The organism is Tolypothrix tenuis PCC 7101, from assembly GCF_963874875.1.
In the GTDB taxonomy this organism is placed as follows: domain Bacteria; phylum Cyanobacteriota; class Cyanobacteriia; order Cyanobacteriales; family Nostocaceae; genus Aulosira; species Aulosira tenue.
On record NZ_CAWNJS010000001.1, the window covers coordinates 1,818,490 to 1,876,160 of the forward strand.

Sequence of the window (57,671 nt, forward strand, 5' to 3'; positions counted from 1 at the left end):
TTGTCACTTTAGATGCTGATTTGCAAAATGACCCAGCTGACATACCCATATTATTAGCCAAGTTAGAAGAAGGTTACGATTTGGTGAGTGGTTGGCGACATAAACGCCAAGATGCGGCTTTATCGCGGTTACTTCCTTCTAAAATTGCCAACTGGCTAATTGGTAGCATTACAGGCGTAAAATTACATGACTATGGCTGTTCTCTCAAAGCTTATCGTGCTGAAGTTTTGGCAGATATGAATCTTTATGGAGAACTGCATCGCTTTTTACCCGCCTTAGCTTACATCGAAGGCGCAAGAATTACCGAAATACCTGTCCGCCATCATCCCCGCCGCTTTGGTCGCAGTAAGTATGGATTATCGCGGACTTTCCGCGTCATGATGGATTTGTTAACAATATCTTTTATGAAAAAGTTCCTCACCAAACCTATGCATGTTTTTGGTTTGTTGGGGTTATTATCAATGGTTTTAGGGTCAATTCTGGGGATTTACTTGACTTTTATTAAATTAGCTTGGGGTGAGATGATTGGTAATCGCCCATTGCTAATTTTAGCGGTGCTGTTATTAGTAACAGGGGTACAATTATTTTCTTTTGGTTTATTAGCAGAATTGTTGATGCGTACCTACCACGAATCCCAAGGTAGACCAATATATCGAGTGCGGGAAGTCATAGCAAAAAATGTTAACTAACGTAACAATAAAAGAAAAACGAATTTAATCTTCACTTTCTAAAATTTGCTTTGCTTGTAAAAGTTGCTGCTGATATTCTTCACTCAAAGTAGGATATTTAAGATTAAGCTCTTTTAATTTAGTGCAGATAATATCAGCAACAGTCAGACGTGTAAACCATTTGTGAACGGCAGGAATAATATACCAAGGTGCCCATTCAGTACTAGTATTTTGGAAAACATCTTCATAAGCACTCATATAATCATCCCAAAAAGCTCTTTCTCGCACATCATTAGCAGAAAACTTCCAATTTTTTTCTGGTGATTCAATTCGAGCTAAAAATCTTTTTTTCTGTTCTGATTTAGAGACATTCAAAAAGAATTTGAGAATAATAATGCCATTATTTACTAAATACTTTTCAAAATTATTAATCTCTTCAAAACGCTGCTTCCATATATTATTTCCTTCAGGAAACTGTGGAAGTTGCTGTTTTTTGAGAATTTCCGGATGAACACGTACTACTAGTACTTCTTCATAGTATGAACGGTTAAATATTCCAATCCTACCCCGTTCAGGTAAAGCCCTCATTGACCGCCAAAGGTAGTCATGGTCTAATTCTTCAGCACTTGGTGACTTAAAACTAAAAACTTGACAACCTTGGGGATTAACCCCCGACATAACGTGTTTTATTGTGCTGTCTTTACCAGCAGCATCCATTGCTTGAAAAATAATTAGCAATGCATAGGTGTTTTGAGCGTAGAGAACATCTTGGTAATAAGCTAATCGTTGAATATCTGCCTCTAATTTACCTTCAGCATCAGCTTTTTGCTGGTAATTTCCTGTAAACCCTGGGTCATATTGCTTATTTAAAGAAACTTTTGAGCCTGGTTTAACAATAAAAGCATCATGATTCATAGGTTTTAGACTGACTGAATTTCAGCAGTAGCATATACACAACGACACAACACCAATAGATACAGTTAATTTTAAATCATGGGGTAGACAATACTGCGATCGCAGTATTCTCCAAGCAATAAGTCAGCTTAAAACCTAACTTTCGCACAACACTGAGGTAAGCAATAAATGTAGCAATAATCACAGTAAATATTAATAATTGTATCTACTGAAAGACCATAAAATATCCAAAGTACTCAGTGATATTGAACATAAATCAATATCTAATCTTGCTGTTCCCCTGCAACCTTTAGTGGTTGTAGGGGTTTATTTAAGTTTTGACTGCTGCTGAATCGCTCCAGTAGAAAGCTGAGATAATACAAATGATTTATTTAATATCACACAAAGAATTAGCAATTATCTCTACCTAAAGACTAAGCTGATAGGCACATAGATCAAATATTTTTCGTTAGGTTTGTCCAATGTTAAAAGTTATAAGTAAGGCAATACTATTCGGTTAAACATTTTGAACTCAAAATTGGTTTTGGGGAAAAGGTTAAAGGTTAAGGGTTAAAGGTTTTTTCTTTCCCTTTTCCCATTCACCTTTTTCCCTTTAACCGACAAGTATTGATAAGTAATGCACCGCCGCGTGTATGGTGTATTAGACGCTAGGATAGTTATTTCTTGACAAATTATATTTAAATTCTAAATGGATAAAGCCCAGTTAAGCTCCCATACCAGAATAGCGTTTTAAACCCATACGCCACAGCCAGCGATTTAAAACTAAAAATATTAATGTCCAACCTACCAGTGCTAGAAAACCACGCCCAAAGTCAACAGGTAGCCCAATCAAAATACTAGCAGGAAAATCAATTAAATAGGGAAATGGTGTTAACATCACGATTGCTCTTACAGAGTCAGGAAATACTTCTAAAGGTGCAATCATGCCTGATAAAAATAGATAAAATAACATCCAAAGGTTTTCTAATGCAGTCGCTCTTTCTGTCCAAAAAGCGAACATTGCAAATGTATATTGAATTGTAAATCTCAATATAAAAGCTATTAATACTGATAGAACAAACAATAATACACTACCCAATCTCGGCACCCAAAAAGCTTGGGGATAAAGAATAAAAAATAAAGCTACTAAAATAAATGCAAACTGTAGGCGTGCCAATCTATCAGAAACATGAATGGCAACATGATGCCATACGGGGTCAATAGGTTGTAATAATCTAGGAGAAAGCTTCCCTTCTACTACTTCCTTTTCAAAATCCCAAATTACCCAAACAGCAGTAAATTGCCTAATAATAAAAACTACTAAAAAATAACGAGCAAAATCTACAGGTGTCAAATTAAAACGTCCACCCTGGGCTGCTTGTATCCAGATACCCATAAAAATAATAGGTAACGAACCAGACAACACCCATAAAATCATTTCTGCTCGGTATTCAAGTATGTAAGCATAGTAGACTGCAAGTAAAGTTAGAGCTTTCCTAATAATTCGCTTCATTGCTATTTGGTGTTGGGCTTTGATAATTATTGGCAGATTATTTACAGCAGTTTGCAATCAAATTAAGTACATAAATAGAGAATTAAATATAAAAACTCTTCTACCTTTAAACACACATACTCAACACTCTTGTACAGACGCGATTAATCGCGTCTGTTGCAACTCAGCACTTACTCCACAACTCCAGACTGAAATACTTTGCCAATCACTTCTTCTACTGGCGGTTCAGTTACTTGTAGATCGACTACTTCTAACTCAGCTAAAATTTGAGATACTGTTTGCGTTAGGTTATCTTGCGGTACTAAAAAACGCACCGTTCGCCCTTCTAATAGTTGTAAATCTCCATAAGATAGCAGTTTTTCTTTAGGCAAACATTGGGCTAACTCTAAATGAATTTCTCGATAAGGAGCGAAGCGTTCTAAAAGTTCATCCAAGCTGCCATCGTACATCAGCTGTCCCTGATGAATCAACAACACTCGTTGACACAAAGCTGTGATGTCAGCCATGTAATGGCTTGTTAATAATACAGTCGCTTGATAACGCTGATTGTACTCGCGTAAAAAATCACGAACTCCAGCTTGAGCATTCACATCTAATCCCAACGTGGGTTCATCTAAAAATAACACCTGGGGACGATGTAAAAGTGCAGCTAAAAGTTCGGCTTTCATTCTTTCACCCAGTGACAGTTTTCTTACTGGTTGGGTAAGCTTTCCTTCTAGGGAAAGCATCTCTGTTAATTCACCGACTCGTCGCTGAAATTCTTTATCAGGGATATTATAAACAGCAGCGTTAATTTTTAAAGAATCTAAAGCTGGTAAATCCCAAATTAACTGCTGCTTTTGTCCCATCACCAAAGTAATTTTTTGCAAAAATGCTTCTTGGCGCTGAAAAGGAATTTGTCCTGCAACTCTCACACGACCGCTAGTAGGATGAATTAATCCCGTGAGCATTTTTAGGGTAGTAGTTTTCCCAGCACCATTTGGCCCTAAAAAACCTACTACCTCCCCAGTAGCGATTTCAAAAGAAACATTCTGAACTGCTTTAATAGAACGGTAGGTGCGACGGAAAAAGTGAGCAATTGTACCTTTAATACCAGGTTCCTTTACCGCCACCGGATAAAATTTATTTAAGTCTTCAGCCACAATTATCGGCATAGACCTCATTTTAAACGACCCGATCGCAAAATACTAAAAATTAGCCACAATCCCAATAGACTTGCAGCCGCAAACAAGATATTGCTTAACAAAGATAGTTGAGTTGTCTGGGCGTGGTTAGAAATAATTGCTGCACCCATAATCAGTGAACCTACTAGGATGCTAAAAGAAAGACGATTGGCAGCATCATCCATAGTCCGGCGGACACCATCTAAACCCCGCAGCGATAAATTCCACTGCAATGTTTCTGATGTTACTCGGTCTAATAGTAGTTCAATCTGACGGGGAGATTGTAAAGATAGGCTTTTCAGATCCAATGCTGTTCTTAAGAGCGATCGCAAGGGATTTTCGCCGACTAACTGACGACGGAACAAGTCTGTGAGTAATGGCTGAATTTCATCGATAAAGTTTAATTCTGGGTTGAAGCCACGGGCTAAACCTTCTAAGTTAGCCAAGGTTTTGGCATATAACCCCATGTTACTGGGCAAGCGAATTTTATTATTGCGGGCGACTTGCAGAATTTCATAAATGACATGACTGAAATTTATTGCTGATAAATTGACGTTGAGATACTTTCGCAGCATCCGGTCATAATCATTTTCCAGTCGCGCTAAAATAACTGGCTGGCTAGAATCTGCTAGCTGTAAAGTTAACTGGGCACAGCGTTGAGCATCCAAATCCACAATCGCTAACACCATCTCTGTTAAAATCTGCTGGGTACGGGGATCGAGCCTGCCTACCATGCCACAATCTAACAAAGCTACCCGACCATCTTGCAGATAAAATACATTCCCCGGATGGGGATCAGCATGAAAAAATCCATCTATATATAGTTGTTGAAAAAAAGCTCTAAATAATAAACTCGTTATCGCTTTGCGTTCTGTGATCGGATCTTTACCATTTTGATTACTTAAATTTGCGGTGAGCAGAGGTACTCCTTCTAACCACTCCATCACCATCAACTTTTCTGTAGTTAACTCCCAGTAGATTTCGGCAACTACTATCTGTTGGGGATCAAACCATTTACCCTGGGATAAGTTGCGGCGCAGTTGGTCTGTATATTCTGCTTCCCTAGTGAAATCTAACTCGGCTTCTAGGGCTTTGGTAAATTCTTCAGCGATAGATTTGATTTCGTTGTTTCGCCCAAAATCCGTTCTTGCTACTAAATCAGCAATCCCTTGAATTAAGGCGATATCTTGAGCGACTGTAACATCGATCCCCGGACGTTGTACCTTCAAAGCAACTTCTCGACCATCTGCTAATGTAGCGCGATGGGTTTGGGCAATTGATCCCGCCGCTACCGCTACAGGATTAATTGTCTTAAAAGTCTCTTCCAAGGGAGTTTTTAGCTGTTGGCGCAGTAGGACTTCAATCTCTGACCAGGGGACTGGTGGAACTTCATCTTGCAGAGTTGAAAGTTCATCAATATAGCCAGCGCTAAGTAAGTCTGGACGGGTAGAAAGTAGCTGCCCTAGTTTGACATAGACAGGCCCCAAATCCACCAGAATGTTTTTTAAGACTGCAGGTGTTGGTAATTGTGGTTCATCAGCTTTACCACCAGTAAGTAACCTACGCATATAGTCCCAGCCGTTACGCAGGACTACTTCAATAATTTCTCGTTGACGAGGAACTGTTTGAGTGAGGAACATTTTTTTGGGGACAAGGGATTGGGGACTGGGGATTGGGGATTGGGGATTGGGGATTGGGGATTGGGAATTGGGAATTGGGGATTGGGGATGATAAATTTCCTTTATGTCCCCACTTCTGTTGATCTCTCTTGTCTTCCTAGTACCTAGTCCCCAGTACCCAGTCCCTAATCCCTAGTTATAATGAAAATAGCAGAACCTTAGCCTCTGCCAAGGGTTTTAACTTTTACAGCTATAGCAAGTCGGTAAATCGGGGATCGCTTTGGAGTGTTTTGAGAATTTGTTTAATTTCCTGGGTACGGTCTTTTTTGACTATGAGGGTAACTTTGCGATCGCGCACGATCACTACATCCTCTAAGCCTATGGTAACAATGACATCTTCGGGATCGGTGGCGTAAAGTAGTGCTCCTTGGGTATCAAGCCCCACATGGGTAGCAAGTTCCACATTCGGAGTATCTTCTGTTTTCAGTAAACGTTCGATCGCATTCCAATCGCCTAAATCATCCCAGCCAAATGCCACTGGTAAGACATATGCTAAAGTGGTCTTTTCCATAAGTGCATAGTCTATACTTTTCTTAGGCAACTGCGGGTAGATACTAGGGCCATTTTGTGCTAGAGGTTCGATAATTTCAGGCGCGTGGGTATAAAGTTCCTTGAGAACAACACCAGCCCGAAACACGAACATTCCACTATTCCAGCTAAAACGCCCCGTTGATAAAAAAGTTTCTGCCGTTTCCCGGTTGGGCTTTTCAGTAAAGCGGTTGACGTGATAAGCTGGCAACTCATCAAAGGTACCAATTTTCTCGCCTTGTTCGATATAGCCGTAACCAGTGGATGGGAAAGTAGGCTTGATCCCCAGTGTGACAATCGCTTCTGTACTTGCCGCTAAAGAGCTAGCAGCATTTAATGTGTTAGCAAATGCCTCTTGATCGGCAATCCAGTGATCTGCTGGAAAAAAACCGACGATCGCATCCTCGCCATAACGCTGTTTAATGACTAAACTTGTCCAAGCAACAGCTGCGGCAGTGTCTCTTCCCTCTGACTCGATCAATAAATTTTGTGAAGGCAGTTCTGGCAGCTGTTGTCGCACTCCTTCAGCTATCTGATTAGAAGTGATGACAAACACAGAATCCCACCCGCCCACGAGTTTTATCAACCGATCGGCGGTTGCTTGTAATAAGCTCCTAGAGCTACCATCAAGACTTAAAAATTGCTTGGGTCGTCCGGAACGACTTAAGGGCCAAAAACGCTCACCTTTACCACCAGCAAGAATTACAGGGAACAATGAATTAGTCATTATGTCATACAACTTTACTAAAGAACATTACAAGTTTACAGTGGGCTTTTCTACTGGCAAGATTTGTAGCTTGGACTAACATACTTTTAAGGAGTGGTTGAGTGGGGAGATAATTGTGATTAAACAAATGCAATGGACGGAAAATCAAGTCACGCCTCAACAAGTACCAGCTTTAGATTTAGATGAGGTTAAGCCTCAACAATTACCAAAGTCAGATACTCAAGTTACGCCTCAACCAGCAGTAGCACCAGAGCAAGAAAATAGACCGAAACAACCTACTAATGTTTCCCGTGGTGTTGTCGAGTCTGTAGGTGAAATTCCTAACCAGCTTTATGAGCGGTTAGGCTTAACCATGCCACGCTGGCTATTGTGGGTGTTAACGGTTGTCTTAGGTATCGTATTATCTGGGCTGCTAGTTTCTACCTTGGCGTTGTGGACTCCTTTATGGAGTAATCTCGACCAAACTGAAGAAGAAGCTGGAACATCTAGCAAAGAACAGGCAAAAGTTCCCCTGCCTGGGGAATTATGGGGCAAAATCTCTGAGTATCAACTTTCAAAACCCATGAATATTTTGATCATGGGGATTGAACCAGTCAAAGGTACTGTTGACGGCTCACCAGAAAGTTTTGCTGGTAAAAGCGACACGATGCTGATGGTGAGGCTCAACCCTGGCGATAAATCCATGAAGGTGCTGTCAATTCCTCGGGATACGATGATTGCCATCCCCGAAAAGGGATTAACTAAAGTATCTGATGCTAACGCTCAAGGCGGCCCAGTATTGGCAGCGCGGGTAATTAGTCGGACTTTAAATAACGCACCAATTGATCGCTATATGCGGATATCTACTAGCGGCTTGCGCCAAATGGTAGATCAGTTGGGTGGAGTAGAGGTATTTGTGCCGAAATCAATGGCATATCAAAACGCCTCTGGTCAGTTAGTTAGCTTAGTAAGCGGCTGGCAAACTCTCAACGGCGAACAAGCAGAACTATTTATTCGTTACCGCGAACCCGGTTTAGGTGATTTACCCCGAGTTCAAAGACAGCAAGCGCTGATGAAAGCGTTAGTAGAACGCCTAAATAGTCCGACTGTCTTACCCAGGTTGCCGCAATTAACCCGCATTATGCGGAAGTACTTTGACACCAACCTGAAAATAGAAGAAATGATGGCATTGGTGAATTTTTCCGTAAATCTGGAACGGGATAATTTCCAAATGACCGTATTACCTGGTGGCTTCAGCCGCTTCAGCCAAGACCCCAATAGTTATTGGTTGAATATGACTGGGCAACAAAGCCTGTTGAATGATTATGTTGGGGTAAATGTGCCTGGTCTCAAGCCGGATGTACGACCAGTTACTAAACTCAAAATTGCTATTCAAAATGCTTCCAATCAACCACAGTTAACTCAAAAAGTTATCAATTCTCTCAAACAAAAAGGCTTCACCAACGTTTATCCGGTACCAGATTGGCCTGATACCCAACGCCAAACTCAAATTATTGTGCAAGGAGGTAAGCGAGAATTAGGAATTGATCTCCAAAAAATTATTGGTCTAGGTCAAATTGAAGTGACAGCGACTGGTGATTTGGAATCAGACCTGACAATCCAAATTGGTAAAGATTGGAAATAGTTAAGAGTTGGAGAGACGCGATTAATCGCGTCTGTAGATTTGAGAGACGCAATTAATTGTGTCTGTACAAAAGTCAAGAGTTAGAATTAATTTATGATGAATTTTTGACTTTTGAATCTACAAAAAAGTTATGAAAAAGTTTTGGTTACGCTTTTTTAGCTTGATATTGATTTTGATATTGGCTGGTTTATGGGTAATTCTTACTCCTAGACCAGCCTTTGCTCAAACAAATACTATCAATTACAACAACACTAATTTAGAGAATCGTGACTTTTCACATAACGATTTAGCGAGGGTGACTTTTGTGGCAGCAGAAATGCGAGGCACAAATTTTGCAGGAGCCAATTTAACAAATGCAATTTTAACTAAAGGTGTGTTACTCAAAGCCAATTTAGAAGGTGCAAACCTTACAGGCGCTTTAGTGGATCGCGTAACTTTTGATAATGCCAACCTCAAAAATGCCATTTTTACAGAAGCAACTTTAACCCGCAGCCGCTTTTATGAGGCTGAAATCACTGGTGCCGATTTTACAGATGCTTTAATAGACCGCTATCAAGTATCACTATTATGCGATCGCGCCGATGGAGTTAATCCAGTAACCGGAGTTTCCACACGCGATAGTTTGGGTTGTCGCTAATTTGTAGCCTAAATAGAATTGTTGGGACATGAAGTAGATTTGCGCCCCAACAAGGGCTTAATAGCTAAACTTTGAACTTGCCGATCAATACCATCTCCCTGCAGAAGAATCTGAGTTCTTGACTCAATTGATTTTTGGATTGTCGAACAACCAAGGATAGGATTTATATCTACTAAAGCTGAGAAAAATTCTGTATTTAACTTATCCAATGATGGACGTATAGCCTTGTTTAAGTCTGGCACATTAGTAAAAGATTTAGCGCCTTGCTGATGCCAGTTTTGGAAATCAGCTTTTTGAATCAGCTTACCAGCTTCTATTTGCGCTTGAAAAAAGGCTACAACTACATCTTGTTCCAAATTATAGGTTGTTGCTTGCTGGCGAACCTTAGCAAGTAAATCTTGTTCTCTTTTGCGATCCTCAATAGGGCGTTTGTGATTCCATTTCCAACGAGCAACATCATGAGCAATTAGTAATCGCTGCTGAATTAATTTTAGTAATCTCTCGATTTTTATTCGTTGATCAGCTGTAGCTACATCTGAATTAGAAGCTAATCTGATTTCATCAGTGATTGCTGATGAGGAAAATAGCCCTAACTTACCTGTAATTAGTCCACCTGTTAATAACATTCCAAAACCAATGATAGTTATATAAAGTAGCTGCCGCTTTTTAAAAGAATGTAAATTTATTCCCAAAAGTTGTCTCGCTTGGCAAATACACCACTATATTGATAGAGTTATAGTATTTTTACTCCAAACAGAATATCTCATAATTACTTGCTAAAAAGCAAGTCTAAATTTGGGGATGGGAATAACAGAGACAAGAGGGACAAAAAATTCAAAATTCACGTATTATACCTGTTCCCTTTAACAAATCTCAAATAACTAATTTTTGATAATTTGCCTGATAGACTCTACAATTGCAGGTTAAATGTGTTGAGATATGCACTCAGTTAGAGTTGTCAGGTATTATTCGTGACTAAACAAGACCAAAAGCCCTCTCGTTCATTTGCAGGAATTGCTGGCATTGTTGCCATAGCTACCTTAATTAGTAAAGTATTTGGTTTAGTAAGGCAGCAAGCGATCGCAGCTGCTTTTGGTGTGGGTGCTGCTGCTACTGCTTATAGTTATGCCTACATTATTCCTGGCTTTTTATTAATATTACTCGGTGGTGTGAACGGGCCGTTACACAGTGCTGTTGTGAGCGTTTTAGCCAAGCGCAAGCAAGAAGAGGCGGCTCCTTTAGTAGAAACAGTCACAACCTTAGTGGGTGGATTGCTGTTGCTGGTGACATTGGCGCAAATTGTATTTGCCGATGTGATAGTAGATTTTGTTGGTCATGGTTTAAAAGAGACTACCAGAGCGATCGCCATCCAACAAATCCGCATCATGGCCCCAATGGCTCTCTTTTCTGGATTAATTGGCATTGGGTTTGGTACTCTCAACGCTGCCAATCAATATTGGTTACTTTCTATTAGTCCCTTATTATCTAGTATTACTGTTGTTGCAGGTATTGGGATTTTAGCTTTGCAATATGGCAAAGATATTATCCTCCCAGAATACGCTTACATCGGCGGCATGATGTTAGCTTGGGGAACCTTAGCCGGAGCCATTTTGCAATGGTTGGTGCAGTTAATTGTGCAATGGCGCTTAGGATTAGGCACATTACGGCTACGGTTTGATTTCAAATCCCCTGGGGTTCAACAAGTAATTAAAATTATGACTCCGGCAACCATCTCTTCTGGGATGATGCCAATTAATGTTGCTACAGACCTTTATTTTGCTAGTCCTATACCTGGTGCTGCGGCTGGTTTTAACTATGCCAATCTTTTAGTACAAACTCCCTTAGGGATTATTTCTAATATTATTTTGTTGCCCTTATTACCAATCTTTGCGAAATTGGCGGAGCCAGACAATTGGCCCGATCTCAAAATACGTATTCGTCAAGGTTTGTTGCTGACTGCCTTTACTATGCTCCCTCTGGGCGCGTTGATGGTGGCTTTATCTGTCCCTATTGTGCAGGTAGTATATGAGCGCGGCGCTTTCAAGCAAGAGGCTACACAGCTAGTTTCTTCATTACTAATTGCTTATGGAATTGGGATGTTTGCCTATTTAGGGCGTGATGTTTTAGTACGGGTATTTTATGCTTTGGGTGATGGTCAAACGCCATTTCGCATTAGTATTTTGAATATCTTTCTGAATATTGTACTGGATTGGTTTTTTGTGAAACCATTTGGCGCGCCTGGTTTGGTGTTAGCAACTGTAGGCGTAAATTGTAGCTCTATGTTAATGCTGTTATGGCTGCTCGATCGCAAACTCAATGGTTTACCTTGGCGAGAGTGGAGTGTACCGATTATTAGTTTAACTGCTGCTAGCTTAGTTTCTGGTGTAGCTAGCTATGCAACTTTAGTTGGTTGTCAACAAGTGTTAGGTAAATCTGGTTTAGTAATTCTACTTGTAGAGTTATCTATTGCTGGCTTAGTAGGTCTTGGTTTGTTTGCAATCTTTGCCTCATGGATGAAGATACCAGAGGTAAATACTTTTGTTATACGGATGCGTCAACGATTTTTGAAGAAGGGAAATCAAGTATAGTATTACGAAATGCTACCCAAAGTAGCGAAATTTCCTATTGGTTGAACATGGAATCTGCACTGATAAGTGTCCTATTTTCTATCTGAACTTGGGCAATCAACATTTTGCCAGCAGGAGCGCGATGATGTAAAGGCAATGTAGCCGCACGTAAAGCATGAGGTGCTGTCATTTCTTAGCGATCGCATTCCCATTTTTGAGACTATTTTAAAGCAGTAACAAGTAAACCCACGTAGTAATAGTGGTAATTGAGACGTATTATGAGTTAGCAAGTTAAGCTATACCTCATATATGAATCCCACAAATGATCAAACTCAAGGACTTTACAGACTTTGTTATCGACTGACTAATATTATTTACCCTGGATGGCAGTATAGAAGTATTGAACTTGTTCGGATAGATGAAAGAACTGGCAGATTATACGTACTGGCTGGAGAAAATTTAGATTTTGAGATTAAGCCTACTGGAGGATACGAGCCATGACAACAGTTAATTATGACGCAATGAACCTGGATGAGTTACGACGCTATGTACTAACTCATCGAGAAGATATTGTTGCGTTTCAGGTGTATGTTGATCGTTCCCAAGCGGCTGGACGAATGATTAGTATAGATATGAGAGATTCTCAATGGGAAGAGAATCTTACTGAAAAAATTCAAGGTATATCAATCGAAGGCCAATCGGAATAGTAGTAAACCGAATTGAAGCAGATCTTAATCTACTAAATATGAATTACGCGATCGCATTTGGGAAATTTGAGATGCGAATTAGGTGCGTTATCCTACGATGAACGCACCTCAAAACTAAACTTAAGCAGTTCTAAACCGCGCTAACTCTTCACCAGTCTTGGCATCGTGGGCGTGAACTGTACATACTAAACAAGAGTCGAACGATCGCGCAACGTGACCTACTTCTACTGGATCTTTAGAATCATAGATAGGTGTGCCGATTAAAGCTTCCTCAATTGGGCCGCGTGCGCCATTACCATCGCGAGGGCCAATATTCCAAGTACCAGGGGCAATAACTTGGTAGTTCTTAATCTTACCGCCCTCTACTTCTACCCAGTGACACAGGGAACCCCGTGCAGCTTCGGTTCCACCCCATCCCTTACCATCTTTTTCTTGGGGTTTGATATACCAGGGGTCGTTTAACTTAAATTCGCGTAAGCAGTGTTCAGCTTGGCGGTAAAGCTTGACAATTTCGTGGACTCGTGCCAACTGACGCACATGAATGCTAGGGCCACCCATTTGCTTGAACACGTCTAAAATAAACCCGTCTTGGTGTTGCCAAGATTCGCCATGCTTACCACCTGCAACTAACTGACGTGCTAAAGGGCCTGCTTCTAAGCGTCCGAAGTCTTTGTGTAGAACTGCACTGGCCCAAGAATAGGCATTATCGAAGTCTTTTGTATTCTTTTGGATGGGATTAGTTGTGCGATCGCCTGGGTAAACATCGGCTGTACCCTCATCGTACCAAGAGTGAGTAGTATTCTCACGGGCAAAAGATGGGTGCATCAAGCTGTGAGTGTCACCGAAGCTGTCATACACTCCACTTTTCATGATCATCGCTGCATTTCGCCCTTCAATTGTGGGCTGTTGATATTTGTCCTCATGGGGTAAATATCCCCAAGTGACATATTTACCAACACCAGCACCGAATCTATTAAACTAAGCCGCTCCGTCACCAGAGCGACTCGTCTTCAAAACCGTGCGTGAGAGTTTCCCCTCACACGGCTCCTCAGTGGTTTGGTGCTTGTCCAAGTGCATACCTCCACCCAAATCATCTTTGGCTGTTTTTGAATCGTGGCAGTGTTTGTGAAGTACCTGAAGGTTTTTATATTCGTCTTTTCCCCCTTGACTCCGGGGTAATATGTGGTCTACTTCTAGGAGGTCTTCCATTTTGAAATACAATCCGCAGTGAGTACATTTTCCTTTCTGCTTTTTCAAAAGTGTTGTCACTCTTTTGGGCATTTCAGGATGTGTACCCATTCTTGAACTCCAGTAAACTAGGTCGCCATTGTATGGGCTGGATTCACCTTTTACTTTTATATGCCTAACTATTGAGGTGTCGGCATGGTCGAAAAGTCGCATTGGGTTTTTGCCTTCTTGCGGGGTGGAAAATACCCAGTTATCACCACCGATTGTGTGCCAATATTTCTTTGACACCCATTTCCCTGTTTTGTTGGGGTGGCGGTGTTGTGCCCAGGCTTTCAGCTTTGGATACATGAGATTATCTAACCTGGAGTAAGCTTCTTTGCTTACGACCGTTGAATAGTAATTAGACCATCCTTTGATTATTGGATTTAATTTTCCAATTAGTGCCTTCTGAGGCAATGCCTTATGGTCATAGATGATATTAGCTATTCTTTCGTAGTGTATCCTTTGCTTTTCTTCGCTGGGGGTGATGATTGTTTTAAAGCCTTGTTTTGAGTGGTATTTACCCACGGGGAATTGCCTAATATTAAAACCGAGAAAGTCGAATCCTGGTTTTTCATTTTCATACTTGTGGAGGGTATGGGTTAGGCGTGTTTTTGATGGCTTTAATTCCAAACCCATGTCTTTTAACCACTCAGATATGATTATCTGGCATCTTTGGACAACGGTTATGTCTTCATGGAGAATCACGAAGTCATCGGCATATCTCACAACAGTGAGAGAACTAATTTTATCCTTTGCTGCCATTATCTTCCCGTTAGGGTAGTATAGCTTTAGTGTCTGGGCTAATTGTTTAGTTCTTTCTTCAATTCCGTGGAGGGCAATATTTGCTAAGAGTGGGGAGATGACCCCACCTTGCGGTGTACCCTCAGATGTCTCTTGAAACTGCTTGTTATCCATCACCCCCGCTTTTAACCAAGCCTTGATTTGTCGGCGAATGGTGGGGAATGTATTTAATTTTTTTAGCAGTGCCGAGTGGTCGATTTTATCGAAACACTTGCTTATATCAGCATCTAATACGAATTTGGGCTTCTTATTGATGCTGTTAAAGATTGCTTCAATAGCGTCATGACATGAGCGTCCTGGTCTGAACCCGTATGAGTTCGGTTCAAATTTAGCCTCCCATTCTGGCTCAAGTGCCATTTTTACGAGGGCTTGCAAGGCGCGGTCATACATTGTGGGTATACCCAATGGTCTTTTCTCTTCCTTACCAGGTTTTGGAATCCATACACGCCTGGTAGGTTTGACCTTTGAGCCTAGTTTTAGTTTGGCAACTAAGGCGAAACGTTGCTTTGGGGTCAGTGACTTAACACCGTCCACACCCGCCGTTTTCTTGCCCTGGTTATCTTGTGTTACCCGCCTGACCGCTAAACATTTTGCTGACCAAGACTTCATCAACGTCTTTTGGAGTCTGCGAACTGCATTGACTTCACCACGTAATGAGGCTCTGTAAATTCTTTTTTGCAACTTAAAGACACGTTTTTCTAGCTGTCGCCAGTTAATATGCCTCCATTCCACCATCGATTTATCATCCTGATTTAGGGGAATTGCTTTGTCCTTCAAGGGAGGGGCACTTGCTTCCTTTGATTCAGTTATGACTTGTCGTGTTTTAGACTTATTCATTACATAATATGACTTTACATTCCAAATCACCGTGAGTTTGTCAGCATATCCCTGGCATTACCCAAGGCGTTCGCTTCTAACTCAATCTTTCCTAGCTGCTGCATACGGTTAGCACCTGCTTGGTATCGACCACCCAAGAGCAAACAGCTTTGTTACTTCGTTCCGATTGACAATTGGTTGAGCCTTTAGAGTTGATGCTATCCACCGGGTTTATTGGGAGTGCTGCTAGTCAGCTAAACATCTGCTAGCCCCTTATCCTTTTGCCTTTTGGCTCCTCCGTGCCAGCCTTATTACGGAGGTTCCTTGTAACGATGGTTTGGGCACATCTTCGCTTTCGCTACTCATAGGTTCTTGCTCGAAGGGAACCAGTTTTAGGCTGCCAGTTTTACCTCCTTTTCACCCCGCTTCAGGCTTTGATGGCTAGTCGCAAACCTGGGGGTGATGCTTTCACCGTTGCACCTACGGGGAAGGACTTTTAACTCCGTACTCTAGGATTTCTGAGTTAATCACCTTCATGGTCAGTCAGTTATCAGGTTTTGTTCTGGTTACCCAGTTCTTTTACCTGTCACTCATCCCTGAGTATTTCTACTCATTTCGAGCGAACGAATCGCACATCTAGACCAATATCTAAACCCATGCGCCAATATAAGCCCAAGTCGGATTCCCGATGCTTGCGGTCTTCATCTAGCCAATCCATGAAGTCATCATAAGTTTGAATTTCTTCATAGCGTTCTAGGGAACAACCTAACCATACTGGTTCTAACCAGTTAGTACGGAAATATTCTAATAGTGACCAAGCGCGGGTAATGTCTGTGAGTGTAGGCGCGCACATTACACCGCCAGGAACCATGTAACTAGAATGGGGCCATTGACCACCTAATAAAGCGTAAATTTCTACAGGTTTGGCAGAAATAGTTACACCTAGTTCGTAGGAGGTACCTGTGAAAGCTGCAAAGCGCTTGGTGGCTTCTTCATAAAACCGACTATTGCGGTATTTTTTATTAGTCAGGTCAATTGCAAATAGACCATAAAAATAGCGGGGTATACTTTGGATGGTTTCGACAATTTGACCTAAATTTCTCGCTAAAATCGCATTGCGTGGAACTTCTGTACCCCAGAGTGTATCTAGCGCCCAAGATGCAGAAGTTAAGTGAGAACCGCCGCAGATACCACAAATGCGAGGTGTCACAATTAACCCGGCTTGGGGATCTTTACCACGAAGGATAATTTCAAATCCCCGAAAGAGTTCTGCATGAGTCCAGGCGTTGACTACATATCCATCTTCAATTTCCACCCGGACATCTAAATCACCTTCGACTCTACCAACTGGCGAGATGTCTAATGTTTGAATTGTCATTTGTCCTTAGTCCTTTGTCATTAGTCAAGAGTCCAGGGTCAAGAGTCCAGGGTCAAACATATTGGTTATTCACCCAATGCCCAATGCCCCGTGCCCAATGCCCTATGCCCAATGCCCCATTCCCTAAATTGTGAAAATATCTTCTTCTGCCCAAGGTGGTGCTATGTCTTTGGCTACCATTGTTAGTAAGGCATAGTCTTTTGGTTTGACTCCTGGTGGTAGTTCTTTGGGAACTCCCATGACAGTTTGGGTTTTAAATACGGTTCCTGGTTTGAGGTCGTAGAAGGGAAATTCTGGTTCGGTACATCCTAAACAAGGCATACCGACACGGGTTTTGGAAGAAACCCGATTCCACAAAATACGGTTGCAGGAAGAGTGGGTCATGGGGCCACGACAACCTAAATCGTAGAATAGGCATCCTTTGCGTTGACCAAATTCCACAGTAGATGCTTTGTAGGCAAAGTGGACGTTACGGGTACAACCGATTTGGGTGTAGCTTTTAAAGAAGGTTTGCGGACGGTTGAGTTCGTCTAAGGTAATATCGCCTAAGCGTCCGGTGGCGATCGCCACTAAAATTTGACTAATCCAATCAGGATGGGCGGGACATCCGGGAATGTTAATTACGGGTAAGCCGGATTTAGTGCGGAAGTCTTTGCCGAAAAAACCACCGGGTTCACGCTTGAGAAATTGCAACCCTTGAGATTCGCTAGGATTGGGTGACATAGCTGGTATACCTCCCCAGGTAGCACAGTCTCCTACAGCCACAATGAAACTAGCAGCTTGGGCGAGGTCTGTTAACCAATCTTTCATGGGGCGATCGGCAAAGCGGTTCCATTCACCTGTGCCGTTGGGGGCGTTGACAACAGTACCTTCAAAAACCAAGATATCTAGGGTAATTCTCCCGGAAATGCAATCTTGGAGTAGTTGTTGTAAATTATCGCCCAGTTCCAAACCCAAGGAGGGATGCCAAAGTACTTTAATGCCGAAGTCCGCAATTAAATCGCATACTGTCGGTTCTTCAGCGTTGAGAAAGGACATATTATAGTCACTATAGAATAAATTTTGGCAATATGGGCGAAAAATGGTTTTATGGTCGGGTTTCGACGATTGAACAACAAGAGGATCGCAACGCGCTTAAAAAACAGCTAGAAAGAGGTAAGAATGTTGGATGCGATCGCTTTTATTGGGATATTCAAAGTCGCACCACTGAAGTACGGACTGGGTTACAGCAATTAATTGATGATTTAAAAACATCGCCCAAGGGTATTGTCAGCGATTTAGTAGTTACCAGAATTGACCGCATTGGGTCATCATCAAAACTGTTCTACTCGTTGCTGGAAGTATTACGCAGTAAAAGTATCAAGCTAGTAGCACTCGACCAAACCATAGATACAGAAAGTCTGGGTGGTGAATTGACAATAGATATTTTGCTAGCTGCAAGTAAATTTGAAATCAAAATGTTATCCAGCCGTGTATCTGCTGAACGCAAGCATCGTATGGTGCAGCGAAAAAGCCATCGGTTTGCGCCCTTTGGCTGGAAGGTAATGAATGATTGTTATGTCAAAGATGAAAGCTGGTGCGTTTCCCTGATAGAAGGGAAAAGAAGTTTTAGAGTTTGGGAATTGGCTTTATTTATATTTGAAATATTTGATAGTTGCGGTAGTGTGAGAAAAACCTGCAATCTCTTAAATGAGATGTTTGGGGTAAGTGGGAAAGTAGACGGAAAGAGTACAAAATTAAAAGATAATCATCGGATTATGCCTGATGATATTGAGCAATTTGATTTATTACAAAATCAGAGAAAAACTTATCAAAGATACCCTTGGACTGGCTTGCAATGGTCGCCAGCTGGGTTAAAAAACTTCTTAGTTAATCCTGTACACGCAGGTGGAACACCATTTAACGTCACCACATCCAGTCCATCAGGTAAACAAATCAACCATTTCGATCAATGGGATTGCAATTGGGATACCCATGAGGGGATAATTAGCCGTGAACAACACGAACAAATCAAACGCCAGATTCGTCAAAATCGCCATAATAAATGGGCTGCACGTCAAGAAGATATCAACCCATTTGCTAATTTATTGAAGTGTGGTAGATGTGGCGGTGCATTAACTCGGATGTCATCCCGGCGCGATCGCAATGGAGAATATACAGCTTACTATCAATGTACTTACTATGCTCTGAGACGTTGCGATGCCAAGGAAATGCTGAATAGTCACAGCTTAGATGCTCAGGTAGCTGATTTGCTAGTCAATGAAGCTACTAGGCTAGCGGGAATGGTAGATTTTGAAGAAGATAAAAATCCCGAACCAACAGAAGTGCAAGAACTGCGCGAAAGTTTAGCAGCCTTGGAGAAGATACCTAGTAATCCTTTTGTAGAGAAAGCCAAAGATGGTATCCGTGACCAAATTGCTAATATTTTAAGTCTCCATGAAAACATTACAAAACGTAGCCTGATAGTGCGAGAAGAGTTAGTGCAAATGTTCCGCGATCGCGAATACTGGGAAAGCCGCACATCAGAGGATAAAAAACGCATCCTAAACAAACTTGTCCGTCGTATTGTTATTGATGGGAGGGTTGTTTTGAGTATTGAGTTTCTTTAGTTTTCTTTGACGAACAAGTTCTCGGTATTCTTCTAATTGACGCAACCAAAATTCCTTATCCGATTCTATTCTCATTTGTAGCGTTATCTATCTATAAATTTAGATTAGCTTTGAGCCACAAAATTTCTGTTCTCTACGAACAAGGTTTATGGAAACACATCAAGAATAAATTTAATCAAAAAAAATAATGGTATGAGCTTGGTATAATTTAAGATTATAATTTGGATAAAGTTTTGTCCAATATTTTAGTTTATTGTATCAAAATTAAAAATATTTAATTTAAGAATATAGTTCAGTTTTATGAGTACAAATAGCTCAAATTTTAACTCTTGGATAGTTTGTCATCAGCCTAAACCACAAGCGAATTTGCGTTTATTTTGCTTTCCCTATGCGGGTGGAAGCTCTTTAATTTTTCGTAATTGGTCAAATTATCTACCATCAAATGTAGAAGTTTGTGCAGTTGAAATTCCTGGTAGAGGCAGGCAAATTCAGTTACCACCATTCAGTAAAATAGAACCGCTTGTAGATGCGATCGCATCTCATATATACCCATGTTTAGATAAACCATTCGCCTTTTTTGGGCATAGTATGGGTGCTTGGGTCAGCTTTGAGTTAGCACGTTTACTTCGTAAAAAATATGGGATTCTTCCAGTAAATTTATTTATATCTGCTCGTCGCGCACCGCACCTCCCTAGCTCAGAAGCAGTAATCCATAATCTTCCAGAAGCAGACTTTATAGAAGAATTGCGTCACCTCAACGGTACACCTTCAGAAGTGTTAGAAAATGCAGAACTTATGGAGTTATTTCTGCCAATTTTACGGGCTGATTTTGCAGTTCTAGAAACTTATATTTATAAGGCTGAATCACCTTTAGAATGTCCCATCACCGCTTTTGGCGGATTAGAAGATACAAGAGTTAGTTTTGATGAACTACAAGCATGGCAAGAGCATACCAAAGCTGATTTTTCATTAAATATGTTCCCTGGTGATCACTTTTTTATACATTCTGCCCAACTTCTTTTATTAGAAACATTAACGAAATACTTATCTAATTGATTATGAATTTAATTTTTAATTTAAAAGGTATTAATTAAAAAATATCAATGACTAATACCATTTTGAAAAAAGAACGCGACAGATGTGTAGGGGCACGGCACCAGTAATACCGTTTCACTTTAAGATTGATACAAATAGGCAGCAGGGGGCAGGGAGCAGGGGGCAGGGGGAAAGAATTAGAGATTAATCATTTGTATCAGGCATTTCGTGAAATGGTATAAGATATTTGATATGCCAAAAGATTGCGGATGCCGTGCCCTGACAAAGGATTTATCTGCCGCCAACATTATTTGATTTGGTATAATCGAATTAGTAGAAGCTCTACTACGAATTCATAATTATTTACTTATAGCCCAATTTTATCAGTCCAAAATTTATACAAATTTGCATAAAGAATGCGACAGATTGTAGGGGCACGGCAGAGCCCATAAGTGTCAATTTCACCTAATTCTAAATCACCTCAATACTGCTCGGTTAAGGATTTTCAACTCTTAATTTGGTTTAGGGAAAAGCTGAAAGGGTCAGGGTTAAAGGTTTTTTCTTGCCCCTTTTGCCCTTCCCCTTTTACCCTTGACCGACAAGTATTCCAAATCACCCTACTGTGATGCACCTGGGCTAGGTACAGCCGCAGGCGCAGCCTCACTGCTCCGACGCAGAGCATTTCGCAAACGACTAGCACTATCTAATGGTTGCGAAGATGGTTGCACAGCTCGTCGCCGTCTTCTCAGACGTTGTGGTGTTTCTCCTGATGTTCTCACATCAGCCGTAACTTCCCGTTGTCTGCGGCGTAGGCGATTACTAAGAGAATTTTCTCCTTCAGAACTTCTTACCCTTGTTGGTGTTGCTTCTGCGGTATTAGCGCGCCGTAATCTACGGTTGAGTCTTGATTCCCTACTGCTAGTAGCGGTTTGCTCGGATGCAGATTCTACATTGCGTCGCTGTCTTGTTGATGTTACAGGAACATCGTTACCCCCATAAACAGCAGCTTCTATACGCCGCCTGCGCCGTGGTGTTTCTTCACTAGAGGTGTTATTTGAAGAAGCTGCTGTTTGCTGTTGTCTTTGGCGTTCTTCTCGTTCCTGCTGCTGCTTCCTAACTTGACTGTGGCGACGCGAACCTTGTATTGCATACTCTGTAGCTATTTGGACTCCTTGTCTACCACTTTCGGAGGGCTTGAGTTTCCAGTTCCTAGCTTGACGGAGATGTTCTTCATCTAAGTCTCTATCACCACTGGAACCAATCAGTCTGACATTAGTAACCTTACCATTAGCATCTGTATCAACAGCTACGGCAACTCTTCCTTCTGCCTTGCGCCGTCTAGCTCTTTCGGAGTATCTAACGTTACATTCTTCACAAGCAGCTCGACCATCGCCACTACTGGGTAATTTTGGCGTTGTGGATGTGGTAGCTATTCGTTCTCCTCCATTATTACCACTGCCGACACCAGAACCATTACCGCTACCTGTACCAGAACCGGAACCACTGCCGACACCAGAACCGCTACCGCTACCTGTACCAGAACCGGAACCACTGCCGACACCAGAACCGCTACCGCTACCTGTACCAGAACCAGTACCGCTACCAACACCAGAACCGTTACCAGTACCCGTACCCGTACCAGAACCGCCAATATTGCCAATTCCGTTAGCAGTTAAGACTGATGTACCGCCGCCGCCACCACCACCACCACCCCCACCAGGCGCACCATTTCCTGGTGTTGTGGAAGTGCTGACGTTATTGGTAGCAACCGACTGACTCCTACTAGAGTTTCTAATACCTCGCAGAGTATCGCGTAAATTATTGCTGGAATTACCAGAATTAGTAGGATTTGTGTTAGCTAGAGCAACGGCTTTCGTTGGAACTGGATCAACAGGCTTTTGGGCGACATTTGTTTCTGGTTTCGCTGGCTGAACTTGAGGTTTGATTGGCTCGATAGGTTTCCGCAAATTCTCTACCAACTTTTGGATAGGTGGCTCTGCTACAACAGGTTGCTTAGGCTGGGGAGGTGGTAATTCCACTTTGGCAGGAAGCGGAACTGGTTTTACTGGGTTCTCAGGTTTGACAATAGTTTCAGTTTTAGAATTATTCGTTGAACTTGTCAGAACCTCTGCTTTTTCGTTAACTTCAAGCTTTTGGGGAGACTGCTCCGGCTTTTTATCTTCTGGAGTGTCGATAACTGCGACCTCGATGGGTTCCTCTTCAACTGGGGACACTCTGGAGAAGTAATTACCAACCCCTGAAGCCAGTACTGCTACGTGGAAACCAAGGGAACCTATTAGACTCAAAACCAGAAAACCTTTAAGCGCCTTTGTCTCTTTCTCACGCTGCTCGAAAGTGGTGCCGGAGAAGCTCATAAGTATATTGCCATCTATTCTCACTAAAAAGGTTAAAGTGTCACGATGTAAAAGTCAATCAATATCTATAAAGATTCTGACATTACTTTTGCGTAACTTTTTCAAAAAGTAACGGCAAAAAACTGTTATACAAGAGCAATTACAGCACTAGCACTTGAATAATTTACTAATTTTCTGTCATTATATTTTTACTTCATGTTGAGAAGTATTCGCAGTACTCTATAATTCTCAGTTGAGAGTATATCTCAACTCCACTGGAAACTGATGGCATCAGCATATCCATTGAAATTAAACTAAAGGATTTATGGGGATAAAAAACTTATTTGCCGCAGGTGGCGTGGTAATGTGGCCCCTGCTTGCGTTCTCTGTTGTGGCACTAGCTTTGATTGTTGAGCGTGTGCGGTTTTGGTATCGAGTCAATACCCGCCAAGCCAAGGTAGTACGAGAGATTCTTAATCTCTATCGGATGGATAATGTGGTGGGAGCCATCGAAAAGTCCCGTCAGAATGCAAATTTACCAATTCCCCGGATTTTCCTAGCAGCTTTGGAATTGGAAGAACCGACTCCAGAAGAGTTTCGGTTAGCGCTGGAAAGCGAAGCACAAGCGGAACTGCCGATTATCAAACGGTTCAACACAATTTTTGACACAATCATCGGACTTTCACCACTATTTGGATTGTTGGGTACAGTACTAGGTTTGATTGTTTCATTCGCTTCCCTCAATCTTGGTGATGTTGGTGGGACAAAAACCGCAGGTGTGACATCGGGAATTAGTGAAGCGTTGGTTTCTACAGCTTCCGGCTTAATTGTGGCAATTTTCACCCTGTTCTTTGCTAATTCTTTTCGCGGATTGGCTCAACGTCAAACTGGGTTGATTCAAGAATATGGTGGGCAATTAGAACTGTTGTACCGCCGTCGTTATGAACGAGGAGACAAAGTCTATGCGTCTACAAGATGAACCGGATCTACCCGCACAAATTAATATTGTGCCGATGATTGATGTCATCTTTGCTATCTTGACGTTTTTCATCATGTCTACCCTTTTTCTCACACGCCAAGAGGGGTTACCCGTCAACTTACCTCAAGCTGCAACTTCCCAACAGTCACAAGTTCCTACAAAAATTACAGTGACAGTCGAATCAGACGGCGAAATTAGCTTGAATAAACAGCCAACAACAGTTGATGCACTCACAGAGCAGATACGCACTTTGGTTGGTTCTACCCCAGACACAATTGTTGTTATTAACGCTGATCGCAAAGTTGAACATGGCGAGATTGTCACAATTATGGATCAAGTGCGTCAGGTTAAAGGTGCAAGGTTAGCTATTGCGACTCAAAAGCCTTAGTTGGGGTTTGGTAATTGGTAATCGGTAATTGGTGTTTGGGGTTTGGTGTTTGTTTTTTCTCCCCTGCTCCCTGCTCCCTGCCCCTTGCTTTTCCGAGTCCCCAATCCCTAGTCCCTAGTCCCCAATACCCAACTCCCATGAACAGAAAATTGTCGAGATTTTTAGCCTTTATCCTCTGTGCAATTTTGGTTGTAGTTTTGGGCAATAACAGCTTTGCAACTGCGCCGAGAACTACAGAAATATTGTGGGATAACTACGGTATACCGCATATATATGGTAAAGATGTTCAAAGTGCTTTTCGGGCGTTTGGTTGGGCGCAGATGCAAAGTCACGCTAACTTGCTGTTGCGCCTTTATGGTCAAGCTAGGGGGAAAGCAGCCGAGTACTGGGGAGAAGATTATTTAGAGTCTGATAAATGGGTAGTAACGATGGGAGTACCTAATCGTGCTAATTCTTGGTATCAGGCACAAAGTCCAGCTTTCCGAAGTTATATAAATGCCTTTGCTAATGGGATAAATACTTATGCAAATGCACATCCTGATCTAATTGATGATGAAGTCGAAATCGTATTACCTGTAAAGCCAGAAGATGTATTGGCACACTTGCAAAGAGTGCTGTACTTTACTTTTATTGTTAACCAAGAGCAAGTAGCAGATAATACCCAAACTCAACCAAAAGCTGGTTCTAATGGATGGGCGATCGCACCAAAACATTCAGCTAGTGGTAAAGCGATGTTACTGGCAAACCCCCACTTGTTATGGTCAGATTTATTTCTTTGGTATGAAGCACAAGTAACGGCCCCAGGGATGAATGCTTATGGCGCAAGCTTGGTAGGGATTCCAGTTTTAGCGATCGCCTTTAACGATAACTTAGGTTGGACTCACACCGTCAATACTCATGATGGTTGGGATCTGTATGACTTGAAGTTGTCTAATGGTGGTTATCTTTTAGATGGCAAAGTTCGCCCCTTTACCACAGAAAAATTCTTGTTAAAGGTTAAACAAAAAAATGGCTCCCTTGTTGAACAACCTTTGTTAGTCAAAAGTTCTGTCCACGGTGCAGTAGTACAGGAAAAAGAGGGTAAAGCTTTAGCACTGCGGGTTGTTGGTTTAGATCGTCCTGGGGTATTGGAACAATGGTGGGATATGGCGGTTTCCCAAAACCTCGACCAATTCCAAAAAGTATTACAACGCTTACAACTGCCAATGTTTACCGTCATGTATGCAGACCGAAAAGGGCATATCATGCACCTATTCAATGGTTTGGTACCGATTCGACAACAGGGAGACTTTCAATATTGGCAAGGCTTAATTCCTGGTGACACCTCCAAAACTTTATGGACAACAATGCACCTGTACCAGGATTTACCACGTGTAATTGACCCGCCTAGCGGTTGGTTACAAAATGCCAACGATCCACCTTGGACAACTACTTTTCCCGCTGCGATCAAAGCTGATGATTACCCTGCTTATATGGCTCCACGTGGAGAAATGGATTTCCGTGCCCAGAGTTCTGCAAAGATGCTAGCTGAAGATGACCAAATTTCCTTTGCGGAAATGATTCAGTATAAGCATTCTACAAATATGGAACTTGCAGAACGTATCCTTGATGATTTAATTCCCGTCGCGCAAAAATCAGGCAATCAATTAACTCGACGTGCTGCTGATATTTTGGCTGCTTGGGATCGCAATGCTGATGCTGATAGTCGTGGTGCAGTGTTGTTTTCCTTGTGGTGGCAAGAAATGTCTAAGGGGGAAATCTTTAGTATTCCTTGGAGTGAGAAATCTCCCCGCACCACACCCGATGGTTTAAAAGATCCAGAAAGTGCAGCAAAAGCCTTACAAATAGCAGCAACAAAAGTCGAAAAAGCTTATGGCAAGCTAGATGTGGCTTGGGGTGAAGTTTTCCGCGTGCGTAGCGGTAACTTAGATTTACCTGCCAATGGTGGTGATGGGGATCAAGGTATATTCCGCACCCTCTATTTTGCTCCTGCTAAAGATGAACGCTTTCAAGCAGTGGCTGGGGATAGTTATGTTGCAGCTATTGAATTCTCGCAACCAGTTAAAGCGATGGCTTTACTCAGTTATGGTAACGCTACTCAACCAGGTTCACCCCACATTACCGATCAACTACCGCTATTTGCACGCAAGCAACTGCGTCCTATTTGGCGAACTCGTCCAGAGATATTAGCAAATCTGGAGGAACGCAAAACTTTTTAAGAGCTTCGCCCGGTTATAGACTATGAGTTATGCATCGAAAACCTGTCACTACAGTTGTCAGATTCTGCTTTTGATAACGCTGATGAGTTTGCCTTTACCAGCGTTATCAGAAGACAAACAGCTGAATAATGAACCCCAAATGCTGCAGACTGAAATTAGCGATCGCGATTTAAAAATTATTGAGCAATTAGTAGCGATCGCACAGCGTCAGTCTTCACAAGTACGGGAAGCAAAAGCGGCGATGGGATGGCGCGCTTTCACTGATGTTTTAAGTATAGAATTTTCGCCATCTCAAACCACAACTAATTACAACTTACCTGAAATATCATCCGAAAGCGAACGCAGCTTTGGGATGGCATTAACATTTGATCCCATCAAACTGTTGAACATTATTCAAGAATTACCCCTAAGAGAAGCTCGTTGGCAAGAAGCCAAACAGCAAAAACGCCTAGCAGTTTTACAATCCTATCTAGCTTACTTACAAGCCCAACAAGCTACGAAAATTGCCGTCTATAAAATGCAACAGCTTGCCATTGCTGGAACAAAAACTGAGCGGATTGCTAGTTTAAATCCCCAAGTTACTGTTACTCATCAGGTTAGCTTGGCGAATCATGACTATGTTGCAGCTGCAACAGAAATGTTAAATACAAACGCACGCGAACGCTTGGCATTAGAAGAATTAGCAGCTTGTGTTGGTTTATCTTCCCAAGCAACTATGACAATACTGAAAGCTAGTGATTTGAACAATCAGTAAAATTTTGCAACTCTCCAACTAATGGATTGTTGTAATCGCCTGACAATTGTCCTTGATATACATCTTGGCTTAGTTCTTTAATCCAGGTAAGGCATTCACTTTTCCCGAAAAATAATTAAGTAGGAATTTGTTTTCATTTTAATAGACATATGTTTTTTATCAATTGAAAATATCTCCAATTTATCAGGATTTTGAATAGCAAAAAAATTAGAGAACATTCTACCAACTGATATTTTATCTACTACCGAATCTGAATTTAATGATGAATTCGGTATTTGGTTATCTATGAGATACACTGTACTATCCTTGACATACCAGCGTCCATAAAATTGCTGACTTAAGAAACCCATCGCTAACTGTGTAATTAATTTTTCCCCTTTGACAGTTAATTCATAAGTAAAATTCCTTTTAAATTCTATATGATATGAAAAACCTTGATATTCATATGGCCATTTACCAATGATTAATAACTCTATATCTTTGTCTGAAATATTATGCGTCATCTTAAATATATGTGTTAATTTATACAAAATTGGTATTTGAGCGATCGCACCTGCTATAGCTGCTCAATTTTTACTCCTGGTACTTCCAGCATAACTACCGCAATCGGCACCAGTCGCCCCACGGTTGTGTAATAGTTACTTCCCACAGGCGTTTTCGTGGAACGTTCCTGAAAACGTCGCATAGTAATTAAAAACCACTCCCGTGTTTTAGGCATTGGTAGTTTGTACAGTTGGCGAGTATTGACAAAATAGTAAAAAAGCCAGTCTGCCTCAGTGTACAAGAAGCAGCCAGGAGTTCCTTTCTCTAAATTGCTGTGGGTTTCAAAAAACAAGTTACGGGTTTTATTCCATCTGTCGCCTTTAATCTCAATTAAAGTTTCGCCATTGTGTGTTTTCCAGATGAGGTCAATATCTCTGCATTGAAATTGAGGATCATCCTCAACATTAACAATATCAATGGTTTCTAGTTGAGAGCGCAGCCAAGCCTCAATATCAGCAGTAGCCAATTTTGCTACTTCTAAAGCGTCGTGCATGGTATATGTCATAGCTGTATCTCCTCCCAGCAAGGCATATTAGTTGATGATGTGACTGGCATTACTAATCTAGCGTCGGTTTACGATATATCGATAGTTACGCGGAGCTGAACGCTAAAATTGCTCCAATTGCTTGATGTTGTAGGCATTGGGTACATTAATTAATAAAATCCCCACTTTAAAAGTGGGGATAAGGGTTTCTCTTGTGCGTACAAATGTACTATAAAAATGTCAAGCTGACAAGTTAGTACCACCTCGATAAATTCAAGAGTTACACCCAATACCTGACACCTAACACCCAAAAGTCTTATTTTAGCGACATTTGCTTGTGGGAAATGCTCAATTATGAAACCAAGGAACTATACTTTTTTGGTACCCAAAGATATTTATTGATATGTCGCCCTGGACGAGTCTGATAACTACTTTGTCATTGCTGCTGTACTTGGTAATCACAATTAATGTTGGTCGAGCGAGAGCTAAGTATAAAGTTCTACCTCCCCAAATGACAGGAGATGCTAACTTTGAACGAGTGCTGCGCGTCCAGCAAAATACCATAGAGCAAATGGTTTTGTTCCTTCCCGCTTTATGGATATTCTCTTTCTACGTCAACTCGTTGTGGGGTGCTGCAATGGGTGCTATCTGGCTTATAGGTAGAGTGATTTATGCTTGGGGATACTATCAGGCTGCTGAAAAACGTATGATTGGCTTTATCATCAGTAATTTCAGTAGTGTAGTGCTACTTTTAGGTGCGCTCGTTGGTTGCATCTTGTCTCTGGTGCATTCATAAGTCATTTGTAGAATGAGAAGCGATGTCTATCGACAAGACGCAGAGCGTCTACGCACTTGGTCGGTGACTTCTTCCACTGTTGATCGCTTTTAATTTATCATCAGTTTATTACTATCAAAAAAACTGCCAAATCATTTAAGCCCATGAGTATTTGATGAGAATGGCCTCAATAAGATACTCTTGATTGCCCACTTAAATAAATTAAGTGTATGTGTCTCATGAAACAAAAATATTGGCAATATTTTTGGTGTTGTACTCTGTCAATCGTCCTAGCATTTACCTTTGGTGGATTAGGCGTGAAATCAGCACAGGCGCTACTTCGTCAACATCACGATTCACCTGGTATCTTGCGTTACCATTCCCAAGTATCTATCAAAGATGAATTTGGATATACTTGGCAAGTGCTGTTATTTAAACAAAATTACAATAGTGTAGTTCCAGATTTAAGGTTGCGCTTGGTGGGGTTTCCTGGTGTGGTGGAAATTGCTCACCCCCAACCATTAGAAATTGAGACAGCAAATGGAAAATTGCTTTTAGCATCCGATGCTTATGCTTTGAATACACCTGCACCCAATGTAGGCGAATATGAATTAACAAATATTTTACCTAAATTACCAACAACAGACGCACTTAAACTTTATTTGCCCATCTCTGCTAAAAAGCCACTAGTTCTAAACATACCCAACACCATAGTAACTGAGTGGCAATGGTTAGTGACAGAGATTGATTAATTATTGCAAAGGTCTAAACCAGTCTTTTAGAGAAAGCCAGCCAAATTGCTATACTCTCACTAAATTTATATCGTACTTTTTAGCATCACTTTCAATACGTATAAATTCATTTAATGGGTTATAATTCTCGAAATTTTGAATATTTTCCTCTTTATGATGAGAATTTTCCAAATAAGTTAATGCTAATGTAGAAGTCACATAAATATTTCCATGTTGTTTAAATCCTTCTATAATTTCAGCTTCAGGAGGATAATCTTTAACTAAATGTTCTGCTAGAAATCCTTTTAAGATTATTCCCTTTAAGCCCGTTTCTTTGTAACCTTCTTTCGCTATCATTAACGATATCTTATCAGCATCGAGATTTTGAAATTGCTCGTAATCTTCAAAAAACGGGCAAACGATTTTCATCAGATTTTTGACAGGATTTTTAACCTGTCCGTAGTTCTCCTCTTGCTGTTTTCTACGCTTTGATTCGCCCATGATAGCTATCTCCTAATTAACGTTCGTATTGTAATGCCTTCTAGATAAAACGGCACAACATAGTTTTACAAGTGGGAGAATCGTTTGGCAACACAGAATTACAAGGCGTACTCGGAATCAATACGGGGAAAGGGAAAGGGGAAAAGGGAAAAGGATTGAATTAGCGATGTTTCTTTCTTTTGTAGCAGGTGCTGTTCCGCCTGTGTAGCCTTGGGTATCTTGCCGGATGCGATCGCACAACTTAAGAACAGATGAGTTTAAGAAGGCTAAAGAGAAAGAAGAAAACTTTAACCTCACGGACTTTAGTAATCACGAATTACGAATTACGAATTTATATTTATTAATATTGATGCTAGTTGTTCAGGACAAGACAAATGAGGGCAATGTCCAGAAGGTATTTCAATCGCATCGACTCCTAAGCGGTGGCGTGCAGCGTAGCGCGACCAAGTAGAAGAGATGATTCGGTCATTTGTACATACAATATATTGGCGCTCAACTTCTGGCAAAGCTTTTAGAGGATTAGTCTCAAAAATATATGCCAGAGATTGTTGCGGGCGACTTTTTGAGAGTGCCCACTGTGCTATGTTTGGCGGACAGTCATGATAGAAAAATTCCATTAATACTGCTGGATCTGAATAATCCTTCCCTAAAGAAGCTGGTTCATACATATTAGGTTCCGAATGGAACTGCTCTAGTAGACTTGGTTCTTTTGGCTGATAATTGAATGATTTCAGCGTATCAGCATCAATATAATGAGCAAATTGGTCGATGGTACTGACTCCAGGAGATGGAAGCAGCGCCCCTAGAAAAACTAATTGACGCACTTTTACTACTTCTGCAACCAGAGGAATGATCGTACCAGCCATTGAATGCCCAACTAGTACGATATCGTCGTTAGTTTTCGGTAGCGCTTGAATTACCACATCCGCAAATTCGGATAAAGTCGCGGATGGATCTTCAATTGGTAAATCCATTGTTACGGTCTGATGACCCTGTGCTTCTAAGTAGGGAATTAGTAAATCCCAACACCAAGTCCCTTGTAAGGCACCGTGAACTAGACAAAAAAGGCTCATATCAAGTAATTCAGTAACCAAGCGAAATTACTGCTAACTAGTGTATCTTTTGGGAAAGCAAGCTGTGCGATCGCCTCCTTCCATTAAGAATAATTCAGTAGTCATCTGGATGATAATAGCGCAGATATATGCAAGTGAATATATAGATGCTTCATCTATATATTGCTTATTTTCTTTATACAAATGAATAAAAAACCGTAGTTTTCTTTCCGGAACAGACTATTTTGCTCAGTAGATGTGAAATAAGTACAGAAATGAGAGTAAAAGAGTATGCATATGAATACTCTTTTACTCTCATCGTACCTCATGAATTCTATGCAAAAATGCCAGCATGGCCGTGCTGGCATTAGAACAAACAAACATTTCGTTAATCAAGTTTTGAAAGGAGTAACTCGGATGAGTAACATATTTAGCTCTGATTCAAATACTCAGTATCCGACAGCAAAAATGTTCTGGAGTCAGTTACCAACTATGAACCAATGGACTAACAACAATCAAAACCTGTTAAATGTAGTCTTCAAAAGCAGCGAAGGCAAATCCGGAAAAAATTCAGATATTACAATACAAAGTTATACAACCCAAGCAGAAACCCCAAATCTACCTTTACTACTGGATAAAGCCATTGAGTTAGCCAAAACTAATGAAGTGGCAGGGTTGATTATAGCTTGTGCCTTTTTTACATTTGTGATTTGTGCGGCTTTGTCTACATTTCTTCGCAATTGTGTAGATACTTTGCGGATATCAGTGGATATAGTAATTCGGTTAATGAATTACTTCCGAAAATAATTAAATATATCTCATCAATTTAAGCACCCCGAAAAGGAAACATCTCATTATCATTGGTGCTTCTACCTTTCATCCCCAAGTTTATACAAAGGATGAATGACATTTTTGGAAAAAAGTGCAATTTAATAGTCTAACTTTCCCAACATCAGTATTTACTTACATTATTAATTAGAAATATTCTATGCCTACAATTATGGATCATAAAGATTTAGATGAAAAATTTAAACAACTCAATCGTTCGCCCAAACGCAAAGAAATCTTACTTAAACTCCTCTCTGGGGAAACAGATGAAGCAATTGCTTTAGCTCTAAAAATTGAAACAGGAACAGTGAGAAGGCAAATTTCTTTAATTTGTCAATTATTTGGTTTAAAAGAAGAAGAATCTTATGAACGCCGTTCCAGACGCAGTGAATTAATTAGCTTATTTGCCAAATATAAACCTGAACTAGTGAGAAATAAAATCTCTACAAATTTTACTCCACAAGTACCTTTTAATTCTGAACAATATATTGATTTACCACAAGTTGAATCGATATGCCACCGAGAAATATTACAACCTTCTGCTTTAATCAGAATCAAAAGTCCTGGTTTAACGGGTAAAACTCATTTATTAAAAAACATTTTACAATATGCCCAATCACAAGGATATTCAGCGATTAATATAAATTTTCTCGAAGCAGATCAAGAAGTTTTGAGTAATATAGAAGCCTTAAACTATTGGTTTTGTAATACTATAGGTTACGCTTTGTTCGGTGCAACCAAAATGGATATCTATTGGGATAAAACTCTTTCTTCTAATATGAGATGTAGCGTTTATTTCCAAGATTATATCTTGGCTAACCTAAAGACTCCTTTAGTTCTCGGCTTAGATAATGTCGATCACATCTTTCCCTATACTAGTCTAGCATCTGATTTTTTTGGACTGTTAAGAGCTTGGCATGAAAAAGGAAGAAATGGCAATCAATGGCGAAATTTAAGAATCATACTTGCCTATAGCACAGATGTTTATATTCCTTTAAATATTAACCAATCACCATTTAATGTTGGACAAATAATTGAGTTACCAGAGTTTACCAAAGGACAAGTACAAGAGTTAGCAGTTAGATACGGATTAAATTGGCATGACAAGCAAGTAGAGAAATTAATGGCATTAGTAGGGGGACATCCTTACTTAGTTCAGAAAGCATTACTGCATATCAAAAACCAGCCACATATCAAACTAGAAGAAGTTTTAAATACGGCTGCAACCCCATCAGGATTATATGCCGATCATCTCTGGGAAATTTGGGTGAAACTAAAACAAGAACCGCATCTAATTACAGCCATGAAAAATCTTGTACAGGCGAATCAACCAATATTGCTAAACCCAGAACAAGTACGTCAATTAAATAGAATGGGATTAGTTCGTTTATCAGGTAATAATGTAGAACCTCGATGCCAATTATATCGTCTTTATTTTCGTGTTTGGTTGAATTAAGAGATAGCTTATGTCAGCAGAAAAGACTTTAATTTATAGATATCAAGTAGGAGGTAGCTTACCTCACGATGCTCCCACTTATGTTAAACGCAAAGCAGATGATAACCTGTTTAATGCACTAAAAGCGGGTGAATTTTGTTATGTATTTTCTTCTCGGCAGATGGGTAAATCTAGCTTGAGAGTACATACCATACATCGCTTACAAAAAGAAGGAATAATATGTTCTGTAATTGACCTCACAGAAATTGGTTCTCAATTGAATTATCAGCAATGGTATAAAGGCATTGCCTACTCTTTAATGATGAATCTACAAATGAATAATCCTATCATTCACAAAGAATGGTGGGAGAAACACAAAGATTTATCATCTGCTTATCAATTAAGTTTATTTCTCGATGAATTGCTAAAATCTACTTCTCAGAAAATTGTCATTTTTATAGATGAAATAGATTTTGTTAAATGCCTAGATTTTCCTACAGATGAATTTTTTGGGATTATCAAAACTTGTCATAGCAAACGTTCTTACACACCAGAATATAAACGCTTAAGTTTTGCCTTAGTAGGCGTGACTACTCCCTCAAATTTAATTCAAGATAAAAATCATACACCCTTTAATCTTGGTAGACCGATTGAATTATCAGGTTTTCATTTTTCAGAAGCCGAACATTTAGCAAAAGGTTTGGCTAAAAAGTTCTCTAGCTTGGAAATAGCTAAAAAAGTTCTCAAAGATATTTTAAGTTTAACTGGTGGGCAACCATTCTTAACACAAAAAATCTGTGATCTAGTTGTGAACCTCTCCGAACATCCGCGTCTGGGTGAAGAACAACAATGGGTCAAAAATATTGTAGGTGAAAAAATAATTGAGAATTGGGAATATCAAGATGAGCCAGAACATTTAAGAACAATTAGCGAACGCATTTTGAGGAGTCAGAATGCAATTGGGGTTTTGCATTTATATAGAACTATTTTAGAGGGTAAGATAGTTAAATATGATAATAGCCAAGAAGCAACAGATTTATTACTATCTGGATTAGTCAAAAACCAAGGTAGATTGAAAATCTATAATTATATTTATGCATCTGTTTTTAATCAAAAATGGATTACTAAAACATTAGAAAAACTTGGTTGTCCTTATGCAGAACAGTTACAAGAATGGATACAATCTGGTCGGATTAATAATTCACAATTATTATTACCAGAAGCAGCCTTGTATAAAGCATGGCAATGGGCTGATGGTAAATCATTGAGTTTTGTAGATTATGAATTCCTTTGTGCTAGCTTATTAGCGAATAATATTAGCAAAAACAGTATTAATTTTGATAATCAAATTTTTACTAATTCAAAAGTTAAAGAAACAAAAGAAAAGACAAACAAGGTAGCATCAAACAACCCAGAAGATGCCAGAGTTAAATCATCTAAGCTTTCTCAATCTAAAGCCCAAGCTATTCATGAATATTACAAAAATAATTATATTAAGTTATTAATGCTGATTTTGGGTATTCCTTTTGTAATTCTAATTTCTCAAATTTTGTTTTTACAAAAAAATATTGGCAATAACTGGTTTAATTCTGGCAATAACGAAAATATTTTAAGAACAATTAATCAATTGCCTGTGAATACTATTTTTAATAGTGGTGACTTGAAAACAGATTTAAGATTTAGCATTACACCTAATTCAACAGAATTGTTAAATACTGAAGATAGTAAAATTCCTGTTTTTATCCCTCGATTAGTTGAAAATAGTCAAATAATTTCAGTACCAAACACTCTGGTATCATCACTTTTAAATGATCAGCAGCAAAAAAAATTAAAGTTAGAAGTAGAAATTAGGTATGACGGCAGTATCAAAGTTTTACGTGCTATTGATGAAAATAATAGAATATATGATAATCCCCAAAGTTTAGAAATGCAGTTAAGCAAGCAACTAGAGAATGTATTCCGTTATGAGTACGAGCCTGAATTTGCTAGATGGGGTTTTCAGAACAAACAAACATTATCTTATAGTTTTTCTCTGACAATTTCAAAATATTAGGTATAATTTTCAACAATAAACCTTTGAGAATTCATGAAATTGCTAGATGCGACGCAACCAAAACCACAGAGTATTTTAACTATGTAGCGGGCAAGATACTCGCCACCAATAGTTATATGATTTATTCTATAGCATTTACACAAAGGACATGGTGTTGCCCGAACAAGCTCCACCCTGTAGCCATAGTACGTTAGTCATAGACTATGTGTTTTTCTATTGGTTACTATGCATGATTCAGGTGATAAGTATTGTAGCGTATCACCTGTTTCTCAATATTTATCTCTCATTATCAAGAGATGGTTTTTTAATTATATACGCTAAAGCACAAAATCATGATTATTAATGTAATTATCACAAAATATCCGTAACTATAATTTTCATCAAAAGGTTCTATGCATAACAGCTTTTTTTTCAAAAATGTGGATAATATTTAGACCAAGATAATTTTGATATTTCACATTTATAATTGAACTTTTTACTAAAACTAGAATATACAAAGAAATTAAGCTTCATAGTTTCAGGTATGATTGCAATATCATGTTAATTAAGCATATCAATAATGTTGGTTTTTTCATGACATATATGCATTAGTTGCATATAATGTATGGGAATATTTCATGATTAACTTTTATTTTTTGTTGGCAGACGATACAAAATTCCTAGCTAAATATTGAATGTATTGAAACTTGTCTGAATATTGGCAAATATCCCCTAGAAATTTGCCAATATCTTGTTTTATAGTTAAAAATCTTGATAGCTTATATCTAAGGAGTGTTGAGCAGATTCCTGGTACAAACACCTATAGCAATCCTCAATCATTCACTTTGCAAGAATAATTATTTCGGGTAAAGATATTTGTATGTTGTGAGAAATTGCCCAATTTACAAACTTTTCCTGGGATGATAATTCTTATTTTCAGGTACAAGATAGAAAGCATCTTATTTTTTCACCCTACCCTTAATTTTAGCTTGAACAAATCCTAGATATCTTATTTGGAAACAGGGAGAGTTTGTTTAGTTAAGGGTTCAAGGGGAAAGGCAAAAGGGGAAACCAAGGGAATTCTGCTTCACAGAATCACTATCTGCGTAAATCAGCTGACTATATATAGCCCTAGATGATAGATGCTTGTATCTCTTCATCTTTTTTAGGCTTTAAACATTTAATTCCCCAACAGCCAGATTACGGTAGTTATGAATCCTAACATTACAGATTCAGTAGTGAAGGCGACAATAGCAGCCATTGTATCTGAGTCAGCAACTACAGAAGAGCAAATTCAGATGCTGCTTGAGATAGCATTAGGCTGGCAAAAAAAGCATCCTACTGCCAAAGACTTGCGGAATGTAATTTCTCTCTATTATCGGATTTATGAAATGTGCGGTGAAGACTATCCTCTACTCAAAGCTAAGGCTAAAGTAGGGATGGGTAAGGCACTACAGAGAATTCCGAATGTCAGTCCGCAACTGCTGCTGCAAGCGAAAGCTGCTTATGACGAGGCATTGCCCATATTACAGCAGTTCGCTGTCAAAGCAGAAGTGGCAGAAGTGCAGATGAACTTGGGGTTGGCGTTGCAATCGCTAGTACCCTTCAATTTAGCCAGGATAGTAGATAGCGTCAGTGCTTATCATCAGGCTTTGCAGGTATTTACTTGGCAAGATTATCCCCAAGAATACGCCATCTTATACAACAATCTTGCGATCGCTTACCTTTCTATGCCTCTCGCTTCAGCACGAGAATACTTCCACCAGGGATTAGCCGTGCAATCATTGCTTGTGGCGCTGAAGCATATCAAGTTGAGCGAACATCCTAGAGAATATGCCATGTTGCAGAACAATCTGGGTAACGCTTGGCAATATTTAGTAACTGCCCATCCTTTAGAGAATAACTTACGCGCGATCGCAGCTTATGATGAAGCCTTAAAGGTACGTAATCGGCAAGATACACCTATCGAATACGCTCATACAATTGCTAATAAAGCCAACGCTCTCCGTAGCTTATCAGATAATCGCCCACAGCTAGCAATACAGTCTCGCGCTTACTATCAAGAAGCTTGGGAAATTTTCAGTCAGTACCAACATTTAAAACAAGCACAATTAATAGCCAAATTAGTCCAAAAAACTGTTACAGATATTACAAATTACCATCAGCAATAAGTTTGGCATTAACAGTTACTATTTATCAGTTTGTGTACTGTGTATTCACTAGCAATTAACAATTTATTCGTTATTCCAAGAAAGACTAATAAGGAGAGAGATCATGAGTAATTTCCTCACCAGTTTAGCATCTGGTAACCTAAATATCGCTACAGTGATTGTGTGGGTAATGATTGCAACTGTCTTATCTATGCTTGGCGGTGCTATTGGCGGCATACTACTAGCTGGCAAAGATATAGGTTATAAGTTTTCTGCTATGTTGGGCGGATTGTTTGGCCCTGCTGGTGTAATTCCTGGGATTCTATTAGGATTAGCTGTACTAAATTTGTTCACAAATTCATAGTACATAATTGCACAAAATTTTCGCTATAAAAATTAGAAAATTCGTGCGTTATTCTGGGTTGATAAATGCTATGAATTCATGCCAATAACTAGGAGGTATCATGTTTGAACTTGGGTGGTTTTCTGCTAAATTATTTTTCAAAGGTCGGCTACTACGCGACCCCATACATTTTGTGCGACAAATTGCGATCGCAACTGGTATCAATTCCTTAATCTTATTACTGCTGGAACAGACATCAATGCCTTTCTGGTTACCAATCGTCATATCTAGTCTAGCCACAGGTGCAACCATGCCATTCCTATTAAAAGATTTCAAAACCAAATAGATTATTAATTGTTTACCTCGAGCAATTGGTCATTAGTCATTTATTTAAAACACTTGACTTGTGACCTTTAAAAGTTGAAGATTTTCCATTAGTTATTGAGTTTTGATAAATGAATAAATTAGAGGAATTAGTTCAGGAAATTAGCCGATTTGAAGCAATTATATCTGAGTGGAATGAAAGTGAAAGGTATGTGGCTTTAGGTTTAAAACGAGCTATTGAAGAATTACATAGAACTGCTTTAGAACGGTTAATCAAAAATATCAAAGCAGAATCTTTATCTGCTTTGCGTCATGCTGTCGATGATGAATTCATTTATGCAGTATTGCTATATCACGAATTAGTCAAACCACCACAACCGCCTTTAGAAAAACGTATTCAGACAGCCCTTGCAGAAGTACGCCCAGGCTTACAGAGTCATAATGGAGATGTAGAACTAGTAGCAATTCAACTTCCAGATACAGTAGAAGTCAGATTGGTTGGAACTTGCAGTAATTGTCCAGCTTCTACTTTAACTCTCACACAAGGAATCGAACAGGCTATTAAATCTCATTGCCCAGAGATTACTCAAGTTATCGCTGTGAGTTCTAACTTAAAAGTTGATAATTCCAAGCAAAATTTAATTAATCACCTATCTCAGCTAAGAGGCGCAACTTGGGTGAGAGTTACTACTGTGGAACAAGTGCCAGAATCTGGTATTCTCGAAGTTTCTTTTGCAGGTAATTCCTTAATCTTATATCGTCACGGTATTGACATTGTTTGTTATCAAAATGCTTGCGCTCACTTAGGATATGCTTTGGATAGAGGTGAAGTTGACAATGGTATAATTACCTGTCCTCATCATGGTTTTAAATACAACTTAAAAACAGGTGAATGTTTAACAATACCTGATGTTTCTCTGCAGTTATATCCTGTACAAATTAAAGAAGATAAGGTTTTTGTACAACTACAATCATCAGCAGCAAGCTAAAATTTTATTATGATGTTGGTAATTAAGCTGTTATGCGTTTAAGTTGCATAGTTATTCATTTACTAATGACAAATGACTAATGAAAACCTCTACAACTTAATCTGAAATTCCAACCAACCTCTTACAACTGCATTGATTGATTTACATAAACTTGTAATTCTGTACCAGCAGGCAAAAACCAAATATTAGTTCGTTGCATTAATTGAGAGATAGCTTGTTGATTACGTTGTGTAATTTGAGGAACTAGAGAATTGATACCACCTTCTAAAACTCCAGTCAAAATGTTCCTTTTAGGATTCGTGTTACTCACCACAGTACCACCAGAGGTTGTAGTGATGACTTGAGATTCAGTCCGGTTAGATAAATCTGCAAGTTTACCCAAACCACCCAAAATAAATAGTCCCGCATCCATACCAGCAATAGATCCCTTTCCCTGGGAAAATTGATTTGCTATTAGAGGTTTGCCATGAGGTGCGCGAATCGTCAATGCATTGCTGGGTAGGCTGATTTCTGTGATGTTTTGATTGTTTTGGGAAACAACTTTCAAAACATTGAGCTTTAATAAACCCTGCTCAGAGATAGAATTAATTTCAGTTAATAATTCGGTGGTTTTAGATAGTGCGATCGCACCATCTACAGATTTTAATGGCTCTTTCAACCGTATCACAAATAAGTTTTTCCCACTTTCGTCATTGTTACCGCTAGAACTAGATCTGCTAGTTTCCCCAAATACTGCTGTTGCTAAAACAGCTTTAGCGTTACTTCCTACCGCTAAAGATTTTGGCATTGTTTGAACTGGGTTTGCTACAGGAGATGGTTGTACTGGGGTTTGATTTATTGGGGAATTTATGACTGATGACTGTAAACTAGGATTTCTTGGAGGTTGATAACTAGTAGGATTAGTATTAGGTTGCTCGTTTGCCTGATTAGAACGATTTGGCTGTGTTTGAGGTGGGGGTGTATTTGGTGTAGGTGATGGCTTTTTACTCCCCAATGCTTGAGAGGTTGATTTTGTAGATGTGCGCGGTGATTTTGGTGCAACTTTAACAGCAATAAGTTTGCTTTGAGAATTAGCTAATTGCACAGAGTACTTACCTGGAATACTCCGAGGCACATAAACTGTTGGCAGTAATGTTGCTGTTCTTGTTTGTACTATTTGAAGTCTATCTTTAGAAGCTACTGAAGGTTTCATCCGAGAAGCCGATTGATTAATCAATTTTGGTGGCTGTATTAATAGGCTTCTCAGTTGTTGTTGCGCGGCTTTGACTTCTTTGACTTGTTCTGTAAGTGCTAATTTTGTCTTGAGAGTTTCTACTTCTGAACTTAGAGAATCTGTTTCGTTCTGAGGTAGCGATCGCACTTCTGAGACAACAGTCTTTTTTTGGACTGGCTTTTGGCTATTACCACCCATCAACTGCAACAGAAAAACACTCACCAATAAAACTATAGATAAAGTAGCAGTACCAACTAAAATAACTTTTGCAAAAGGATTAGATGAAACAGATTGCTGAGTTGCAACTACTTCTGATGTAATAGAGGATGCTTCTGGTTCGGTTGATATTTCTATTTCTTCTATGTCAGAGAGATGTTCTTCAAGTCCAACTAATTTTGCTATCTGTGTTTCCCAGTCAGAAGATTCTACGTCGATTATTTTTACAGATTCATTCTGAGATAGTAGATTAACTATATTTGGTGAATGGGTATCTGTAGCAATTAAATTTTGATTCATATTCTATATCAATTAAAATTTTTATAAAAGGGATATTATTTTTATGAAAAATACAACTTAATTACACATTATTAATAGAGTTTTTGTTGCTAATGTATGATTTTATATATAAGTTTAATAAAATTGTAAATCCCCTGAATATGATTGAAAGTCACGCCAAACACTGCCTAATTCTGCCATAGATGGCATAGCAATTAGCCATCCTAAACTAATAGTAAAAAAATATACTTTCGCATAGCAATAATTAATTTACATAATTTAATTATTCAAATTGCTACTTTGTCCGTTCCCCACAATACCTAAGACATTCATCGGCGAAATTTTCAGGTGATCTAAAGTTTGTTCTACTTTGGCAGAATCTGTTTTATCAATCCTAACTACTAATAAAATCCCATCAGTATTTGGTGCTAGCAAGCTAGCATCAGCTAACCCTAGTAAGGGAGGAGTGTCATAAATTACTAAATCAAAGTTATTATGAAAATCTGCCATCAAGCGTTTCATCTTCTCAGATGAGAGCAACTTTGTGGGATCGGGAGGTATAGGGCCAGCCGTGAGCACTGATAATTGGCTCATAGAAGGTAATTTACGAATTACTTCCTCTGGTGGTAAATTTGTAGAAATTAAATTACTTAATCCCCATAAATTATTTAAATGTGACAGAGAGTGAATTACAGGCTGACGCAGATTTGCGTCTACAAGTAGTACTCTTTGCCCCATTGCTGTAGCTATTTGCGCTAAATGGAAAGCAACTGTAGACTTGCCATCACCAGACATAGCTGAACTAATAATGATAGAGCGCATCTGGCGATCGCAACTGAGAAGTTGAATATTTGTATAAAGTACCCGTAAAGCTTCTAAAAATTGTGCTGAATGATTGCTGTAGTTTTGAGCTGGTATGACTGCCAAGCCAGGATTACTCTCAGATGGGAAATCTGGAATTCGGGCGAGGGAAATATTTCTTTCAGAACTCGGGTATAAACTTATGTGCAGTTGCTTTTCAAAAGGAATATTCCCCAACAATGGGAGCTTTAGCTTTTCTTTTAGATCATTAGCACTATGGTATGTCTTGTCAACCTTATCAATCATCACGGCAACACCCACACCTGCTACTAAACTTGTGATCAATGCCATAATTAAATTACGTTTCTTATCAAAACCATTCGCAGGCAATTCAGGTTTAATTGGCATCTTCAGTAATTGCCAACCTAGTTCTGTCTGGGATATCCGAAGTTGGAGGTTTTCCCGAGTAGATAGAAATCTATTAAGGCTCTCTGTAGTGATCTGTAATTTCCTTTGTAGTGTGTTATATTGTCTTGCTAATGCTGGCAATGTTTTCCGTTTTTGCTCAAGTTTTTGTATAGTCTTGTCTATCTCTTGTCCTTGTACTTCTAGGGTTTGAACTTGAGTTGCTATCTCTGACACTTTTACATCCATGTAGCGCTGTGCTTCATTACGCAGCAAAGGCAATAAACTTTCCCTTTTATCCTGCAAGGCTTTAATTGTAGGATTTTCTGATTGCAGACGCGTTGACTCTTGGACAATCTGAGCATCTAGTTGACGAATTTGAGCTAGTAGTTGCTGATATAACACAGCATTATTGAGCGCAGATGTTGCTCCGTCTTTTCCTTTAAAAATATCTAGATTAGAACGAGCTTGCCCCAACTGTATATCTACATTTTGTCGTTGTTCGGATAATTTGGCGATTTGATCGTCAATTTGCTTGGCTTCACCTTCTGGATCGTTAAATTTGTAATTTAGCCGAAAAGCTTGCAATTCCCTTTGAACGTTATCAACTCGGCTCTGCAAAAACGGAAGTTGTTTTTCAACAAACTGAATACCTTGTCTTAGTTTCGTTTGCCGCCTTTCTTGGCTATATTCTACATATTCTTGAGAAATTTTATCTAATACAAATTTAGTTTTCTCAGGATCATAGCTGCGATATTTTACTTCTATAATCTTAGTTTCAGCTAAACGATTAATCTGCAAATGCTCAATCAAGTTATCATAATTAATCTCTGGATAATCAGATTGTAAATTTCTAATAATACCACCTATGATTTCAGGACTTTTCAGAACCTGAATCTGGCTCTCATAATCTAAAGCACTCGTAGTGTTTGAGTTAGTCTCTTTTACCACATCTACTGCTTTACTGTCATCATTCACAGGTTCAACTAGTATCTGGAAACTGCTTTCGTATTCTGGAGGCTTCTGATTTAACTTCAGATAAATAACAGAAGCAAACATTACGAAACTAGATACTCCGAAAATAATTATTGCTCTTCTTTTTAAGAGAGCGCAAAATTCACTAAAACTCCAATTGCTTTCCGCATCTTCTATCTCTGGAAAATGTTGTGGTAGGTAAGATGGCGATACACCATTTTTATTCCGGTCATAATCTGAGAATTGATAAGGATGATTCTCCATCATTTATTAATATTTGGTAATGAGAAAAGTAAATTTCGGATAACAGGTTTAAAAAATATTGATTATGCAGCAACTAACAGCCTAACTAAAGCCTACTCTAGAAAGTTAGTTCTGTACTAAGTTGATACGTTAGCAGAATTTTGATCAGGCTGTATTTGGAATAAGCTGAGTGCTATCTGTTACAGGACAAGCTGTGGTCAACTATATAAGTAGTTTAACGATTAAATTATAAGTGAGTAACATAGGTATTAATATATTAATTTTATGAAGTTCATAATATATATATATATAATCCTACTTGATTTTTGAGCAGTTAAGCTCATTAGAAGATGTACAAGTTTTAGTCTCCGTATGCTTGGCGAGATTTAAGTCAATTTTTTGTATTGGAAATACGATAGCTCTGCTAGTTGATTGTAATATTAAAATTAATCCAAATTATTTTTAGTACTTTCAGTTTATTATTAAATATTTCCAAAATATGCTTTCAGGATATTTAATCTGGCAAGAGATCTGAATCGCTTAAAAAGGCTATATCACTATTATACAACTAAGCATTTTACCATATCATATGTATTAAATGATACCTATTGTTTTTTAATAAACCTCTTTCTGTAAGCAATTTGTATTTTGTAATTTATTCTTAAAAATAAAAATATAATTTTTAAATCCTACCCAAGATAGTCAGTATTATCTTAAAAACACTCTCAAAAAGTTTGTATCAGAGGTGTTAAAAATTACTCCGTCATACGAGATATGGAAGCTAAAAAATAACTTATGTGCTAGATGTTTATCGCCTACATATAATAATGTAGACTCGTGTTAACTGTTTAGAATAGATGATTTTTGAATTTCTACATTGTTGCACAATCCTTAATATCCTGCCAAACGCCGGATTTGAATTTAACGCTTATAGTGAAAAAAATATCAAGTTATTGTAATCTAATATACAAGTGATTGGTCTATTTACAAAAATATATCAGTGGTATTATAGCTATTTTATAAAGATTATGTATGAAATGTTTTGTCATATCATGAATTTATGATGAAGTACGCACGTAAATTGGAAACATGGTATTGTAATTAGAGGTTAGACGTGATGAGCAATTATAAGCCTAAAGTTCTTAAGGGTTTGTAGTTGTTTAATGATCGCTGAAGCAACTAAAACAAGTAGTTTTTGCAATTGTGATTGTCATTTGGAAGCTTTCTTTAACCCAAAATTACATTTAACGAAAAATAATGAATTGAAACCAATGATGTGAAGAAAGAGAAACGAATTCAAAATTTAATACCAACTGTTCTATATCTAAGGATTATGCATCTAGCTTGATTTCTGGAAAAATACCGTAGAACTCTAATTCTCTTCTTGTGTGTTCCATTTTCAGAGTTACCTGTTCCCTATATCTACGAGTAAGTACAAAAATCAAACTTGATTCTTAAAGCAGAATACTTAGATAATTAATAACCTGGAAAGAGCTAAAGAAGAAAGCAATAAGATAAATTTAACTGCCTTCTTAGCTAAAGCTTTCTAGTTAATAAACCTAATACTACTATTCCTATTTTTCCTTTAATTAAGATTTACCTTCTGCTAGGAAATTTAGGAAATGGTTTTCTCATTTCAAGTTTTGGGAACATAGTTAGATTGTAATTATTTTTTACTATGCTTGTGTTAGGTGTAGAATTTGCCTTGTATAACTTGAAAATATAGCTGCAGGTATATAGAGATTATTTTCTAAAACCTGTTGACTAATGTATTGACATGGAATTAAAGCAGGCTGAGTTCCATATATATTAATAGACTCAGCACCACTTTAAAGCAAGATTTACACTATAGGATAGGGCCGATGAGACTTAATGAATGGATTAATCAAAAATTCTTTCCATCCATTTCTACTCAATTAGAACCAACAGAGCAGCTTTCTTTCAAGACTCATAAATCCTTGAAATTGTCTGTAATCACTCAGTTTTTTCCTCCAGACTATGCAGCTACGGGACAGTTAGTGGAAGAACTAGTGAGAAATTTAGGTCAACAAGGAGTAGATGTTGAGGTTTTTACCAGCCAACCTGGGTATGCGTTTCAGTCAGCTACTGCACCCTCTGTTGAGCGTCAGGGTAGAGTAAGAATTCAGCGATCGCGTACAGCACAACTTTGGCCGGGACGAATTCGTGGTAAGGCCATCAATGGTGTTTTATATACTGTGCGTGCTTTCCTCTATCTCATGAGAGGCTGGCGGCGCAGTAATTTATTGTTATTGACTACAGCACCTCCATTTTTGCCAATTGTTGGATATCTAGCACATAAATTTTTCCGATTGTCCTATGTCTGCATATTGTATGACCTCTATCCAGACATTGCGATCGCCCTCGGAGTCATCTCCAAACATAACTGGATGACCAGATTATGGCAGAAACTCAATCAGCAAATTTGGCTCAATGCCAAAGGGATCATAGTGCTGAGTCCTGGGATGAAACAAAGAGTGGTAGCACATTGCCCACAGATAGCTGATAAGGTTTCTGTAATTCACAGTTGGGCAGATCCAGAATGGATTAAGCCTATTGATAAACATAAAAACTGGTTTGCATGGAAGTATAATCTTGTCAACAAATTTACCGTACTTTATTCCGGTAATATGGGTCGCTGTCATGACATAGATACTATTGTGCAAGCAGCTAGATATCTGCATGATGAACCAATCCAGTTTGTTTGTATTGGTGGGGGAGCAAAACGCAACGAGCTAATCGAGGAAGTGAAGGTATTAGGGTTGAACAACTTCTTGTTTTTACCCTATCAGGATCAACAAGTACTTCCCTATTCCTTAACTGCTTGTGATCTAGCGCTAGTAAGTGTAGATGCATCTTCAGAGAGTATGGTCGTTCCTAGTAAGTTGTACTCAGCTTTAGCGTCAGGACGGCCGATAGCAGTGATATGTTCGCAAGATTCTTACTTAAGAGAAATGATTGCAGAAGCCAACTGTGGTGGCACATTTGACAACGGAGACGGATATAGTTTAGCCCAATTTATTCGCTTGCTCTCTAACGATCCACAACTAGCACAGAGCATGGGTAAGTCGGGTCGTCAATATTTGCGATCGCATTTCACACCAAAAATCATATCTAAACAATACCTTGAGGTTTTGCAGCAAGCGATATTTGCTGAAGGTGTGGTCACTCTATCAGAAAGCCGTACCAAGTAAAGGTGCTTGATGGGGCTTTATATGTCAAATTTCTGGTTACTTTTATTTGGTGCATCATCACCATTTTCTGTTCTTTTATTGAACAGTTCGACTTACTGAAGTTTTCCTGAACATTTATTGGTTTGAATGACTATTTTTATCTCAAAATAGTGAGATAACCAGCTTGCTAAATAATTTTTATAGCAAGTTATATTTCTTTCATGAAGCAATTCAAACTTATATATGGACATGACATATAGTATATTTTTGCTGCCACTAAACTATGCCCCATTTTAATTGGTGTATTTCACTATTAAATAGTTCAAGAATTCAGGTAAAATATCGCTAAAATTTTGATTCTTAATCTTGGATAAACACCAATTTATAGAACCTTCATCTAGATAACGTCAGCATATCGGCATTTTGCGACTTTACATGAAACTTCAAAAAATTAGGAACTTATTTATATAAAAAATATTTAATTGTGCTAAATAACCATGTTATAGTTACTTTCGTAACATTCTCAAAGAGGGTTAATTTATATTAAACTTAACTCTAAAAATACAAAAATATTCCTCAATAAAAAGGTTAAATTATTGGATAAACATACTTTACCTATTAAATAACTTTGTTTTTATAATGATTGTATAGGGCTTTTCAATAAAGCATTTTCGCAGATTAGTTGAATAAATTATTTTCAATTTTATGGAGATGGGCTTTGATGGTCTTATAGATCTCAGTCCCTCCAAACCTAACCTTCCTGATTTTGTTGTCTATTTATTGATATGGGAGGTCAAATTGCAGAGAAGGTGTGACCGAAATCGTAAACGCTCAAAACGGCGTGCTATCTACTGTCCATGTCACGGCTGCTATCTCGATAGCGTCAGCCAAAAATATCAGCTATATGCTACTCAAGCAGGACAGTTGCAGCAGCGAGGTATAAGTAGGCGTAATGCATTGATGCTAGTAGCTAATCAAGGTTCAGTATTAATAGATGGAGAATGGCTAGAGGCATTTTGGTGCGATCAATGCCAGCAAACCAAATGGTATCACGTCTATAGGTGCGGTGAGCGTACATATGAACTTTCACTAGCACCTAGAGAGCTTTGGCAACAGGTAACAGGAGTCAATCATCCTGAGGGAAACCCTTCTGTAGGCGAGTTTACTCGCAGACAAGCAAGAGTACTTGGCTATAAAAGTATTAAAGATTTTCATTTTGTAGGTCAGCATTAAAAATCTTCAACCAATACCTAACTTATGAATAGCCAAGAAATTATACAATCTCAGCCAGAATTAGTAATTGAAGCTGGACGTACAGAACAGCAGTATTGGAAAGACCTATGGCGTTATCGCGAGCTATTATATTTTCTTGCTTGGCGTGATATTTTGGTGCGTTACAAACAAACCTTTATTGGTATAGCTTGGGCGCTTATCCGGCCATTTTTAACGATGGTGGTGTTTACTGTCGTTTTTGGTAATTTAGCGAAATTACCTTCAGAAGGTGCGCCCTATCCAATTTTGGTGTTTGCTGCTATGTTACCTTGGCAGTTTTTTTCCAATGCTTTAGGTGAGTGCAGTAACAGTTTGATTGCTAATGCCAACCTGATATCTAAGGTCTACTTTCCGCGTTTGATTGTACCCATCAGTGCAGTAACTGTCAGCTTCGTTGACTTTATGATTTCTGGCATAATTTTGCTAGGATTAATGGCTTGGTATAATTTTATTCCCGGTTGGCGAATACTAACACTGCCTTTATTTATAGCTATTGCCTTTGCAGCTTCTATGGGAGTAGGGCTTTGGCTAGCAGCATTAAATGTAGAATATCGAGATTTTCGCTACATTGTGCCATTTATCATGCAATTTGGCCTATACATATCACCAGTAGGCTTTAGTAGTAGCGTTGTCCCAGAGAAGTGGCGTTTACTTTATTCTTTAAACCCAATGGTGGGGGTAATTGATGGTTTTCGCTGGGCAATTATAGGAGGAGATTCAAGTATTTACTTGCCAGGGTTTATATTATCCATGTTATTAGTGGCCTTTTTACTGATAACTGGTATCTGGTATTTCCGCAGAATGGAACGGACGTTTGCTGATGTAATTTAGAAAGGAGCAAAGCAGATGTCTGATGTTGTAATTAATGTAGAGACTTTAAGTAAAAAATATATTATTAGTCATCAACAGGAGCGTTCTGGACGCTACCGCTATAAGGCTCTGCGTGATGTCATTGCAGATGGAGCTAAATCCCTCGCTCAAAAATTTATCAAACCTGCTGCGAAAGAATTTTCCAATCCAGCCCTAGAAGAGTTTTGGGCATTGAATGATGTTTCTTTTGACATTAAGCAAGGTGAAGCCATTGGTATTATTGGGCGTAATGGTGCTGGTAAATCGACACTTTTAAAAGTTTTGAGCCGCATCACAGAACCAACTACGGGACGTATTGCTATTAAAGGTCGAGTAGCGAGCCTCTTAGAAGTAGGTACAGGATTTCACCCAGAACTAACTGGGAGAGAGAACATCTACCTCAATGGTTCTGTTTTAGGTATGAGTGGACTTGAAATTCGGAAGAAATTTGATGAGATAGTTGCTTTCGCTGAGGTAGAAAAGTTTTTAGACACACCAGTAAAACGCTATTCTTCCGGAATGTATGTGCGCCTTGCTTTTTCTGTAGCAGCCCATTTAGAACCAGAGATTTTAATTGTCGATGAAGTGTTAGCTGTAGGCGATTCTTCTTTTCAAAAGAAATGCTTGGGCAAAATGGGGGATGTAGCAACCAAAGAAGGTCGCACTGTCTTATTTGTTAGCCACAGTATGCAAGCGATCGCTCAGTTAACACAACGTTGTATCTTTCTTTCCAAAGGTAAAGTTCAGTTTGATGGTAATACTAACAAAGCAGTTAACCTATATCTAACTGAACAACAACAAGATCATACTGCGCCCAAAGCTTACTACCAAGCTCCTGAGAGTAAAACGGGCAATTATGTAGCTTGGGCACGTATACATACCTCTGAAGGTCAAGGCATTCAATGTTGGGGAGAATCAATTACATTTGAGTTTGCATTACACATCACTCAACCCCATGAAAGCCTACGTTTTGCTTTTCAAGTTGTCAGTGCCTTACAACAACCTATCTGTATTTTCTGGTTTTTTGATTCCCAGGCTTCATTTTGTCAAGAACAAGGGACATTTATTCTCCGATGTGAAATTCCCAAATTTAGACTTTATATGGGTTCCTACACACTCACAACATGGTTAGCTGAACGGGTGAGTGAGACCATACTAGAAAACTTGAGAGAAATATGTCCATTTGAAGTGACTATGCACAAATTTGAACGTCCAGATTATCAGTGGCAAGCTGATGAATGCCTATATCTGGAAGATGCAGTGTGGCAATCTGTAGAGCAAATGTAATCATTAGGTTTTTATTGCAAGCGATAGGTAGACAATAAATGCCAGTAAATCATGATGTCAAGTTAGGTACAAATGTCAAAATTTTCCATTCTCATCTTGTGAATCTTTACGGTTGCGAAGTGGGTGATGAAACCAAGATTGGTGCATTTGTAGAAATTCAGAGTGATGTCAGGGTAGGAAATCGATGTAAGATTTCATCACATAGTTTTCTGTGTGAAGGAGTGGTCATTGAAGATGAAGTTTTTATCGGTCATGGAGTCATGTTTACTAATGACTTATACCCCCGCGCTACCAATGAAGATGGTAGTTTAAAAACAGCAGATGATTGGTACACAGTTAAGACTTTGGTGAAGCGCTGTGCATCTATTGGGAGTAATGCTACTATTCTGCCAGGAATAACTATTGGTGAAAAAGCCATGATTGGCGCTGGTGCAGTAGTCACAAACGATGTTCCTGATTATGCAATTGTCGTAGGAGTACCAGCTCGTATTATTGGTGATGTCAGAAGCCGTTGTCAAAATATGGAAAAGTCAGCTAGTGGTGTTGGCTAATCATTAAAATTAAGAATTTTCCAAAGCAGATTATCAATAAATTAAGAATGAATCTGCTTTTTTCTGCATTTTACTAAAAGCGACGGTAAACTTCAATTCGTGATTGGACGAGGTTTTTCTCCCCGTCGCTTTGGACATAGGACATAGAGAAGAATTTACCAATGCCCTATGCCCAAAAATTCCATCCCGTTGTGTATGGAGTTTTTCATACTATTTCCTGCTAATTCTTGCAAATCTAAATTTAATTAACGATAAAAATGGCAAATAACATTAATATCGGTGTCATTGGTTATGGTTATTGGGGCCCTAACTTAGTACGAAATTTTGCTGAAATTCCAGGAGCAAAAGTTACAAGTATTAGCGATTTTAAGCCAGAGCTACTAGCAAAGGCACAATCTCGCTATCCATCGGTGAAAGTTACTACAGACAGCAGTAGCTTATTAAAAGATCCAACAATTGATGCGATCGCAATTGCTACCCCTGTTTCTACACATTTCGATTTAGCCTTAGCTGCATTAAAAGCTGGTAAGCATGTATTGGTAGAAAAACCCATGACTACCACTTCCGAGCAGGCTATGCGCTTGATTGAGGAAGCAGAAAAACGCAACTTAGTATTAATGGTAGATCACACCTTTGTCTACACAGGTGCTGTCCGCAAAATGCATGACCTAATTGCCACTAAACAATTAGGTGATATTTACTACTATGATTCTGTACGTGTTAACCTAGGTCTGTTTCAGCATGATGTAAATGTAATCTGGGATTTAGCAGTTCACGACCTTTCGATCATGAACTATGTGTTGCCATCCCAGCCTTATGCAGTCTCCGCCACAGGTATCAGCCACGTAGCTGGAGAACCAGAAAACATTGCTTACTTAAGCTTATTCTTTGAAAACAATTTAATTGCTCATATTCATGTAAATTGGCTAGCACCTGTAAAAGTACGCCGCACCCTAATTGGTGGTAGCCAGCGCATGATTGTTTACGATGACTTAGAACCCAGCGAAAAAGTCAAAATTTACGATAAGGGAATCACACTAAATGGCAATTCTGAAAGTGTTTACCAAATGCTGATTGGGTACCGTACAGGAGATATGTGGTCTCCCAAGTTAGATATGACTGAAGCCTTACGGGCTGAAGGTTTACATTTTATTGATTGTATTACCAAAGGCGATCGCCCCATTACTGATGGTGAAGCAGGGCTGCGGATAGTCAGAATTCTGGAAGCTGCAACCCAGTCAATGAAACAGCAGGGTCGATTAATTGAACTCAACTTAGCAGAGGTAGCGGCATGATTCCATTTGTAGACTTAAAATCTCAGTATCTCAGCATTAAACAAGAAATTGACAACGCTGTTTTACAAGTTCTAGATAGTACCCAATTCATTTTGGGTAATGAAGTTCAAACTTTAGAAACAGAATTTGCCAGTTACTGCAATGCTGATTTTGGTATCGCAGTTAATACAGGTACTAGCGCCCTCCATCTCGCATTACTAGCTGCTGGAATTGGCCCGGGTGACGAAGTAATTACTGTGCCTTTTACCTTTGTAGCAACTGTTGCCGCAATTTGTTACACCGGAGCAAGACCTGTCTTTGTCGATATTGACCCTGTTTCCTACACCATCGATGTTACCCAAATCGAAAAAGCGATCACTGAGCGCACAAAAGCCATTTTGCCGGTACATTTGTACGGTCAACCCGCAGATATGGAGCCAATTTTAGAGATTGCTCGCCGTTATGACTTGATTGTGATTGAAGATGCAGCCCAAGCTCATGGTGCTGAGTACAAAGGTCAGAGAGTAGGTAGTATTGGGGATTTAGGATGTTTTAGCTTTTACCCAGGGAAAAACCTGGGAGCCTATGGTGAGGGTGGTATGGTGGTCACCAATCATCCTGAATATACCCAGAAAATGCGGATGTTGCGTGACTGGGGACAGGAACAAAGATATCACCATGTTCTGAAAGGCTACAACTATCGCATGGATGGTATCCAAGGAGCAATTTTACGAGTCAAGTTACGTTATCTAGAAAATTGGACTGAAGCTCGCCGCAACCATGCAGCACTTTATGATCAGCTATTGGCAGACTCATGGCTCAAGACTCCAGTGGTGATGCCCTATAGCCGCCATGTCTATCATATATATTCTGTGCGTTGCCCTGGCAGTGATACTATGCCGCCATCACAGCAGCGTCAAGCTTTGCAAAAAATGCTCAATGAGCAAGGCATCCAAACAGGGATTCATTATCCTATTCCGGTACATCTGCAACAAGCTTATGCAGATTTAGGCTACAAACTGGGAGACTTTCCTTGGTCAGAAAAAGCAGCCCATGAAGTTTTATCCTTGCCAATGTATGCTGAGTTAAAAACATCACAGATTCAGACTGTTGTTGAGAGTCTCCAAAAATTTGATTGTGGGGAAAAATTTCGATGAATAATAACAGTCTTAGCTTGAATCGTCAGCACTTAATGACACTGATACAGAATGTCATTGAAAGTTGTAACCTCCAGCTTAACGATGTTATTTCAGTAGTAGCAGCAGCTAAAGAAGACTTCAATTTAGAGGAACACGATACTATTGTACTAGCAGAAGCAGCTACAGGACATTATGGACTTACATCTGACAATCGACCTGGTTTAAATTACCGCCGCTTAGTGACCTTGATGCGTCAGGCTATTGAACGTTGTCACTTACAACTACAAAATACTATTGTACTCACAGAAGCAGCCACTGGAGCTTATGTTGTTACACCTGTCGTAGCAGCAATGGCTGGAGCAAAGAAAGTGTATGCCATGACTCGCAATAGTCGTTATGGCACAATAGAGCAAGTCATAGAGCAGACATATCAATTAGCTAAAATCGCTGGCGTAAGTGAGTGTATCGAAATTATCACCGAGAAATCAAAAGAGATAGTAGCTCAAGCTGACATTATTACAAATAGTAGTCATGTCCGCCCTATTGATGCAGAGATGATTTCTGGGATGAAAGCAACAGCTGTGATCTCGCTCATGTATGAAGCTTGGGAATTTAGACCAGATGATATCGATATAGAAATCTGTCGCCAACGAGGTATTAAAGTAGCTGGAATTAATGAACGCCATCCATCGGTAGATGTATTTTCATTCCTCGGATTAATGGCAATTAAGCTATTACTTGATGCAGGGATTGCTGTTTATAAAAGCAACATTTTATTGTTATGTGACAACCATTTTCAAAATTTTATTGAGAGTGGTCTCATCAATGCTGGTGCTAAAGTTGACAGTTTTCAGAATGTATCACTAGCTCCTAAAGACGCAGTATACGATGCCATTGTGGTGGCGATGCAGCCTCAATTAGCACCAGTTCTATCTAACATAGAAGCTGAACTAATTGCAGAACGTTGGCCGGGAGTGGTAGTTGCTCAGTTTTGGGGTGATATAGATCGTTCTGCTTTTCTGGCTCATAGCATTCCTGTATGGCCGCCAAATGCACCAAATAAAGGTCATATGGCTATTTTGCCGTCAGCAATCGGCCCAGAACCGATCATCCGCTTACAAACGGGAGGATTAAAAGTAGGAGAGTTGCTTTGGCGTTCTTCTCAACAAGATAAAACATCAAGGGCAACAGCAGAATTTCTCAATTCTGAGTATATTGACGAGATGATTTCTTCTTAGCAAATAGGAGAAAATATATGCGAATTTCAGAAATAAGCCATTTAGTAAACGTAAAAGTATTACATGATGGTGATTTTAATTCATTGGGCTTGCTGTCACATAATGCAGATAAAATGCTGGTCACGCTATACGATCCAGCTTATCTCCATCAAGTTATTGTTAACCCTCATATTACTTGTGTAATCACAACACCAGAAATTGCACTCGACTTACCCGATAATTTAGCGATCGCAGTTTGTGAAGATCCGCAAACAGCCTTCTACCAGATCCATAAATACTTATTCACAAACACAAATTTTTATTGGGATGATTTTGATTCCGAAATATCACCGGAAGCAACTATCCATGAGCGTGCCTATATAGCTCCTAAAAATGTTCGCATTGGTAAGGGCAGCATTGTTGAGCCTAACGCAGTCATTCTTGAACGTTCTATCATTGGCAATCATGTGACTATCCGTGCTGGAGCCGTGATTGGGGGAGAAGGCTTTGAGCCAAAATATCTAGAAGGTAAGCAAATTATCTTACCCCATGCAGGGGGTGTCCTGATTCATGACGGAGTAGAAATTCAAGCCAATAGCCACATAGCCCGTAGTGTTTTTGGTAGCTTTACGGAAATCGGTGAAGATACTAAAGTAGATGCTTTAGTACATATTGGTCACAATGTGCGGATAGGTTGTCGTTGTACTATATGTGCGTTAACAGGTATAGCTGGCAGCACTGTCATTGGTGATGATGTTTTTATTGGTGGACATACTGCCATATACCCAGACCTCAAGATTGGTAACAATGCTTTTATTGGCATCAAGTCTCTAATTAGAAAAGATGTTCCTGAGTATGCTCTCATGACAGGGAACCCGGCTCGATTTGTACGTTGGCTGAATGGACATACACCAGAAGAGAGTAAACAAAATGCAGAATAAGCGAATTTTAATTACAGGTGGTGCTGGCTTAGTAGGTTCTCATATTGCCGATTTATTGGTCAAGGAAGGAGCCTCGGAAATTATCGTCCTCGATAACTTCACTCGTGGACAGCTGAGTAACCTAGCTTGGGCTCAAGAAAATGGGCATTTGGTAATTGTAGAGGGTGATATCCGCGATCAAAAACTCCTTGCCGATATTATGCAAGGTGTGGATATTGTGTTTCATCAAGCAGCTATTCGGATTACTCAATGTGCCGAAGAACCGCGTTTGGCATTAGAAGTGCTGGCAGATGGTACGTTCAATGTTTTGGAAGCAGCAGTTAATGCCAAGGTGAAAAAAGTAGTTGCAGCGTCTTCCGCTTCAATCTATGGTATGGCTGAAAGCTTCCCAACAACAGAGTCTCATCACCCCTATGATAACCGCACAATTTACGGTGCTGCCAAGACCTTTAATGAGGGTTTACTCCGTAGTTTCCACGCTATGTATGGGTTGGACTATGTAGCATTACGCTACTTTAACGTTTATGGGCCACGGATGGATATTTACGGTGTTTACACCGAAGTGCTGATTCGGTGGATGGAAAGAATTATTGATGGTAAACCACCACTAATTTTTGGTGATGGCAAACAGACTATGGACTTTGTCTATATTGAAGACATCGCCAGAGCAAATATATTGGCTGCTAAATCCGATGTGACTGACGAAGTATTTAACATTGCTAGTGGTGTGGAAACTAGCTTAAATGAGCTTGCCTATAGCTTGGCTAAGGTGATGGGTACCAATCTCCAGCCAGAGTATGGGCCAGAACGCAAAGTCAACCCCGTGCAACGCCGATTGGCAGATGTCAGCAAAGCAAAGAAATTATTGGGCTTTGAAGCAGAGATTTCTCTGGAAGAAGGTTTGGAAAGACTGGTGAATTGGTGGCGTGAGCAAAAAAGGGCGAAGGAAATCAGCAATGTCTGAGCAGATGAAGAATATCCCAATTATGAAACCTTGGATCGGGGAAGCAGAAGCTGATGCAGCGAGGCGACCGATTCTAACAGGCTGGGTAACTCAGGGGCCGGAAGTTACTGCCTTTGAACAGGAATTTGCCACATACCTGGGCGCACCTTATGCCTGTGCAGTCTCCAATTGCACCACAGCACTGCACCTTGCTCTATTGGCGGTTGGTGTTAAACCAGGAGATGAGGTAATTACAGTCAGTCACTCCTTCATTGCCACCGCTAATAGTATTCGCTATTGTGGAGCGACACCAGTTTTTGTGGATATTGAACCGCAGACGTTTAATATCAATCCACTTTTAATCGAAGCTGCCATCAGTCCTCGTACTCGTGCCATTCTGGTGGTTCACCAGATGGGAATGCCGTGTAACTTAAAAGCCATTCTAGAAATTGCTCACCAGTATTCGCTGCCAGTCATTGAAGATGCGGCTTGTGCAATTGGTAGTGAAATACTTTGGGATGGGCAATGGGAGAAAATTGGCAAGCCACACGGAGATATTGCCTGTTTTTCATTCCACCCACGCAAGATAATTACTACTGGGGATGGCGGGATGCTGACTACAAGCAATCCCGAATGGGACAAACAGTTTCGCCTCTGGCGGCAACATAGTATGAGCGTTCCTGACACTGTACGTCACGGTGCCAAACAAGTAATTTTTGAGTCATACCCAATCTTAGGCTACAACTACCGCATGACAGACATCCAAGCGGCAGTGGGCAGGGAACAACTTAAACGCCTACCAGAGATTGTCGAACACCGCCGTTTTCTGGCAAAGCGATACCAGCAATTGTTGGCAGATGTGTCTGGTTTAAAGTTACCAACTGAGCCAGCTTGGGCACACAGTAACTGGCAGAGTTACTGTGTTCGCTTACCTGCGGAATGCAATCAACAGCAAGTAATGCAGACAATGCTGGATGCAGGGATTTCTACAAGGCGGGGAATTATGTGTTCTCATCGAGAACAGGCCTATGTTCATGAAGCTTGGTCTTGTGGAATTGCTCAGGAAAAGTGTGATTGTAATGCCGGACGATGCGATCGCCTTTGGGAGAGTGAGCAAGCACAAGATTGTACTATCTTACTACCTCTGTTTCATCAGATGACTCCAGAGGAACAGAACTATGTGGTAAAAGTACTTAAACAAGCTCTTATTTAGTTATTTAATTAACAAGCAAAATTAATAATATTACGTAAATAGCTATGACTTTCTTGTTTACAAATCAAGTCCCAAGCTATCTAAATGCTACGGATAACTATCCCTATGAATTGGGCATGAAATTCCGCAGTGCGAATGCAGGACAAATTAACGCTATTCGCTTCTGGAAAGCCACGAGTGAGACAGGAACTCATATTGGTAGGAT

The 57,671-nt window shown here is 39.5% G+C and carries 49 protein-coding genes and 2 pseudogenes (2 of these 51 only partly in view); 33 read left to right on the plus strand and 18 right to left on the minus strand.

Annotated elements, in window-relative coordinates:
• Positions 1-689, plus strand: the 3' portion of a protein-coding gene (locus tag AACU25_RS07440; protein ID WP_096574585.1) for a glycosyltransferase family 2 protein. It extends 325 nt beyond the left edge of the window; 689 of the gene's 1,014 nt are visible here — the last part of the coding sequence; its start codon lies off the left edge, out of view; the stop codon is at positions 687-689.
• A 24-nt stretch (positions 690-713) separates the two neighbouring features.
• Here AACU25_RS07440 and AACU25_RS07445 read toward each other — a convergent pair whose 3' ends face one another.
• The 5 genes from AACU25_RS07445 to AACU25_RS07465 form a co-directional block, all read right to left on the minus strand.
• Positions 714-1,583, minus strand: a complete 870-nt coding sequence (locus AACU25_RS07445; protein ID WP_096574586.1) for a polyphosphate kinase 2 family protein — start codon at positions 1,581-1,583, stop codon at positions 714-716.
• 703 nt (positions 1,584-2,286) lie between these two features.
• On the minus strand, positions 2,287-3,075 hold the full coding sequence (locus tag AACU25_RS07450; protein ID WP_096574587.1) for an ABC transporter permease: 789 nt from the start codon (positions 3,073-3,075) through the stop codon (positions 2,287-2,289).
• A 170-nt stretch (positions 3,076-3,245) separates the two neighbouring features.
• The gene (locus AACU25_RS07455; RefSeq protein WP_096574588.1) at positions 3,246-4,229 is read right to left on the minus strand and encodes an ATP-binding cassette domain-containing protein; all 984 of its coding nucleotides are present in this window, start codon (positions 4,227-4,229) and stop codon (positions 3,246-3,248) included.
• A 5-nt stretch (positions 4,230-4,234) separates the two neighbouring features.
• Positions 4,235-5,878, minus strand: coding sequence for an ABC1 kinase family protein (locus AACU25_RS07460; protein ID WP_096574589.1), 1,644 nt, complete (start codon positions 5,876-5,878; stop codon positions 4,235-4,237).
• A gap of 229 nt (positions 5,879-6,107) precedes the next feature.
• Complete coding sequence (locus AACU25_RS07465; protein WP_096574590.1) at positions 6,108-7,172, minus strand: mannose-1-phosphate guanylyltransferase; 1,065 nt, start codon at positions 7,170-7,172, stop codon at positions 6,108-6,110.
• 115 nt (positions 7,173-7,287) lie between these two features.
• On the opposite strand from AACU25_RS07465, the gene AACU25_RS07470 reads away from it, so the two are divergent.
• Both AACU25_RS07470 and AACU25_RS07475 read left to right on the plus strand, forming a co-directional pair.
• A complete protein-coding gene (locus AACU25_RS07470; protein WP_096574591.1) occupies positions 7,288-8,796 on the plus strand; it encodes an LCP family glycopolymer transferase in 1,509 nt (502 codons plus the stop codon).
• Between the two features lie 130 nt (positions 8,797-8,926).
• A complete protein-coding gene (locus AACU25_RS07475; protein ID WP_096574592.1) occupies positions 8,927-9,433 on the plus strand; it encodes a pentapeptide repeat-containing protein in 507 nt (168 codons plus the stop codon).
• 8 nt (positions 9,434-9,441) lie between these two features.
• Here AACU25_RS07475 and aroQ read toward each other — a convergent pair whose 3' ends face one another.
• Positions 9,442-10,125 (minus strand): gamma subclass chorismate mutase AroQ, encoded by a 684-nt coding sequence (gene aroQ / locus AACU25_RS07480; protein WP_190445611.1) that lies wholly within the window; start codon positions 10,123-10,125, stop codon positions 9,442-9,444.
• 279 nt (positions 10,126-10,404) lie between these two features.
• On the opposite strand from aroQ, the gene murJ reads away from it, so the two are divergent.
• A complete protein-coding gene (gene murJ, locus AACU25_RS07485) occupies positions 10,405-12,021 on the plus strand; it encodes a murein biosynthesis integral membrane protein MurJ (RefSeq protein ID WP_096574594.1) in 1,617 nt (538 codons plus the stop codon).
• A 34-nt stretch (positions 12,022-12,055) separates the two neighbouring features.
• On the opposite strand, the gene AACU25_RS07490 is transcribed toward murJ, so the two are convergent.
• Positions 12,056-12,190: a PIN domain-containing protein gene (locus tag AACU25_RS07490; protein WP_321206583.1), complete on the minus strand. Its 135-nt coding sequence runs from the start codon at positions 12,188-12,190 to the stop codon at positions 12,056-12,058.
• Between the two features lie 119 nt (positions 12,191-12,309).
• Here AACU25_RS07490 and AACU25_RS07495 point away from each other — a divergent pair, with 119 nt between their 5' ends.
• Together AACU25_RS07495 and AACU25_RS07500 are read left to right on the plus strand one after the other, a co-directional pair.
• A complete protein-coding gene (locus AACU25_RS07495; RefSeq protein ID WP_096574595.1) occupies positions 12,310-12,501 on the plus strand; it encodes a DUF6888 family protein in 192 nt (63 codons plus the stop codon).
• A complete protein-coding gene (locus AACU25_RS07500) occupies positions 12,498-12,707 on the plus strand; it encodes a DUF6887 family protein (RefSeq protein ID WP_096574596.1) in 210 nt (69 codons plus the stop codon). Before AACU25_RS07495 ends, AACU25_RS07500 begins: the two co-directional genes overlap by 4 nt.
• Positions 12,708-12,827: 120 nt before the next feature.
• On the opposite strand, the pseudogene AACU25_RS07505 reads toward AACU25_RS07500, so the two are convergent.
• From AACU25_RS07505 to AACU25_RS07520, 4 genes and pseudogenes are all read right to left on the minus strand, one after another.
• Positions 12,828-13,682, minus strand: a pseudogene (locus tag AACU25_RS07505) (nickel-dependent hydrogenase large subunit); the annotation flags it as partial.
• Between the two features lie 3 nt (positions 13,683-13,685).
• Positions 13,686-15,575, minus strand: coding sequence for a group II intron reverse transcriptase/maturase (gene ltrA, locus AACU25_RS07510; RefSeq protein WP_199347133.1), 1,890 nt, complete (start codon positions 15,573-15,575; stop codon positions 13,686-13,688).
• Positions 15,576-16,188: 613 nt separating this feature from the next.
• Positions 16,189-16,932, minus strand: a pseudogene (locus AACU25_RS07515) (nickel-dependent hydrogenase large subunit); the annotation flags it as partial.
• Positions 16,933-17,055: 123 nt separating this feature from the next.
• Entirely contained in the window at positions 17,056-17,970 is a 915-nt protein-coding gene (locus tag AACU25_RS07520) for a hydrogenase small subunit (RefSeq protein ID WP_096574597.1), read from the minus strand.
• A gap of 32 nt (positions 17,971-18,002) precedes the next feature.
• Here AACU25_RS07520 and xisF point away from each other — a divergent pair, with 32 nt between their 5' ends.
• Together xisF and AACU25_RS07530 are read left to right on the plus strand one after the other, a co-directional pair.
• Entirely contained in the window at positions 18,003-19,541 is a 1,539-nt protein-coding gene (gene xisF, locus AACU25_RS07525; protein ID WP_096574598.1) for a fdxN element excision recombinase XisF, read from the plus strand.
• A 300-nt stretch (positions 19,542-19,841) separates the two neighbouring features.
• Positions 19,842-20,597 (plus strand): thioesterase II family protein, encoded by a 756-nt coding sequence (locus tag AACU25_RS07530; RefSeq protein WP_096574599.1) that lies wholly within the window; start codon positions 19,842-19,844, stop codon positions 20,595-20,597.
• Positions 20,598-21,193: 596 nt separating this feature from the next.
• Here AACU25_RS07530 and AACU25_RS07535 read toward each other — a convergent pair.
• Positions 21,194-22,951, minus strand: coding sequence for an energy transducer TonB (locus AACU25_RS07535; protein ID WP_096574600.1), 1,758 nt, complete (start codon positions 22,949-22,951; stop codon positions 21,194-21,196).
• A gap of 304 nt (positions 22,952-23,255) precedes the next feature.
• Here AACU25_RS07535 and AACU25_RS07540 point away from each other — a divergent pair, with 304 nt between their 5' ends.
• The 4 genes from AACU25_RS07540 (at position 23,256) to AACU25_RS07555 (ending at position 27,270) form a co-directional block, all read left to right on the plus strand.
• Positions 23,256-23,909 (plus strand): MotA/TolQ/ExbB proton channel family protein, encoded by a 654-nt coding sequence (locus AACU25_RS07540; RefSeq protein ID WP_045872869.1) that lies wholly within the window; start codon positions 23,256-23,258, stop codon positions 23,907-23,909.
• Complete coding sequence (locus AACU25_RS07545; protein WP_096574601.1) at positions 23,893-24,297, plus strand: ExbD/TolR family protein; 405 nt, start codon at positions 23,893-23,895, stop codon at positions 24,295-24,297. Before AACU25_RS07540 ends, AACU25_RS07545 begins: the two co-directional genes overlap by 17 nt.
• 137 nt (positions 24,298-24,434) lie before the next feature.
• Positions 24,435-26,516 (plus strand): acylase, encoded by a 2,082-nt coding sequence (locus tag AACU25_RS07550; protein WP_096574602.1) that lies wholly within the window; start codon positions 24,435-24,437, stop codon positions 26,514-26,516.
• Positions 26,517-26,538: 22 nt separating this feature from the next.
• Positions 26,539-27,270, plus strand: a complete 732-nt coding sequence (locus AACU25_RS07555) for a hypothetical protein (RefSeq protein WP_096574603.1) — start codon at positions 26,539-26,541, stop codon at positions 27,268-27,270.
• Positions 27,271-27,365: 95 nt separating this feature from the next.
• On the opposite strand, the gene AACU25_RS07560 is transcribed toward AACU25_RS07555, so the two are convergent.
• Both AACU25_RS07560 and AACU25_RS07565 read right to left on the minus strand, forming a co-directional pair.
• Positions 27,366-27,773 carry a hypothetical protein gene (locus tag AACU25_RS07560; protein WP_096574604.1) on the minus strand — a complete coding sequence of 136 codons (408 nt, stop codon included), beginning with the start codon at positions 27,771-27,773 and terminating at the stop codon, positions 27,366-27,368.
• A gap of 53 nt (positions 27,774-27,826) precedes the next feature.
• On the minus strand, positions 27,827-28,318 hold the full coding sequence (locus tag AACU25_RS07565) for a hypothetical protein (RefSeq protein ID WP_096574605.1): 492 nt from the start codon (positions 28,316-28,318) through the stop codon (positions 27,827-27,829).
• Positions 28,319-28,700: 382 nt separating this feature from the next.
• On the opposite strand from AACU25_RS07565, the gene AACU25_RS07570 reads away from it, so the two are divergent.
• Complete coding sequence (locus tag AACU25_RS07570) at positions 28,701-29,093, plus strand: MAPEG family protein (protein ID WP_096574606.1); 393 nt, start codon at positions 28,701-28,703, stop codon at positions 29,091-29,093.
• 218 nt (positions 29,094-29,311) lie between these two features.
• Positions 29,312-29,824, plus strand: coding sequence for a DUF3122 domain-containing protein (locus tag AACU25_RS07575; protein WP_321206582.1), 513 nt, complete (start codon positions 29,312-29,314; stop codon positions 29,822-29,824).
• A gap of 48 nt (positions 29,825-29,872) precedes the next feature.
• On the opposite strand, the gene AACU25_RS07580 is transcribed toward AACU25_RS07575, so the two are convergent.
• Positions 29,873-30,304 (minus strand): hypothetical protein, encoded by a 432-nt coding sequence (locus AACU25_RS07580; protein ID WP_096574608.1) that lies wholly within the window; start codon positions 30,302-30,304, stop codon positions 29,873-29,875.
• Between the two features lie 323 nt (positions 30,305-30,627).
• Positions 30,628-31,377 carry an alpha/beta fold hydrolase gene (locus tag AACU25_RS07585; RefSeq protein WP_096574609.1) on the minus strand — a complete coding sequence of 250 codons (750 nt, stop codon included), beginning with the start codon at positions 31,375-31,377 and terminating at the stop codon, positions 30,628-30,630.
• Positions 31,378-31,773: 396 nt separating this feature from the next.
• Between AACU25_RS07585 and AACU25_RS07590 the strand changes: the two genes are divergently transcribed.
• From AACU25_RS07590 to AACU25_RS07620, 7 genes are all read left to right on the plus strand, one after another.
• Positions 31,774-32,163: a hypothetical protein gene (locus tag AACU25_RS07590; RefSeq protein WP_190445610.1), complete on the plus strand. Its 390-nt coding sequence runs from the start codon at positions 31,774-31,776 to the stop codon at positions 32,161-32,163.
• A gap of 181 nt (positions 32,164-32,344) precedes the next feature.
• Complete coding sequence (locus tag AACU25_RS07595; protein ID WP_096574611.1) at positions 32,345-33,640, plus strand: AAA-like domain-containing protein; 1,296 nt, start codon at positions 32,345-32,347, stop codon at positions 33,638-33,640.
• A 10-nt stretch (positions 33,641-33,650) separates the two neighbouring features.
• Complete coding sequence (locus tag AACU25_RS07600; RefSeq protein ID WP_096574612.1) at positions 33,651-35,672, plus strand: AAA-like domain-containing protein; 2,022 nt, start codon at positions 33,651-33,653, stop codon at positions 35,670-35,672.
• A gap of 1,190 nt (positions 35,673-36,862) precedes the next feature.
• On the plus strand, positions 36,863-37,822 hold the full coding sequence (locus AACU25_RS07605; RefSeq protein ID WP_096574613.1) for a hypothetical protein: 960 nt from the start codon (positions 36,863-36,865) through the stop codon (positions 37,820-37,822).
• 103 nt (positions 37,823-37,925) lie between these two features.
• Complete coding sequence (locus tag AACU25_RS07610; protein WP_096574614.1) at positions 37,926-38,165, plus strand: asr0689 family protein; 240 nt, start codon at positions 37,926-37,928, stop codon at positions 38,163-38,165.
• A gap of 100 nt (positions 38,166-38,265) precedes the next feature.
• Entirely contained in the window at positions 38,266-38,490 is a 225-nt protein-coding gene (locus AACU25_RS07615) for a hypothetical protein (protein ID WP_096574615.1), read from the plus strand.
• A gap of 109 nt (positions 38,491-38,599) precedes the next feature.
• The gene (locus AACU25_RS07620; RefSeq protein WP_096574616.1) at positions 38,600-39,457 is read left to right on the plus strand and encodes a NifU family protein; all 858 of its coding nucleotides are present in this window, start codon (positions 38,600-38,602) and stop codon (positions 39,455-39,457) included.
• 121 nt (positions 39,458-39,578) lie between these two features.
• On the opposite strand, the gene AACU25_RS07625 is transcribed toward AACU25_RS07620, so the two are convergent.
• Positions 39,579-41,186, minus strand: a complete 1,608-nt coding sequence (locus tag AACU25_RS07625) for a TrbI/VirB10 family protein (protein WP_096574617.1) — start codon at positions 41,184-41,186, stop codon at positions 39,579-39,581.
• A gap of 258 nt (positions 41,187-41,444) precedes the next feature.
• Positions 41,445-43,610 carry a polysaccharide biosynthesis tyrosine autokinase gene (locus AACU25_RS07630; RefSeq protein WP_096574618.1) on the minus strand — a complete coding sequence of 722 codons (2,166 nt, stop codon included), beginning with the start codon at positions 43,608-43,610 and terminating at the stop codon, positions 41,445-41,447.
• Positions 43,611-45,451: 1,841 nt separating this feature from the next.
• On the opposite strand from AACU25_RS07630, the gene AACU25_RS07635 reads away from it, so the two are divergent.
• From AACU25_RS07635 to AACU25_RS07690, 12 genes are all read left to right on the plus strand, one after another.
• Entirely contained in the window at positions 45,452-46,801 is a 1,350-nt protein-coding gene (locus tag AACU25_RS07635) for a glycosyltransferase family 4 protein (protein ID WP_096574619.1), read from the plus strand.
• A gap of 777 nt (positions 46,802-47,578) precedes the next feature.
• The gene (locus AACU25_RS07640) at positions 47,579-48,013 is read left to right on the plus strand and encodes a hypothetical protein (RefSeq protein WP_096583565.1); all 435 of its coding nucleotides are present in this window, start codon (positions 47,579-47,581) and stop codon (positions 48,011-48,013) included.
• 24 nt (positions 48,014-48,037) lie between these two features.
• Positions 48,038-48,883: an ABC transporter permease gene (locus AACU25_RS07645; protein WP_096574620.1), complete on the plus strand. Its 846-nt coding sequence runs from the start codon at positions 48,038-48,040 to the stop codon at positions 48,881-48,883.
• Positions 48,884-48,898: 15 nt separating this feature from the next.
• Complete coding sequence (locus tag AACU25_RS07650) at positions 48,899-50,188, plus strand: ABC transporter ATP-binding protein (RefSeq protein ID WP_096574621.1); 1,290 nt, start codon at positions 48,899-48,901, stop codon at positions 50,186-50,188.
• Positions 50,189-50,226: 38 nt separating this feature from the next.
• A complete protein-coding gene (locus tag AACU25_RS07655; protein WP_096574622.1) occupies positions 50,227-50,739 on the plus strand; it encodes an acyltransferase in 513 nt (170 codons plus the stop codon).
• Between the two features lie 257 nt (positions 50,740-50,996).
• Positions 50,997-52,034 (plus strand): Gfo/Idh/MocA family protein, encoded by a 1,038-nt coding sequence (locus AACU25_RS07660; protein ID WP_096574623.1) that lies wholly within the window; start codon positions 50,997-50,999, stop codon positions 52,032-52,034.
• On the plus strand, positions 52,031-53,170 hold the full coding sequence (locus AACU25_RS07665; protein ID WP_096574624.1) for a DegT/DnrJ/EryC1/StrS family aminotransferase: 1,140 nt from the start codon (positions 52,031-52,033) through the stop codon (positions 53,168-53,170). The genes AACU25_RS07660 and AACU25_RS07665 overlap by 4 nt, the downstream gene beginning before the upstream one ends.
• Positions 53,167-54,390, plus strand: coding sequence for a hypothetical protein (locus AACU25_RS07670; protein ID WP_321206581.1), 1,224 nt, complete (start codon positions 53,167-53,169; stop codon positions 54,388-54,390). Before AACU25_RS07665 ends, AACU25_RS07670 begins: the two co-directional genes overlap by 4 nt.
• Positions 54,391-54,407: 17 nt before the next feature.
• On the plus strand, positions 54,408-55,310 hold the full coding sequence (locus AACU25_RS07675; protein WP_096574625.1) for a UDP-3-O-(3-hydroxymyristoyl)glucosamine N-acyltransferase: 903 nt from the start codon (positions 54,408-54,410) through the stop codon (positions 55,308-55,310).
• On the plus strand, positions 55,300-56,274 hold the full coding sequence (locus AACU25_RS07680; RefSeq protein ID WP_096574626.1) for an SDR family NAD(P)-dependent oxidoreductase: 975 nt from the start codon (positions 55,300-55,302) through the stop codon (positions 56,272-56,274). The genes AACU25_RS07675 and AACU25_RS07680 overlap by 11 nt, the downstream gene beginning before the upstream one ends.
• Complete coding sequence (locus AACU25_RS07685; protein WP_096574627.1) at positions 56,267-57,466, plus strand: DegT/DnrJ/EryC1/StrS family aminotransferase; 1,200 nt, start codon at positions 56,267-56,269, stop codon at positions 57,464-57,466. The genes AACU25_RS07680 and AACU25_RS07685 overlap by 8 nt, the downstream gene beginning before the upstream one ends.
• Positions 57,467-57,510: 44 nt before the next feature.
• Positions 57,511-57,671, plus strand: the 5' end (the start) of a protein-coding gene (locus AACU25_RS07690; protein ID WP_096574628.1) for a N,N-dimethylformamidase beta subunit family domain-containing protein. 2,899 nt of this gene lie beyond the right edge of the window; only the first 161 of its 3,060 coding nucleotides appear in the window; the start codon lies at positions 57,511-57,513; its stop codon lies beyond the right edge, outside the window.

Bases quoted from the DNA above. Each gene is read 5' to 3' on its own strand.
- AACU25_RS07545 (WP_096574601.1), top strand. From the start codon at position 23,893: ATGCGTCTACAAGATGAACCGGATCTACCCGCACAAATTAATATTGTG.
- AACU25_RS07540 (WP_045872869.1), top strand. From the start codon at position 23,256: ATGGGGATAAAAAACTTATTTGCCGCAGGTGGCGTGGTAATGTGGCCC.
- AACU25_RS07675 (WP_096574625.1), top strand. From the start codon at position 54,408: ATGCGAATTTCAGAAATAAGCCATTTAGTAAACGTAAAAGTATTACAT.
- AACU25_RS07665 (WP_096574624.1), top strand. From the start codon at position 52,031: ATGATTCCATTTGTAGACTTAAAATCTCAGTATCTCAGCATTAAACAA.
- AACU25_RS07490 (WP_321206583.1), bottom strand. From the start codon at position 12,190: ATGACAGCACCTCATGCTTTACGTGCGGCTACATTGCCTTTACATCAT.
- AACU25_RS07520 (WP_096574597.1), bottom strand. From the start codon at position 17,970: ATGTCCTTTCTCAACGCTGAAGAACCGACAGTATGCGATTTAATTGCG.
- AACU25_RS07445 (WP_096574586.1), bottom strand. From the start codon at position 1,583: ATGAATCATGATGCTTTTATTGTTAAACCAGGCTCAAAAGTTTCTTTA.
- AACU25_RS07615 (WP_096574615.1), top strand. From the start codon at position 38,266: ATGTTTGAACTTGGGTGGTTTTCTGCTAAATTATTTTTCAAAGGTCGG.
- AACU25_RS07475 (WP_096574592.1), top strand. From the start codon at position 8,927: ATGAAAAAGTTTTGGTTACGCTTTTTTAGCTTGATATTGATTTTGATA.
- AACU25_RS07660 (WP_096574623.1), top strand. From the start codon at position 50,997: ATGGCAAATAACATTAATATCGGTGTCATTGGTTATGGTTATTGGGGC.
- AACU25_RS07585 (WP_096574609.1), bottom strand. From the start codon at position 31,377: ATGAGCCTTTTTTGTCTAGTTCACGGTGCCTTACAAGGGACTTGGTGT.
- AACU25_RS07600 (WP_096574612.1), top strand. From the start codon at position 33,651: ATGTCAGCAGAAAAGACTTTAATTTATAGATATCAAGTAGGAGGTAGC.
- AACU25_RS07575 (WP_321206582.1), top strand. From the start codon at position 29,312: ATGAAACAAAAATATTGGCAATATTTTTGGTGTTGTACTCTGTCAATC.
- AACU25_RS07535 (WP_096574600.1), bottom strand. From the start codon at position 22,951: ATGAGCTTCTCCGGCACCACTTTCGAGCAGCGTGAGAAAGAGACAAAG.
- AACU25_RS07650 (WP_096574621.1), top strand. From the start codon at position 48,899: ATGTCTGATGTTGTAATTAATGTAGAGACTTTAAGTAAAAAATATATT.
- AACU25_RS07450 (WP_096574587.1), bottom strand. From the start codon at position 3,075: ATGAAGCGAATTATTAGGAAAGCTCTAACTTTACTTGCAGTCTACTAT.
- ltrA (WP_199347133.1), bottom strand. From the start codon at position 15,575: ATGAATAAGTCTAAAACACGACAAGTCATAACTGAATCAAAGGAAGCA.
- AACU25_RS07670 (WP_321206581.1), top strand. From the start codon at position 53,167: ATGAATAATAACAGTCTTAGCTTGAATCGTCAGCACTTAATGACACTG.
- AACU25_RS07645 (WP_096574620.1), top strand. From the start codon at position 48,038: ATGAATAGCCAAGAAATTATACAATCTCAGCCAGAATTAGTAATTGAA.
- AACU25_RS07680 (WP_096574626.1), top strand. From the start codon at position 55,300: ATGCAGAATAAGCGAATTTTAATTACAGGTGGTGCTGGCTTAGTAGGT.
- AACU25_RS07565 (WP_096574605.1), bottom strand. From the start codon at position 28,318: ATGACATATACCATGCACGACGCTTTAGAAGTAGCAAAATTGGCTACT.
- AACU25_RS07560 (WP_096574604.1), bottom strand. From the start codon at position 27,773: ATGACGCATAATATTTCAGACAAAGATATAGAGTTATTAATCATTGGT.
- AACU25_RS07455 (WP_096574588.1), bottom strand. From the start codon at position 4,229: ATGCCGATAATTGTGGCTGAAGACTTAAATAAATTTTATCCGGTGGCG.
- AACU25_RS07500 (WP_096574596.1), top strand. From the start codon at position 12,498: ATGACAACAGTTAATTATGACGCAATGAACCTGGATGAGTTACGACGC.
- AACU25_RS07655 (WP_096574622.1), top strand. From the start codon at position 50,227: ATGCCAGTAAATCATGATGTCAAGTTAGGTACAAATGTCAAAATTTTC.
- AACU25_RS07685 (WP_096574627.1), top strand. From the start codon at position 56,267: ATGTCTGAGCAGATGAAGAATATCCCAATTATGAAACCTTGGATCGGG.
- AACU25_RS07625 (WP_096574617.1), bottom strand. From the start codon at position 41,186: ATGAATCAAAATTTAATTGCTACAGATACCCATTCACCAAATATAGTT.
- AACU25_RS07570 (WP_096574606.1), top strand. From the start codon at position 28,701: ATGTCGCCCTGGACGAGTCTGATAACTACTTTGTCATTGCTGCTGTAC.
- AACU25_RS07610 (WP_096574614.1), top strand. From the start codon at position 37,926: ATGAGTAATTTCCTCACCAGTTTAGCATCTGGTAACCTAAATATCGCT.
- AACU25_RS07605 (WP_096574613.1), top strand. From the start codon at position 36,863: ATGAATCCTAACATTACAGATTCAGTAGTGAAGGCGACAATAGCAGCC.
- AACU25_RS07590 (WP_190445610.1), top strand. From the start codon at position 31,774: ATGAGTAACATATTTAGCTCTGATTCAAATACTCAGTATCCGACAGCA.
- AACU25_RS07530 (WP_096574599.1), top strand. From the start codon at position 19,842: ATGAGTACAAATAGCTCAAATTTTAACTCTTGGATAGTTTGTCATCAG.
- AACU25_RS07630 (WP_096574618.1), bottom strand. From the start codon at position 43,610: ATGGAGAATCATCCTTATCAATTCTCAGATTATGACCGGAATAAAAAT.
- AACU25_RS07550 (WP_096574602.1), top strand. From the start codon at position 24,435: ATGAACAGAAAATTGTCGAGATTTTTAGCCTTTATCCTCTGTGCAATT.
- AACU25_RS07620 (WP_096574616.1), top strand. From the start codon at position 38,600: ATGAATAAATTAGAGGAATTAGTTCAGGAAATTAGCCGATTTGAAGCA.
- xisF (WP_096574598.1), top strand. From the start codon at position 18,003: ATGGGCGAAAAATGGTTTTATGGTCGGGTTTCGACGATTGAACAACAA.
- AACU25_RS07580 (WP_096574608.1), bottom strand. From the start codon at position 30,304: ATGGGCGAATCAAAGCGTAGAAAACAGCAAGAGGAGAACTACGGACAG.
- AACU25_RS07555 (WP_096574603.1), top strand. From the start codon at position 26,539: ATGAGTTATGCATCGAAAACCTGTCACTACAGTTGTCAGATTCTGCTT.
- AACU25_RS07635 (WP_096574619.1), top strand. From the start codon at position 45,452: ATGAGACTTAATGAATGGATTAATCAAAAATTCTTTCCATCCATTTCT.
- AACU25_RS07495 (WP_096574595.1), top strand. From the start codon at position 12,310: ATGAATCCCACAAATGATCAAACTCAAGGACTTTACAGACTTTGTTAT.
- AACU25_RS07460 (WP_096574589.1), bottom strand. From the start codon at position 5,878: ATGTTCCTCACTCAAACAGTTCCTCGTCAACGAGAAATTATTGAAGTA.
- AACU25_RS07465 (WP_096574590.1), bottom strand. From the start codon at position 7,172: ATGACTAATTCATTGTTCCCTGTAATTCTTGCTGGTGGTAAAGGTGAG.
- AACU25_RS07595 (WP_096574611.1), top strand. From the start codon at position 32,345: ATGCCTACAATTATGGATCATAAAGATTTAGATGAAAAATTTAAACAA.